General features: G+C 59.4%; 54 protein-coding genes, 2 tRNA genes and 1 pseudogene (2 of these 57 running past the window's edge). 42 read left to right on the top strand and 15 right to left on the bottom strand.

Annotation, left to right across the window (positions count from 1 at the left end):
* Nucleotides 1-935, top strand: partial view of a TRAP transporter large permease subunit gene (locus HEP89_RS01350; protein WP_168691163.1) — the 3' portion only. Its footprint begins 394 nt before the window's first position; 935 of the gene's 1,329 nt are visible here — the last part of the coding sequence; its start codon lies beyond the left edge, outside the window; it ends in the stop codon at nucleotides 933-935.
* Between the two features lie 151 nt (nucleotides 936-1,086).
* Here HEP89_RS01350 and HEP89_RS01345 read toward each other — a convergent pair whose 3' ends face one another.
* Nucleotides 1,087-1,986, bottom strand: a complete 900-nt coding sequence (locus HEP89_RS01345) for a LysR family transcriptional regulator (RefSeq protein WP_075281367.1) — start codon at nucleotides 1,984-1,986, stop codon at nucleotides 1,087-1,089.
* A 179-nt stretch (nucleotides 1,987-2,165) separates the two neighbouring features.
* Between HEP89_RS01345 and HEP89_RS01340 the strand changes: the two genes are divergently transcribed.
* From HEP89_RS01340 to HEP89_RS01320, 5 genes are read left to right on the top strand one after another with little or no spacing between them, the layout of a single operon-like run.
* The gene (locus tag HEP89_RS01340; RefSeq protein WP_168691162.1) at nucleotides 2,166-3,176 is read left to right on the top strand and encodes a hydroxyacid dehydrogenase; all 1,011 of its coding nucleotides are present in this window, start codon (nucleotides 2,166-2,168) and stop codon (nucleotides 3,174-3,176) included.
* A gap of 2 nt (nucleotides 3,177-3,178) precedes the next feature.
* Entirely contained in the window at nucleotides 3,179-3,859 is a 681-nt protein-coding gene (locus HEP89_RS01335) for an RraA family protein (protein WP_173017421.1), read from the top strand.
* A 26-nt stretch (nucleotides 3,860-3,885) separates the two neighbouring features.
* Nucleotides 3,886-4,839 carry a tripartite tricarboxylate transporter substrate binding protein gene (locus tag HEP89_RS01330; protein WP_168691161.1) on the top strand — a complete coding sequence of 318 codons (954 nt, stop codon included), beginning with the start codon at nucleotides 3,886-3,888 and terminating at the stop codon, nucleotides 4,837-4,839.
* Nucleotides 4,840-4,898: 59 nt separating this feature from the next.
* Entirely contained in the window at nucleotides 4,899-5,360 is a 462-nt protein-coding gene (locus HEP89_RS01325) for a tripartite tricarboxylate transporter TctB family protein (protein ID WP_023014641.1), read from the top strand.
* 5 nt (nucleotides 5,361-5,365) lie between these two features.
* A complete protein-coding gene (locus HEP89_RS01320) occupies nucleotides 5,366-6,874 on the top strand; it encodes a tripartite tricarboxylate transporter permease (RefSeq protein ID WP_075281364.1) in 1,509 nt (502 codons plus the stop codon).
* Nucleotides 6,875-7,066: 192 nt separating this feature from the next.
* Here HEP89_RS01320 and HEP89_RS01315 read toward each other — a convergent pair whose 3' ends face one another.
* On the bottom strand, nucleotides 7,067-7,969 hold the full coding sequence (locus HEP89_RS01315; protein ID WP_168691160.1) for a LysR family transcriptional regulator: 903 nt from the start codon (nucleotides 7,967-7,969) through the stop codon (nucleotides 7,067-7,069).
* Between the two features lie 111 nt (nucleotides 7,970-8,080).
* Here HEP89_RS01315 and HEP89_RS01310 point away from each other — a divergent pair, with 111 nt between their 5' ends.
* Entirely contained in the window at nucleotides 8,081-8,833 is a 753-nt protein-coding gene (locus HEP89_RS01310) for a glucose 1-dehydrogenase (RefSeq protein WP_168691159.1), read from the top strand.
* Between the two features lie 91 nt (nucleotides 8,834-8,924).
* On the top strand, nucleotides 8,925-9,533 hold the full coding sequence (locus HEP89_RS01305; protein ID WP_062489881.1) for an NAD(P)-binding domain-containing protein: 609 nt from the start codon (nucleotides 8,925-8,927) through the stop codon (nucleotides 9,531-9,533).
* 163 nt (nucleotides 9,534-9,696) lie between these two features.
* Here HEP89_RS01305 and HEP89_RS01300 read toward each other — a convergent pair.
* Nucleotides 9,697-9,786, bottom strand: a tRNA-Ser gene (locus HEP89_RS01300).
* A 633-nt stretch (nucleotides 9,787-10,419) separates the two neighbouring features.
* Here HEP89_RS01300 and HEP89_RS01295 point away from each other — a divergent pair.
* The 18 genes from HEP89_RS01295 to fdhF all read left to right on the top strand — a co-directional run bounded on the left by HEP89_RS01295 (nucleotide 10,420) and on the right by fdhF (nucleotide 28,710).
* On the top strand, nucleotides 10,420-11,019 hold the full coding sequence (locus tag HEP89_RS01295) for a 50S ribosomal protein L21 (RefSeq protein WP_023014642.1): 600 nt from the start codon (nucleotides 10,420-10,422) through the stop codon (nucleotides 11,017-11,019).
* 50 nt (nucleotides 11,020-11,069) lie between these two features.
* On the top strand, nucleotides 11,070-11,339 hold the full coding sequence (gene rpmA, locus HEP89_RS01290; protein ID WP_006933726.1) for a 50S ribosomal protein L27: 270 nt from the start codon (nucleotides 11,070-11,072) through the stop codon (nucleotides 11,337-11,339).
* A 138-nt stretch (nucleotides 11,340-11,477) separates the two neighbouring features.
* Nucleotides 11,478-12,083 carry a GNAT family N-acetyltransferase gene (locus HEP89_RS01285; protein ID WP_031269624.1) on the top strand — a complete coding sequence of 202 codons (606 nt, stop codon included), beginning with the start codon at nucleotides 11,478-11,480 and terminating at the stop codon, nucleotides 12,081-12,083.
* The gene (locus HEP89_RS01280; RefSeq protein WP_062489879.1) at nucleotides 12,080-12,649 is read left to right on the top strand and encodes a GNAT family N-acetyltransferase; all 570 of its coding nucleotides are present in this window, start codon (nucleotides 12,080-12,082) and stop codon (nucleotides 12,647-12,649) included. Before HEP89_RS01285 ends, HEP89_RS01280 begins: the two co-directional genes overlap by 4 nt.
* Nucleotides 12,649-13,191, top strand: coding sequence for a GNAT family N-acetyltransferase (locus HEP89_RS01275; protein WP_168691158.1), 543 nt, complete (start codon nucleotides 12,649-12,651; stop codon nucleotides 13,189-13,191). Before HEP89_RS01280 ends, HEP89_RS01275 begins: the two co-directional genes overlap by 1 nt.
* 46 nt (nucleotides 13,192-13,237) lie before the next feature.
* Nucleotides 13,238-14,284, top strand: coding sequence for a GTPase ObgE (obgE, locus tag HEP89_RS01270; protein WP_023001684.1), 1,047 nt, complete (start codon nucleotides 13,238-13,240; stop codon nucleotides 14,282-14,284).
* Complete coding sequence (proB, locus tag HEP89_RS01265; protein ID WP_077290569.1) at nucleotides 14,284-15,408, top strand: glutamate 5-kinase; 1,125 nt, start codon at nucleotides 14,284-14,286, stop codon at nucleotides 15,406-15,408. The genes obgE and proB overlap by 1 nt, the downstream gene beginning before the upstream one ends.
* A 95-nt stretch (nucleotides 15,409-15,503) precedes the next feature.
* Nucleotides 15,504-16,784 carry a glutamate-5-semialdehyde dehydrogenase gene (locus HEP89_RS01260; RefSeq protein ID WP_168691157.1) on the top strand — a complete coding sequence of 427 codons (1,281 nt, stop codon included), beginning with the start codon at nucleotides 15,504-15,506 and terminating at the stop codon, nucleotides 16,782-16,784.
* Between the two features lie 62 nt (nucleotides 16,785-16,846).
* Nucleotides 16,847-17,482, top strand: coding sequence for a nicotinate-nucleotide adenylyltransferase (locus HEP89_RS01255; protein ID WP_228148058.1), 636 nt, complete (start codon nucleotides 16,847-16,849; stop codon nucleotides 17,480-17,482).
* A 230-nt stretch (nucleotides 17,483-17,712) separates the two neighbouring features.
* Nucleotides 17,713-18,096 carry a ribosome silencing factor gene (gene rsfS, locus HEP89_RS01250; RefSeq protein ID WP_023001680.1) on the top strand — a complete coding sequence of 128 codons (384 nt, stop codon included), beginning with the start codon at nucleotides 17,713-17,715 and terminating at the stop codon, nucleotides 18,094-18,096.
* An 80-nt stretch (nucleotides 18,097-18,176) separates the two neighbouring features.
* Entirely contained in the window at nucleotides 18,177-18,659 is a 483-nt protein-coding gene (gene rlmH, locus HEP89_RS01245; protein WP_168691156.1) for a 23S rRNA (pseudouridine(1915)-N(3))-methyltransferase RlmH, read from the top strand.
* Nucleotides 18,660-18,689: 30 nt separating this feature from the next.
* On the top strand, nucleotides 18,690-19,187 hold the full coding sequence (locus tag HEP89_RS01240; RefSeq protein WP_168691155.1) for a GNAT family N-acetyltransferase: 498 nt from the start codon (nucleotides 18,690-18,692) through the stop codon (nucleotides 19,185-19,187).
* 275 nt (nucleotides 19,188-19,462) lie between these two features.
* Nucleotides 19,463-20,842 carry a peptidoglycan DD-metalloendopeptidase family protein gene (locus tag HEP89_RS01235; protein ID WP_055658261.1) on the top strand — a complete coding sequence of 460 codons (1,380 nt, stop codon included), beginning with the start codon at nucleotides 19,463-19,465 and terminating at the stop codon, nucleotides 20,840-20,842.
* On the top strand, nucleotides 20,839-22,170 hold the full coding sequence (locus HEP89_RS01230) for a S41 family peptidase (RefSeq protein ID WP_023001676.1): 1,332 nt from the start codon (nucleotides 20,839-20,841) through the stop codon (nucleotides 22,168-22,170). Before HEP89_RS01235 ends, HEP89_RS01230 begins: the two co-directional genes overlap by 4 nt.
* A 118-nt stretch (nucleotides 22,171-22,288) precedes the next feature.
* Nucleotides 22,289-23,434, top strand: a complete 1,146-nt coding sequence (locus HEP89_RS01225) for a divergent polysaccharide deacetylase family protein (protein ID WP_208984457.1) — start codon at nucleotides 22,289-22,291, stop codon at nucleotides 23,432-23,434.
* Between the two features lie 30 nt (nucleotides 23,435-23,464).
* Nucleotides 23,465-23,995, top strand: a complete 531-nt coding sequence (locus HEP89_RS01220; RefSeq protein ID WP_055658263.1) for an RNA pyrophosphohydrolase — start codon at nucleotides 23,465-23,467, stop codon at nucleotides 23,993-23,995.
* A gap of 273 nt (nucleotides 23,996-24,268) precedes the next feature.
* Entirely contained in the window at nucleotides 24,269-25,945 is a 1,677-nt protein-coding gene (locus tag HEP89_RS01215) for an NAD(P)H-dependent oxidoreductase subunit E (protein WP_168691154.1), read from the top strand.
* Nucleotides 25,942-28,710: a formate dehydrogenase subunit alpha gene (gene fdhF, locus HEP89_RS01210; protein ID WP_168691153.1), complete on the top strand. Its 2,769-nt coding sequence runs from the start codon at nucleotides 25,942-25,944 to the stop codon at nucleotides 28,708-28,710. The genes HEP89_RS01215 and fdhF overlap by 4 nt, the downstream gene beginning before the upstream one ends.
* Before the next feature lie 104 nt (nucleotides 28,711-28,814).
* Here fdhF and HEP89_RS01205 read toward each other — a convergent pair whose 3' ends face one another.
* The 3 genes from HEP89_RS01205 to HEP89_RS01195 form a co-directional block, all read right to left on the bottom strand.
* Nucleotides 28,815-30,983, bottom strand: coding sequence for a hypothetical protein (locus HEP89_RS01205; protein ID WP_168691152.1), 2,169 nt, complete (start codon nucleotides 30,981-30,983; stop codon nucleotides 28,815-28,817).
* A 148-nt stretch (nucleotides 30,984-31,131) separates the two neighbouring features.
* Entirely contained in the window at nucleotides 31,132-32,274 is a 1,143-nt protein-coding gene (gene queG, locus HEP89_RS01200) for a tRNA epoxyqueuosine(34) reductase QueG (RefSeq protein WP_168691151.1), read from the bottom strand.
* Nucleotides 32,275-32,341: 67 nt separating this feature from the next.
* Nucleotides 32,342-33,034, bottom strand: coding sequence for a glutathione S-transferase family protein (locus tag HEP89_RS01195; RefSeq protein ID WP_023001669.1), 693 nt, complete (start codon nucleotides 33,032-33,034; stop codon nucleotides 32,342-32,344).
* Between the two features lie 218 nt (nucleotides 33,035-33,252).
* Between HEP89_RS01195 and HEP89_RS01190 the strand changes: the two genes are divergently transcribed.
* A complete protein-coding gene (locus tag HEP89_RS01190; RefSeq protein WP_023001668.1) occupies nucleotides 33,253-34,059 on the top strand; it encodes an undecaprenyl-diphosphate phosphatase in 807 nt (268 codons plus the stop codon).
* Nucleotides 34,060-34,150: 91 nt separating this feature from the next.
* Here HEP89_RS01190 and HEP89_RS01185 read toward each other — a convergent pair whose 3' ends face one another.
* A complete protein-coding gene (locus HEP89_RS01185; RefSeq protein ID WP_168691150.1) occupies nucleotides 34,151-35,179 on the bottom strand; it encodes a WYL domain-containing protein in 1,029 nt (342 codons plus the stop codon).
* Between the two features lie 150 nt (nucleotides 35,180-35,329).
* On the opposite strand from HEP89_RS01185, the gene HEP89_RS01180 reads away from it, so the two are divergent.
* Nucleotides 35,330-35,566 (top strand): DUF1127 domain-containing protein, encoded by a 237-nt coding sequence (locus tag HEP89_RS01180; protein WP_168691149.1) that lies wholly within the window; start codon nucleotides 35,330-35,332, stop codon nucleotides 35,564-35,566.
* 29 nt (nucleotides 35,567-35,595) lie between these two features.
* On the opposite strand, the gene HEP89_RS01175 is transcribed toward HEP89_RS01180, so the two are convergent.
* A complete protein-coding gene (locus HEP89_RS01175; protein ID WP_168691148.1) occupies nucleotides 35,596-36,858 on the bottom strand; it encodes an MFS transporter in 1,263 nt (420 codons plus the stop codon).
* 202 nt (nucleotides 36,859-37,060) lie between these two features.
* The gene (locus tag HEP89_RS01170; RefSeq protein ID WP_055659463.1) at nucleotides 37,061-38,035 is read right to left on the bottom strand and encodes a complex I NDUFA9 subunit family protein; all 975 of its coding nucleotides are present in this window, start codon (nucleotides 38,033-38,035) and stop codon (nucleotides 37,061-37,063) included.
* A 178-nt stretch (nucleotides 38,036-38,213) separates the two neighbouring features.
* Here HEP89_RS01170 and HEP89_RS01165 point away from each other — a divergent pair.
* Nucleotides 38,214-38,300, top strand: a tRNA-Leu gene (locus HEP89_RS01165).
* A gap of 100 nt (nucleotides 38,301-38,400) precedes the next feature.
* Here the strand turns inward: HEP89_RS01165 and HEP89_RS01160 are convergent.
* The 6 genes and pseudogenes from HEP89_RS01160 to HEP89_RS01135 all read right to left on the bottom strand — a co-directional run.
* Nucleotides 38,401-38,595 (bottom strand): annotated as a pseudogene (locus HEP89_RS01160) (SMR family transporter); the annotation flags it as partial.
* Nucleotides 38,596-38,853: 258 nt separating this feature from the next.
* Nucleotides 38,854-39,957, bottom strand: a complete 1,104-nt coding sequence (locus tag HEP89_RS01155; RefSeq protein WP_168691147.1) for a hypothetical protein — start codon at nucleotides 39,955-39,957, stop codon at nucleotides 38,854-38,856.
* A 285-nt stretch (nucleotides 39,958-40,242) separates the two neighbouring features.
* Nucleotides 40,243-40,590 carry an SMR family transporter gene (locus HEP89_RS01150; RefSeq protein WP_168691146.1) on the bottom strand — a complete coding sequence of 116 codons (348 nt, stop codon included), beginning with the start codon at nucleotides 40,588-40,590 and terminating at the stop codon, nucleotides 40,243-40,245.
* A 198-nt stretch (nucleotides 40,591-40,788) separates the two neighbouring features.
* On the bottom strand, nucleotides 40,789-41,604 hold the full coding sequence (locus HEP89_RS01145; protein ID WP_023001662.1) for a hypothetical protein: 816 nt from the start codon (nucleotides 41,602-41,604) through the stop codon (nucleotides 40,789-40,791).
* 270 nt (nucleotides 41,605-41,874) lie between these two features.
* Nucleotides 41,875-43,323: an aldehyde dehydrogenase gene (locus HEP89_RS01140; protein WP_168691145.1), complete on the bottom strand. Its 1,449-nt coding sequence runs from the start codon at nucleotides 43,321-43,323 to the stop codon at nucleotides 41,875-41,877.
* A gap of 35 nt (nucleotides 43,324-43,358) precedes the next feature.
* Entirely contained in the window at nucleotides 43,359-44,060 is a 702-nt protein-coding gene (locus HEP89_RS01135; protein WP_055658321.1) for a GntR family transcriptional regulator, read from the bottom strand.
* Between the two features lie 212 nt (nucleotides 44,061-44,272).
* On the opposite strand from HEP89_RS01135, the gene HEP89_RS01130 reads away from it, so the two are divergent.
* From HEP89_RS01130 to rpoN, 13 genes are all read left to right on the top strand, one after another.
* On the top strand, nucleotides 44,273-45,466 hold the full coding sequence (locus HEP89_RS01130; RefSeq protein WP_168691144.1) for an amino acid ABC transporter substrate-binding protein: 1,194 nt from the start codon (nucleotides 44,273-44,275) through the stop codon (nucleotides 45,464-45,466).
* A 59-nt stretch (nucleotides 45,467-45,525) separates the two neighbouring features.
* Nucleotides 45,526-46,389 (top strand): branched-chain amino acid ABC transporter permease, encoded by an 864-nt coding sequence (locus HEP89_RS01125; RefSeq protein ID WP_168691143.1) that lies wholly within the window; start codon nucleotides 45,526-45,528, stop codon nucleotides 46,387-46,389.
* Nucleotides 46,386-47,309 (top strand): branched-chain amino acid ABC transporter permease, encoded by a 924-nt coding sequence (locus HEP89_RS01120; RefSeq protein WP_055658326.1) that lies wholly within the window; start codon nucleotides 46,386-46,388, stop codon nucleotides 47,307-47,309. The genes HEP89_RS01125 and HEP89_RS01120 overlap by 4 nt, the downstream gene beginning before the upstream one ends.
* Nucleotides 47,306-48,037: an ABC transporter ATP-binding protein gene (locus tag HEP89_RS01115; protein WP_168691142.1), complete on the top strand. Its 732-nt coding sequence runs from the start codon at nucleotides 47,306-47,308 to the stop codon at nucleotides 48,035-48,037. The genes HEP89_RS01120 and HEP89_RS01115 overlap by 4 nt, the downstream gene beginning before the upstream one ends.
* Nucleotides 48,037-48,747, top strand: coding sequence for an ABC transporter ATP-binding protein (locus HEP89_RS01110; protein WP_062489846.1), 711 nt, complete (start codon nucleotides 48,037-48,039; stop codon nucleotides 48,745-48,747). Before HEP89_RS01115 ends, HEP89_RS01110 begins: the two co-directional genes overlap by 1 nt.
* Nucleotides 48,748-48,844: 97 nt before the next feature.
* A complete protein-coding gene (locus tag HEP89_RS01105; protein WP_168691141.1) occupies nucleotides 48,845-51,202 on the top strand; it encodes a heavy metal translocating P-type ATPase in 2,358 nt (785 codons plus the stop codon).
* Nucleotides 51,203-51,213: 11 nt separating this feature from the next.
* Entirely contained in the window at nucleotides 51,214-51,639 is a 426-nt protein-coding gene (gene cueR / locus HEP89_RS01100) for a Cu(I)-responsive transcriptional regulator (protein WP_055658337.1), read from the top strand.
* Complete coding sequence (locus tag HEP89_RS01095; protein WP_168691140.1) at nucleotides 51,639-52,064, top strand: cytochrome c; 426 nt, start codon at nucleotides 51,639-51,641, stop codon at nucleotides 52,062-52,064. Before cueR ends, HEP89_RS01095 begins: the two co-directional genes overlap by 1 nt.
* Before the next feature lie 476 nt (nucleotides 52,065-52,540).
* Nucleotides 52,541-53,161 (top strand): ribonuclease D, encoded by a 621-nt coding sequence (locus HEP89_RS01090; protein ID WP_168691139.1) that lies wholly within the window; start codon nucleotides 52,541-52,543, stop codon nucleotides 53,159-53,161.
* A 45-nt stretch (nucleotides 53,162-53,206) separates the two neighbouring features.
* Complete coding sequence (lptC, locus tag HEP89_RS01085) at nucleotides 53,207-53,857, top strand: LPS export ABC transporter periplasmic protein LptC (protein WP_209014370.1); 651 nt, start codon at nucleotides 53,207-53,209, stop codon at nucleotides 53,855-53,857.
* A 3-nt stretch (nucleotides 53,858-53,860) separates the two neighbouring features.
* Entirely contained in the window at nucleotides 53,861-54,439 is a 579-nt protein-coding gene (locus tag HEP89_RS01080) for an LptA/OstA family protein (protein WP_023001649.1), read from the top strand.
* Between the two features lie 124 nt (nucleotides 54,440-54,563).
* On the top strand, nucleotides 54,564-55,319 hold the full coding sequence (gene lptB, locus HEP89_RS01075) for an LPS export ABC transporter ATP-binding protein (protein ID WP_023001648.1): 756 nt from the start codon (nucleotides 54,564-54,566) through the stop codon (nucleotides 55,317-55,319).
* An 89-nt stretch (nucleotides 55,320-55,408) separates the two neighbouring features.
* On the top strand, nucleotides 55,409-55,815 hold the 5' portion of the coding sequence (gene rpoN, locus HEP89_RS01070; protein WP_168691138.1) for an RNA polymerase factor sigma-54. Its footprint extends 1,147 nt past the window's final position; 407 of the gene's 1,554 nt are visible here — the first part of the coding sequence; it begins with the start codon at nucleotides 55,409-55,411; the stop codon falls past the right edge of the window.

Here is a 55,815-nt window from a genome sequence, read left to right as displayed (position 1 = left end):
AAATGGAGCGTCACGGGTATCGCCCGGCCTTTGCTGCGGGCACGGTCGCGGGCTCATCGGTACTCGGTATGCTGATCCCGCCGAGCTTGCTCCTCATTATTTACGGGGTTCTGGCAGAAGTCTCCATCGGTGGCATGTTCATCGCCGGCATCGTGCCGGGGCTGATGCTTGCCGGTGGCTTCGTGGCAATGCTCGTTGCCGTGACCGTGCTGTTCCCGGGTTTCGTTCTCACCGATCCTGCTGCTGCGAAGGAGCGCCGTCGCGACAGCGCCATCGAACCGATGCCGCTTGGCCGGATGATCGCCAAGCTGGTGCCGATCATCCTGCTCGTGGTTCTGGTGCTCGGCGGACTTTATTCGGGATATTTCACACCAACAGAGGCTGGCGGTGTCGGCGCCTTCGGTGCGCTGCTGGTTGCGCTTTCACGCCGTTCCCTCAACCGCCATAATCTGTGGCGGGTGATGAAGCAGACCGGTGTGATCTCTGTATCGATCCTGCTGCTGCTTGTCGCTGCCAGTTACTATTCGCGCATGTTGTCGATTGCCGGCCTTCCCAACGCCATCGCAAGCCTCGTCAACGAGACCGGCCTCGGCCCGATGGGCTTCATGATTCTGTGCTCGGCGCTCATTCTCGTCATGGGCATGATCCTCGACAGCACGTCGATCCTCCTGATCATGGTACCGATCGCAGCGCCCATCGCGCAGCACATGGGTATAGACCTCAGCCAGTTCGGCATCGTCATCGTGATCGCCGTTGAAATTGGCCTCCTGACGCCGCCCTTCGGCATCTCGGTGTTCACGGTGCACAATACGCTCAACGATCCGGACGTTTCCGTCGAACAGATCTTCGCGGGCACGATGCCATTCATCGCAGTCATGCTGCTGGTTTTGCTGCTCGTTATTCTTCTGCCAGGCATTGCCACCTTGTTCTTGTGATGGAAAAAACAATGCGAGGATCTTCCGATTGTCCAGGCAAGGACTTCTTTCTCGGCCCTGAGACCGAACGACCTCGTTGGTGACAGCCTTTTTGACAAGACACATTTATGAGGTGGCGCAGCCTACCGGCTGGTGATCCTCCGGAGGATGGTCAAGACACGTCCTCTATTCTGCTTACGCCATGCGGGGCGCAAAGTTCGGCAAGTACCGTGTGGATACGCGCGATGATTTCAGCCCGCGGCGATACGATCCGCTCAACGATGCCGATTTGCCTTGTCACTTGCGGATTGCCGAAAGGGAGTTTTGTCAGCCGCTGGTGATCCGGTTCCTGCAAGGCGACATGCGGTACAACGGAAACTCCCATGCCTTGCCGGACACATGTGACGATGGACCCGATCGTGTCGATCTCGGCAATATCGTTGGTTGCGATCCCCATGCGAGAGATCTCCGTGTCGATAAGGTTGGCAAGCGGCACGGCGCTGCGAAATCGAATGAACGGACAGGTGGCAAGCAGGTCGGCGGGGTCGGTGGATTTTGTGTCTTCCGGTGCGATCAGCCAGAGCGGCTCACGAAGGAAGGGGCTCCAGCGCAAGGCGGGCGGAATGCCGACATGCTCCGCGACCACTGCAGCATCGAGCCGTCCGGAAGCCACATCGGCAATCAGGGTTGAAGACAGCGAAACTCTCAGATTGGTTTTCAGATCGGGATACTGGTTTCGCATCTGGACAATGGCTCTCGGCAGCAGATTGAGTGCACTGGAACGAACAGAGCCCAGCATGAGGGTGCCGGCGAGCTTGTCTCCCCGCAGATTTGCCTTGGTATCGTCTTCGAGACGTAACATCTCCTGAGCCATTTCAAGGACTTGAAGTCCCTGCGAGGTCAACTTTGGAGGACGGGACGACCGTTCGAACAGGATGATGTTCAGTTCGACTTCCAGCGCCTGGATCTGTTGACTGACTGCCGATGGCGTCAGGTTTACGATCTCCGCCGCCTTGGTGAAGGTGCCATGGGTTGCGATAGCGACCAGGGTCTTGAGTTGACGGGTGTCCATACCTTCATCCAGTTTTTCTTAACATAAGAACCAGATTAATTCGCTTTTGTTAAGTCATTCTATCCGTTACCCAAGATGGCGGAGGAATTCAACCGTGCAAGCTGGGAGGCGGACGCGGTCACTCATCCCCTATCAAAGTACAATCACTTTCCGCTTGCGGAGAGCAGAGAGACGTACGCATGAGCAAGAAAATCCTTGTGACCGGCCCCGACCTCGACCCAAGTGCTGTCGCGCTTGTGAAAGACCACGGATACGAAACCGTTCATACTCCGGCCTATGCAGACAGTGATGTGATCTCCACGCTTCTGGTCGAGACCGGGGCGGAAGGGATCGTCTCGCGGATGGGCCGGCTGGATGCCGACGTCCTTGAAAAGGCTCCAAAGCTGCGCGTCATTTCAAAGCATGGTGTTGGCGTCGACAACATCGATCTCCAGGCAGCCGCATCCCGCGGCATTCCGGTACTTGTTGCAACGGGCGCGAATGCAGTTTCAGTCGCCGAACATGCGATTGCACTCATGCTTGCCACCGTGAAGCGCATCCTGCCGCTTGACGCAGGGCTTCGTGCCGGCCGCTGGGAAAAGGCAGGTTTTCTCGGCCGCGAGCTGGCAGGAAGCCGACTGGGCCTGTTGGGGATGGGGTCTATTGCACAGGCAACAGGCCGAATTGCCAAGGGCATTGGCCTGAACCTGATCGGCTACGATCCCTATGCCGACAACGACGTATTCGAAAGACTGGGCGTAAAACGCTGCAGCTCGCTCGAAGAGCTGCTGGAACAATCCGATGTCCTCAGCCTTCATTGTCCGCTGACCGATCAGACACGCCAGATCCTGAACGCCGAAGCCATCGCGCGCATGCCGGAAGGCAGCTACGTGATCAACACGGCGCGTGGTGGGCTGATTGACGAAGACGCGCTGCTCGCTGCAATTCAATCAGGCCATCTTGCAGGCGCGGGACTTGACACTTTTGCCGTGGAACCACCCCAGGCGAACCATCCGTTCTTCAGTGAAAACCGCATCGTTGTCACTCCGCATATCGGCGGTGTCACGCGCGAAGCCGGCGCACGTGTCGGAGTGGAAGCCGTGCGCGGCATCTTTCAGGTTCTGGATGGCCAGCCTGTCGCCCGCGAACGCATAGCAAATCGTGCACTTCTGGCCGACGCCGGTGCCATGTACGCCAAAGCAGGAGAATGAACATGTCGGTTGGCTTTCGTATTTGCAGCCGAAAACAAGCTGCGCCGCTGGAACTCGTTGCTGAATTTGCCAAGCTTCCGGTTGCCAATGTCTCCGACTGCATGGGACGCCTCGCAGCCGCCGGTCCGCGCCTGCGGCCGATGCATGCCTCCGGCGGCCTGGCCGGTGTGGCGCTGACCGTCAAGAGCCGTCCGGGTGACAACCTGATGCTGCACAAGGCGATCGACCTGGCCAAACCCGGTGATGTGATCGTTGTCGATGCCGGTGGGGATCTTTCCAATGCCCTCATGGGTGAGCTGATGCTTGCCTACGCCGTCAAGCGAGGGGTTGCGGGCTTCGTCTTGAATGGCGCAATCCGCGATGTCGATGCCTTTCTCAAGACCAACCTGCCGACTTTCGCCGCGGGGGTCACCCATCGCGGCCCTTACAAGGACGGCCCGGGTGAAATCAATGTTCCGATCAGTCTGGACGGAATGGTGATCGAGCCAGGTGACATCGTGCTGGGCGATTCCGATGGCGTGCTCGCGGTTCCCCTGGATGGGGCCGAGAAAATTCTTCGTCAGACCCTGGCGAAACAGGATGCCGAAGAACGGCAGATGAAGGCAATCGCTGAAGGCAAGAACGATCGCAGCTGGGTGGACGCAGCCCTCAAGGAACGCGGTTGCGAATTTCCGGATTACTGAACAGTCTCAACAAAGGGAGGAGACAAATGCTTACTTACCTGAAGGCTTCTGCAATTGCAGGTGCGCTGGTTATGGTCGCTGGGGCTGCCATGGCCGACTATCCCGAAAAACCCATCGAGGTCATTGTCGGATATTCCGCGGGCGGCGGCACGGACGTTATGGCTCGCACCGCTGCACCGTTCATCGAAAAATATCTGGGCGAAGGGGCAAGCCTCGTCGTCAAGAACATGCCGGGTGCAAGTGGGCAGATCGGCATTACGGAAACGGCGAGATCTTCTCCGGATGGCTACACGCTCGGCACCTTCAACCTTCCGGGCATGATGGCGCGCACGATTGATCGTGAAGCGGAATATGATGCCGACAGCTTCACCTATCTCGCCAATGTGGTGAACGATCCCAACGTGATCGTCACCTCCAAGGCGAGCGGTCTCGACACGCTCGACAAGCTGATCGCGGAAGCCAAGGCCAATCCCGGGGCCATCACCGTCGGGATGTCCAGCCTCGGAGGCGATGATCACTTCGCGCTGATCAAGCTTGAAGGCCTGACCGAAACCGAGTTCACCATCGTACCGTTCAAGGGCTCCGCCCCGGCGCGAACCGCACTCATGGGCGGACACGTGGCGATGGGGATCCTCAACATTTCCGAGGTGGCCGAGTTTCAGGAAGAACTGAATGTACTTGGCGTTGCGACGCCGGAGCGCTCTGACTTTGCGCCAGACCTGCCAACTTTCAAGGAGCAGGGGCTGGACCTGATAAACGGATCCATGCGGGGGTTCGTTGCGCCTGCCGGCCTGCCTGAGGATGTAGAGGCTAAGCTTCTTGCCGCATTCGAACAGCTTGCCTCTGATCCGGAGTTCCTCAAAGCCATGAAGGAAACCGCAAATCCGGTCGAGGTGGTAACCGGGGACGATTTCAAGGCATTGACCGAGGATCTGCATACCCTTGCAAAGCAGGTCTGGGATACGACTCCCTGGAACTGATGCGCGTTGCGCGGGGCACGCCCCCGCGCGGCCTCTCTTACTCAGATAAAGCCAGTGCCATGTCCGACCATCGTACACACCGCCTTCTCCGGCCCGAGACACTGACCGCTCTTGGCATCGCCGCGGCCGCGTTTGCTTTTCTCTACCCGACCTCGACATTGAGGCCGATATCTGCCCTGCTGCCAGCCGTGATGCTGGTCGGGCTGATCATCCTCTCGCTACTGCTTCTGATCGCCGATCAACGCAAGGCGTCGGCTGGTGAAGAAACCGAGCCCATGAGCAAGTCACCCGGCCGGGTTGCAGGTGCCTTTCTGCTGATCCTTGGCTACGCATTGGCCACCGACCTGATCGGCTTTTACCCGAGCACAGCCATAACCATTCCGCTCGTTGCCTGGCTCTTCGGCTATCGCAACCCACTTGGACTTGCAGTGGCAACCCTGGTCGTTGTCGGAGCCATCTGGCTGATCTTCGATTACGGAATGTCGCAAGACTTTCCGGCAGGACGCCTCTGGCAGGAGTGATCTCAATGTACTCCGATCTTCTCAGCGCACTTCCCGAAGTTTTCGGGCTGGCCAACTTTGCCGCTGTCGTCATCGGCGTGATTGCGGGCATCGTTGTCGGTGCAATGCCCGGCCTGAGCGCCACAATGGCCATCTCCGTGCTTGTGCCATTCACGTTCGGTCTCGAACCTCTGGTCGCGCTCGGTCTGATGGCCGGCATCTACAACGGTGCAATGTATGGCGGTGCCATCCCCGCAGTTCTTCTGCGCATTCCCGGCACCCCGGCAGCCGTTGCCACAACGTTCGACGGTTATCCGATGGCGCAAAAGGGCGAGGGCGGATTTGCGCTGCAAGTGGCCGTCGTCTCATCTTCGATCGGCGGCATCGCAAGTGCCTTTGCCCTGATGCTGCTCGCGCCTCCGCTCTCCAAGGTCACGCTCCTGTTTGGCCCTTCGGAAGTGTTCTGGGTTGCCGTGTTCGGCCTTGCCAGCATCATCTTCCTGCTGGGAGGCAACCCGGTAAAAGGGCTGATCAGCGCCTGTTTTGGTGTCTTCGTCTCAGTGGTGGGTTCGGACCCGATCTATGGAAATGATCGCTACACTTTCGGACAGCTGGAGCTTCTGGACGGCGTCAATATCGTCATTCTGCTCGTCGGCCTCTACGCGCTGCCTCCGGTCATCGATCTGCTCGAAACGCCTTTGAAAACGGACGGCGTCAACAGTTCCAAACTGGGAACGGAGCCGATCTGGCGTGCTCTGCCTCGCATGTACCGCTTCTGGAAGACATGGATCCGTTCATCAATCATCGGGATCTGGATCGGAATTCTTCCGGGAGCCGGCGGTTCGATGGCTGCTTTCATGTCCTATAACGAAGCTCGCCGGGCCTCGAAAACACCGGATACCTGGGGCAATGGTGAACCCGAAGGCGTTGCGGCCGCGGAAACAGCAAACAATGCCGACACCGCTTCCGCGCTCATCCCGGCCCTGACACTTGGCATCCCGGGAACTGCTGTCGCTGCGGTCATGCTGGGTGGGTTGCTGGTGCATGGTCTGCAGCCGGGGCCCATGCTGTTCCGGGACAATCCGGACGTGGTATTCGGCTTCATGTGGCAGTTCCTGTTCGGCGCGATCCTTCTGGTGCTGCTTGGCGGGGCTCTGGCAACGAACAGTTTTGCGCGCCTTTTGAATCTCCCGCGTCCTCTTCTGGGGTCGGTCATTATCGTCTTGATGCTGATCGGGGTCTATTCGATCCACGGACGGATGTTCGATGTCTATCTGATGCTCGGCTTCGGTGCGATCGGCTGGGTAATGGACAAGCTCAAGTTCCCGCTGCCACCGGTTGTCCTGGGTCTAATCCTGGGTGGGTTTGCCGAGGAAAACCTTCGTCTTGCCTTGCGGATCGGACGTGGCGACTGGCTGGTCCTGTTCTCGAACACGACCAGCCTGGTTCTGGTCGCCCTGACGGTCGCGGTTGTCGTCGGGCCGATGATCAAGCGTCGGTTTCAAGCCGCCAAAAGGGAAGAGGCTACCAGCTGACAAGACCTTGAGTGTTTGACGGGAAACATGCCTGAAAAATCAGGACCCCGGTGCAGAGCGATGAGTTCGCATCGGGGTTTTCCGCCGGTTCCATTCCTTTCCGTGAAATCTGTTTGCTTTGGTTTCTCGTGGATCCCCCACATGTGTCTTTCGAAGGACTGAAGCAGTCGCAACATGGGTAGGTTTCGACTGCTATTCGTAGCTCAGTGCATCCTTTGGAAAACAGCGGGCAAGATGGTCGATGAATGATCGGACAGCTGGCGGCAGCCCGCGCCGCGTCGTGAAGACCAGATGCACGATCCCTTTCTGACTTCGCCATTGCGGGAGGACACGCACAAGATCCCCGGTAGCCAGTTCCGCGCTGCAGACGTGGTCGGGCAAAAGCGCTACACCGAGACCCTTCTTCACGGCCGTTCGTGTTGCCGAAAAATCCGCGCAGCCCATCCTGGCCTGCTTTCGAAACGCGCGGGTTTCGCCCATGTCGGTTTCGATGTGCCATTCGATTTCATCCGCGCTATCGCTCGTCGATAGCAAGGGAACTTTGTCCAGGTCATCGACCTCATCAACGGACTGCGCAAGGCTTGGGTTTGCAACCAGAATTCTGATTGAGGTACCGATCGTACGCATTGTCAGCGATGCATCGCTGGTCAACGCCGTGCGCACACGCAAGGCGAGGTCAATGCGTTCCGAGATCAGGTCCAGCGCCCGATCGGCAGCTACCAGTTGTAGCCGTACCTTGGGGTGACGAGACAGGAACTCGCTTATCAGCGGGGCAACAACTTCAACGAGGCCGGTTGGGCATCCGAAGCGGATCAGCCCGTGCGGTTCTGCCCGGGATTCCGCAACCAGGGCATGGGCGTGTTCAGCTTCCGACTGCATGCTGCGGCACCGCTCATAGAATTGCTCCCCGATGTCGGTGACCCGAAACCGCCGGCTTGATCTTTCGATCAGCCTTACGCCCAGGCGCTCTTCCAGCGCCGCTATTCGCCGGCTGAGCTTTGACTTGGGAACGCCGATCGCCCGGCCCGCCGGCGCAAATCCGCGATGCGCCACCACCTCGGCGAAATAAGCCAGGTCATTCAGGTCTTGCTGCATTTATCGTTCTTTCTGTGGAACGCTAAGTGTTGAAATTGCCCACTACAGAAACGATCGTTCCATTTGCATCTTCATGTCAACGGCAATCGTGCCGTCAGACAGGAGAATGAAATGACACAGAACTTCGAGAACAAGGTTGTGGTTGTCACCGGCGGGACCAGTGGCATCGGTCTCGCGACGGCAAAAGCATTCGCAACTGCGGGGGCATCCGTCTTCATCACCGGTCGCCGCCAGGCAACTCTTGACGAAGCCGTCAAGTCCATTGGCGGGCGAACGACCGGCGTGCAGGGAGACATGTCCGTGCTTGCAGATATCGACCGGCTGTACGACGCGGTCCAGCAGCAGCACAGCCAGATTGATGTACTCTTCGCCAATGCCGGTGGAGGTGAATTTGCCCCGCTCGGCGAGATCAGCGAAGAGCACTATCAAAAGACATTCGATACCAATGTGAAAGGTGTTCTTTTCACCGTGCAAAAGGCGCTGCCGCTGCTGCGGGACGGAGCCTCGATCATCCTGACGTCTTCGACCACGGGTACGGCAGGGACACCGAACTTCAGTGTCTATTCGGCAACCAAGGCGGCAGTGCGCAATTTCGCCCGAAGCTGGATCCTCGATCTGAAGGACCGCAATATCCGGGTGAACGTTATCAGCCCCGGGCTGACCGAGACCGCCGGGCTCAACGATCTCTTCGGTGGCGGTGAGCAGGCCGAAGGTGTCAAGAACCACATCCTCGGCAATATTCCCTCGGGCCGGATCGGCCGGCCGGAAGACATCAGCAACGCAGTGCTCTTTCTCGCTTCAGAGGCATCGAGTTTCGTCAACGGCATCGAGCTGTTCGTCGATGGCGGCATGAACCAGATTTAAGTCCGCGGTTGACCAGACGGTCCGGGCCGACAACCGGTTTGGCCGTCTGGCCCACGCGCTCACTTCAATACGCTCTCAAGGAGTCTCTTCGATGGAAATCGGAATTCTGGGCGCAGCGTCGCTCGGGCAGACCCTCGCCAGCCGGCTGGCTGCTGCCGGTCACAACATAGTCCTGGCCAACAGCCGCGGGCCGGAAAGTCTGCGTGATGTCATCACGCGACTTGGAAAAGGGATTACCGCCGGCCATGCGGCGGAGGCCATGAACAAACCGGTCGTTGTCCTGGCCATGCCATGGACGAAACTCAGCGACGTGCTTGCGCCTGATATCAATTGGGACAACCGCGTCCTGATCGACGCGACAAATATCTTCACCAGCTATGCACCGTCGTTCGAGATCGATGATCTGGGGGAAGAGACCGGCAGCGAGATTGTCGCCCGTCTGGCCCCCGGCGCTCGTATCATGAAGGCGTTCAACACTCTTCCTGTCGCCACAATGATCGCGCCTTTACAGGAAGAACGTTTGCGCCGTGTCCTGTTCGTGGCCGGTGACGACGAAGATGCTGTCGCCATCGCACAGCATCTGGTTTCAGACATCCATCTGCACCCGGTGTACATCGGCTCGCTGGCGACAGGGGGGAGGCTAATGGAACTCGGCGGCGCGCTGAGCGGCCTGGAACTCTTCATTGATGGCGGCAGGTGATAAAGCTGACCCGACGACCCACACGTGTGGCACCGATGACGACCCGGTCCTCGAGTAGCCGAAGGCGGTAGCGCAGGAATAGATATGGCGGAGGAGCGAGGACAAGGTCCGAACCCGTAGCCATGCGCTCAAGTAGCCGAAGGCGGTAGCGCAAGGATAGATATGGCGGAGAGAGAGGGATTCGAACCCTCGGTACGGTTACCCGCACAACGGTTTTCGAGACCGTCCCGTTCAACCACTCCGGCACCTCTCCGCGGTACTTGCGATGTACGGGTCTCAAGTGGCGCGGAACATAGACACACTCTGCGCGCCCTGCAAGCCCGGAAATGAGTTCTTTTTTCAGTTTGTGGATTGGTGATGTTTTTGCCCGGTTTGTCGGCTTCCAGGGCGCGAATTGACCGCCTGCAGACGTATTCGCACGACGCGAAAAGCGGTCTGCAGGGAGCTCGGGGAAGGGGAGGAAGGAACGCCATGGAGATTCGGATTGACCCTATGTCGGCTTGCCTCGATAACGGCCGTCAACGCTGATTGGCGTTTCCCTGTTTGCGGGAATCGTGGTGACCACGAGAGAAACCGCCGCGAATGCGAGGGCGCCAGGGAAACGAAAACAAGCGGTTTTGCGGCAGAAAGGCCAGATTTCCGTTTGACAACGAGAACCGGCCGACTATATTGCGCGGGCTCGAAAAGGTTCGCTTTTTCGAGTTATGTTTGTCGTTCAAGGCCTGCCGGGCTTTAAAAGCTTCACGCTCAACCCGACACAAAGACTTGTCAGCCAGGGTCAAGACCTGGAGAGACAGGCGCCTCGGTTCGACCTGAAAAGCAGCCGGTTCGATGGTTTAACAGCCCGTTCCGGTGTGTCAAAAACGAAAAGAAGGACGTGCGAGACATGTTCGCAGTGATCAAGACGGGTGGCAAGCAGTACACTGTTGCCGCCGATGACCTCCTGAAGGTCGAAAAGCTCGATGCCGAAGCCGGCAGCACCGTCACCTTTGAAGAGGTTCTGATGGTCGGCAATGGCACCGACACCACCGTTGGCGCTCCGCTTGTCGAAGGCGCAACCGTGGTTGCCGAAGTGGTCGAACAGGGCCGTAACCGCAAGGTTATCATTTTCAAGAAGCGCCGGCGTCAGAATTCCCGCCGCCGCAACGGCCATCGTCAGGCTTTCACCCTCGTGAAGGTGACCGATATCCTGACCGGTGGTGCAAAGCCGGCCAAGAAGGCAGCGCCGAAGAAGGCAGCGCCGAAGGCTGAAGAAACCGCTGAAGCCGCACCGGCTGCAGCAGAAGGCGCCGACGACCTGAAGAAACTCGATGGCGCCGGTCCGGCAGCTGTGAAGAAGCTGAACGAAGCAGGGATCACCACCTTCGCTCAGATCGCAGCAATGTCCGCTGACGACGTCGCACGCGTTGAAGAAGAAACTGGCCTGAAAGGCAAGTTCGAACGCGGTAATTGGGTTGAGCAGGCCAAGGAACTGGCTGGCAACTAAGCCGCCGCTCCCGAACCTAAAAAGTATTCGAAGAACGAGGAGTTCTAACGATGGCACATAAAAAGGCAGGCGGCTCGTCCCGCAACGGCCGCGACTCAGCTGGCCGCCGTCTCGGCATCAAGAAATTCGGCGGGGAAGCTGTGATTCCCGGCAACATCATCGCGCGTCAGCGCGGCACTACCTGGCACCCGGGCACCGGCGTTGGTATGGGCAAGGACCATACCATCTTCGCAACCGTGGAAGGCAAGGTAGAGTTCCAGGCGAAGGCCAACAAGCGAACCTACATTAACGTGCTCCCGGTAGCGGAAGCAGCGGAGTAAAGCCGACGTGAAGTTTCGAAACGCCGGCGTCCCGTAAGACCCCGGCAATTCGAGACAGGTCAGCAATCCGACCAGTCAAGATCCAAGGGGGAGATGGGGCGCCATCTCTCCCTTGATTTGTTTTGGCTGGAGGAAAAGATGGTTGTTGAAAGTGACGGTTTATTAGACGAAAGCAGTCTGGCTGCGGCCCCATTGCCGCAGGAAGCGGTTCGTGTGCGGCTCGACAAGCCGCGTATGGACGATTTGGCCGATATGGTGTTTCTGGCCAACAACAAGAAAGTGGCGGCAAACCTTTCCACCATGCCGCATCCCTTCGCATTGGACGATGCCCGGGCGCTGGTCGCCAAGGCCGCGATCAACCAGCCCCGTTCTGCAAGCTTTGCCATCCGCCTGAAGTTAACCGGCCGGCTGATCGGCATCGCGCGGTATGCCAATGTCGAGCCCGGCGGTCCGGTGCATGTCGGCTATTGGCTGGGTGAACCTTTCTGGGGCCAGGGTCTGGCGACAGAGGCGGTGCATGCACTGGTCGACCATGCCTTCACCTATCACGACATTGGCGAGCTGCAGGGATCCTGCAGGGTCACCAACCCGGCATCGCGCCGGGTGCTCGTCAAATCTGGATTTCAGTATCGCGACCAGGCCATGATCCGCTCTCTCGGGGCGGGTGGCTCGGTGCCCATCGAGCGCTATACGCTGGAGCGGGCTGTCTGGAAGTCGTTGAAAAGATGGGGGCAGGGACGATGAGCATGTTGCCTGAGCTGAAAACAAGACGCCTGATCCTGCGGCCGATCGAGATGTCGGACGCCGAAGCCATGGTTGCGCTGGCGGGCAAGGATTTCGAGGTCGCCCGCTGGATGACGTCGTTCACCTGGCCTTATGAGGACGGAGCTGCGGAAGCCTTCCTGAAGACGGTGGTCGGCAAGGATCCGTTCGAAACCGAAGCGCTGTTTGCCATTACGCTCGGTGGGGTGTTCATCGGGGTGGTTGCCATCGAACCGCCGGGTGACCTGGATGATCTGCCGGACCTGCCGACACTCGGCTATTGGCTCGGCCGGGCGTTTCAGGGGCATGGCTATGCCAGCGAGGCTGTAGAGGCTGCTCTCGCCTGGGCGTTCGAGGCCTTTGAGACGGACGCCATAGCCGCGCGCGCCTTTGAGGACAACTTCCGCTCCCGCGGTCTGCTGCGGAAAATGGGTTTCAAGCCCTACTCCATGACGGAACGTTTTTCGAAGGCACTGGACCGCAGGGTTTCCAACGTGATCGTCCGCCTGGCGCGCACCGATTTCGATGCCCGCAAGGAAGCGGCCTGATGTCGCCCGTTATGAAGACCGAGCGTCTGGTCCTTCGAGCCCCGCGCCCGGAGGATCTGGATCGCTGCGCCGAGCTTCTGGGGGACTACGAAGTCGCCAAGATGCTGTCGCGGGTTACCTACCCTTACGATCTGGAGCAGGGCCGGGCCTATCTGGCGCTGTCTGTCGAGCGCTGGTCGACATGGCAGGAGGCGGAGGAACTCGGTTTCCAGATCGACTGCGACGGCCTGATGATCGGTGGCATCGGCTTCAAAAAGTTGCGGGAGACCCCGGAGATCGGCTATTGGCTGGGGCGCGCCTATTGGGGCAAGGGATATATGAGCGAAGCAGTGCAGGCGGCGGTCGCCTGGCTGTTCGGCAATACGGATCACAAGTTGGTCGCCTGCGAAGCCATGACGGATAACCCGGCTTCGCTCGGTGTTGCCCGGAAATTGGGTTTCCGGGAAGTTGGTGAAGTGGGCTGTGCCAGCGTGTCGCGAGGCTGTACGATGCCCGCCATTCGCACCGAGATGACACGAACAGACTTTCTGAACGGCCATTGATCCGATCGGGATCCGGCCTGAAACAGGACGAAAAGAGAAAAAGAAAATGAAATTCCTAGATCAGGCCAAGATCTATGTGCGCTCTGGCAATGGCGGAGCGGGCTGCGTATCGTTCCGGCGCGAGAAATACATCGAATATGGCGGACCGGACGGTGGTGACGGCGGCAAGGGTGGTGATGTCATCATAGAATGTGTCGACGGCCTGAACACGCTTATCGACTATCGCTACAAACAGCACTTCAAGGCGGAAACCGGCATTCACGGCATGGGCCGCAACCGCACCGGCGCGCACGGCGGCGACGTTGTGCTGAAGGTTCCTGTCGGTACCCAGATCTTCGAGGAAGACAACGAGACGCTGATTGCCGACCTGACCGAGCTTGGCCAGAAGGTGATGCTTCTGAAAGGGGGCAATGGCGGCTTCGGCAACGCCCATTTCAAGTCGTCGGTCAATCAGGCGCCGCGCAGGGCCAACCCTGGTCTTGAAGGCGAGGAAAAATGGATCTGGCTGCGGCTGAAGCTGATCGCCGATGCTGGCCTGGTCGGCCTGCCCAATGCGGGCAAGTCCACCTTTCTTGCAACGGTATCGGCTGCAAAGCCGAAAATTGCCGACTATCCGTTCACGACCATTCACCCCAATCTTGGCATCGTGCAGATCGACGGTCGCAGCTTTGCCATGGCCGATATTCCCGGCTTGATCGAGGGGGCGCACGAAGGCACGGGCCTTGGCGACCGCTTCCTTGGGCATGTCGAACGCACCCGCGTTCTGCTTCATCTGGTTGACGGCTCTGGCCAGGAAGACCCGGGCGAAGCCTATCGGATCGTGCGCGGCGAGTTGGATGCCTATGGCGCCGGGCTTACGGAGAAACCCGAGATCGTGGCGCTCAGCAAGTGCGACGCTCTCAATGAAGACCTGATTGCCGAAAAGGCGGCGAGCCTCGAGGAAGCCTGTGGTCAGAAACCGCTGATCCTGTCCTCGGCCAGCGGCCTCAATGTCGACCGGGCGCTGCGCATGATCGTGCGCGCCATTGACAGGGACAAGGAAGAAGAAGCCAACCAGGTGCCTGCACCCGAACAAGAGGGCTGGCATCCCTGATGTCCCGCAGTCTGAGAGACTTCAGCCGCATCGTCGTCAAGATCGGCTCCGCCCTGCTTGTCGAGCAGGGCGAACTCAAGCGTAGCTGGCTCAACGCGCTGGTCGCCGATGTGGTCAAGCTGTCCGATGCCGGTGCGGAGGTGCTGCTAGTCTCCTCCGGATCGATTGCACTCGGCCGCGGTATTCTAGGGCTGCCGGGTGGGCCGCTGAAGCTGGAGGAAAGCCAGGCGGCGGCCGCAGCCGGTCAGATCGCGCTGGCCCAGGCCTATGCGGATGCCCTCGGCGCGCATGGCAAGAAGGCTGGTCAGATCCTGCTCACCCTTGGCGACACGGAAGAAAGGCGGCGCTATCTCAATGCGCGCGCCACTATCGGCACCTTGTTGAAACTCGGGGCCGTGCCGATCATCAACGAAAACGATTCCGTGGCGACCTCCGAGATCCGCTACGGCGACAACGACCGTTTGGCGGCGCGTGTTGCCACCATGGCCAGTGCCGACTGCCTTGTGCTTTTGTCGGATATTGACGGGCTTTATACCGCACCGCCCCAGCAGAACCCCGATGCAGTGTTCCTGCCGGAAGTGCCGCGCATTACCCATGAAATCGAATCCATGGCCGGCAGCGCCGGGTCGGAGCTTTCGCGCGGCGGCATGAAGACGAAAATCGATGCCGGCAAGATCGCGACCGCGGCCGGAACGTCGATGGTGATCACGTCCGGCAAGGAACTCAACCCGCTTCAGCGGCTGGATCAGGGCGCCCGCGGCACCTGGTTCCCGGCGCTCAGTTCACCTGCCAGTGCCCGCAAGGCCTGGATTGGCGGCCATCTGGAGCCGCGCGGTGAAATCCGGCTGGATGCAGGCGCGGTCAAGGCGATGACGTCTGGCAAGAGCCTCCTGCCTGCCGGAGTGACATCTGTATCGGGAAGTTTTTCGCGCGGCGACGCCGTGACATTGCTCAACCCGGAAGGCCGGATCATCGGCCGGGGGCTGATTGCATATGACGCGGACGAAGCGCAGTTGATTGCAGGCCGCAACAGCCGCGAGATTGAAGCCATCGTCGGCTATCCGGGCCGGGCGGAAATGATCCACCGGGACGATCTGGTTCTGGAACTGCCCGCGCTCGAGTGAGTGTGAGCGAACCGATGGATGCCTTTTGAGGCAGAACGCGCTAAAACGCGGAAAGACTGGCGGCGGTGAACGCCGCAAAACGGGAGCAAGTGAGTATGCTGGAAGTAGTCGAGGCAAAGACGACCGAGGACTTGATGGCAGAGATCGGGCAGCGCGCCCGTGCTGCCGGCCGGATCCTTGCCATCGCTCCAGCAGACCAGAAGAACAAGGCCCTGGCCGAAATGGCAGCCGCCGTTCGGGTTGCAACACCGGATATTCTTGCAGGCAACCGTCTCGATCTCGAAGCGATGAAGGCAGGCGGCCAGACGGCAGCGTTCCTGGATCGTGGCACGCTTACGGAAGAGCGGATCGAGGCGATTGCCAAAGCCCTTGAGGACATTGTCGCGCTGGACGATCCCGTCGGCAGCGTGATCGCCGCCTGGGATCGGCCGAACGGCCTGAAGATCGAACGTGTGCGCACGCCCCTGGGTGTTATCGGTGTCATTTACGAAAGCCGCCCGAACGTGACCGCGGATGCAGGCGCGCTGTGCTTGAAAGCCGGCAACGCCGTTGTTCTGCGTGGCGGCTCCGACACCATCAATTCCAACCGGGCGATCCACGCAGCCCTGCAGAAAGGCCTCGTCGCCGCCGGTCTGCCGGAAGATGCGATCCAGATCGTTCCGGTGACTGACAGGGCCGCTGTTGGCGAAATGCTGCGCGGTCTTCAAGGCAACCTCGATGTCATCGTCCCGCGTGGTGGCCGCAGTCTTGTAGAGCGTGTGCAGACCGAAGCTCGCGTGCCGGTCTTTGCCCATCTGGAAGGCCTGGTGCATATCTTCGTCGACAAGGCGGCCGATCTTGAGAAATCCGTCGAGGTGATCGTCAATTCCAAGCTGCGCCGGACCGGCATCTGCGGGGCGCTGGAAACATTGCTGGTGCATGAAGACGTGGCCCACAGCCATTTGCCGGTGATCGTGAAGGCACTTCAGGAAAAGGGCTGCGAGATCCGGGGCGGTGCGATTGTGCGCGACATTTGCGAAAACATCGTGCCGGCAAGCGAAGACGACTGGTCGACGGAGTATCTGGACAAGATCCTTTCGGTGAAGGTGGTCGCGGATCTCGACGCTGCCATGGAGCATATCGCGCGCTACGGTTCCAACCATACCGATTGCATCCTGACCGAAGATCAGGCGACTGCCGACCGGTTCCAGCGGGAAGTGGATTCAGCCATCGTGCTGCACAATGCGTCGACCCAGTTTGCCGATGGTGGTGAATTCGGCATGGGCGCGGAGATCGGCATTGCCACTGGGCGCATGCATGCACGCGGACCAGTGGGCGTGGAGCAGCTGACCAGCTTCAAGTACAAGGTGCATGGCACCGGCCAGACCCGCCCGTGACGACCGCCCTTGAGGACCGCCAGGAATGCCCGCCCGTAATGACCAATCGTGAGTTCGTCTGAATGAGCCCCTTGAGTCTTGGCGCGGGACTGGACCGTGACTGGATGAAACTGCCCCATGCCGAGCCGGGCAACCGCATCGGCATTTTCGGCGGATCCTTCAATCCTCCTCATTCAGGTCACCGGCTGGTGGCTTCGACCGTGTTGAAGCGGCTGGGGCTGGATCAGGTCTGGTGGCTGGTGACGCCTGGCAACCCGCTCAAGAGCCACGCGGACCTGGCGCCGCTGGAGCGGCGGCTGCGCCTGACGGCGGACCTCGCCGACCATCCACGCATGAAGGTTACCGCCTTCGAGCAGGTTCTGGGAACACCCTATACGGCCAGAACGCTGGTCGCCCTGCGCCAGATGCGTCCATCTGTCCGATTCGTTTGGGTTATGGGGGCTGACAATTTAGCCGGCTTCCATCGCTGGCAGGACTGGCGCGACATCGTCGGCTCGGTGCCGATCGCCATTGTCGACCGGCCGGGAGCCTCCTTGTCAGTGATGTCGTCTCCCATGGCAAAAGCCTATGAAAAATATAGGCTTCCTGAAGAAGACGCGGCACTTCTGCCGGAAATGGAGGCGCCGATCTGGACTTTTCTGCACACGCCATTGGACCGGACATCGTCCACCGATCTGCGCCTCGGGCAAAAGCGGTAAACAGCGGATTTGCCAAGAATTCCCGCGTGTCTTGAAAATGCCAAACGGGAAGCGGTATTATAGGGACGGTCGCGATGAGCGCGGCCGAGGTACGGTCAACCGGTCCTGCATCCAAAACGGGTGACGTACGAAGTCGGACGTTTCAGTTCGTGACGACGTTGGGCGCGGGACGGCATAAACGGCGAAAGGCACAACACCTGACCATGACCTTTGAAAGTGGGCGGACAGACATGTCCTCTCCTCTGCAGGCTTCCGTAGGTAAAGAACTTGCGGCAGACCTCCTCGATACGGTCCTCACCAGTCTTGACGACTCCAAAGCTGAGGACGCTGTTACCCTCGACATCGCAGGCAAGAGTTCACTGGCCGATTACATGGTAATCGTGTCCGGTCGTTCCCATCGTCACGTGGGCGCGATTGCCGAGCACTTGCTGAAAGACCTCAAATCGGCCGGCGCCGGATCGGCAACGGTTGAGGGTCTGAACATTTGCGATTGGGTGCTGATCGATGCGGGTGATGTGATCGTACACATCTTCCGTCCGGAGGTTCGCGGCTTCTACAATCTTGAGAAGATGTGGGCACCGGAAGAGGATGCGGCACCGCATTACATCGGCTGAGCCGGCATTGAGGCCCTGAGGCAGGGCCTCCGTCTGCTGCCGGGCAGATTTATCACCGGATCGATCTCCGGCAGGGACTTATGCGCTTTACGCTCTTCTGCATTGGCAAAATGAAAGCCGGTGCGGACAAAGAACTTTTCGACCGATATATCGACCGCGCCCGCAAGACAGGCCGCGGTCTCGGCGTTACCGAAGTCATCCTCAACGAAATGCCGGAAAGCCGTGCGCAGCGCGCCGATGACCGCAAGGCAGAAGAAGCGCGGGGAATTCTTGCCGCGCTCAATGCCGGTGCGCGGCTGGTGGTGCTGGACGAGAACGGCAAGAACCTGACCAGCCCGGCCTTCAGTCAGAAACTGGAAGCCTGGAAGGATGAAGGTGTTCCCGACGTGGTCTTTGCCATTGGCGGAGCGGATGGTCACGGCCAGGAAGTTCTGAGCCGCGCCGACCTTAAACTCGCTCTTGGCGCCATGACATGGCCGCATCAGATCGCCCGCATTCTTTTGGCGGAGCAGATCTACCGTGCCATGACGATCCAGTCCGGTCACCCTTATCACCGTGTGTGAGACTTCTGAAAGAGCCCTGGGAGAGAACCGGTGATACCGGCACTTGAGACCGAAAGACTGATCCTGCGGCCGATGACCATGTCGGACTGGCCGGCGTACGAGGCTTTGATGGCCTCGGATCGGTCCCAATATATGGGAGGCCCGCTATCGCGATTTGCAGCCTGGGGCCTGTTCTGTCACGACATTGCGCAATGGCAGTTGATGGGGCATGGGGCCCTGATGATGGAAGCACGTGGCTCCGGCGAGGTCTTCGGTCAGGTCGGTATCAATCATGGTCCGCTTTTTCCGGAACATGAACTCGGCTGGTTCGTCTATGAGCATGCGGAGGGAAGGGGCTACGCTTTCGAGGCGGCCGGGGCCTTTCGTGACTGGGCACGGCAGGAACGCCGTCTACCGTCGCTCGTCAGTTATATGGATCAGGAAAACACCCGCTCGGCGCGCCTTGCCGAACGGCTTGGAGCGCATCTCGATGTCGATGCTGCGCGCCCGGATCCCAAGGATATTGTTTACAGACATTACTGCTCGTGAAGGACAGGAGATGGGGTTTCCGCCGGAAAACCTGTTGTCGTAACGGCACTATGACCAAAAATTAACGATTGAAACGGCGGAAAAAGGCGAGAATGCCTGTATCTCGCCGCATTCGCCACGTAACGGTCATCGATCAGACAGAAGAGGGAATGCGATCCTCGGTGGGAGCAGAAGTTAATTGGCCGGTCACTAGGGTAAACGGTTCGTTAACGCAGACTGTGTATCGCATTGGAAGATAACCCTTTGGGAGCTTAGGCAGGTTGATAGCGGATCGCATGACAGCGGCGCGTTCGGAACTCGAGAGACGGAAGAAATTCCGCCCGCTCTTGAGTGGCCTGACTGCGGCCTTGCTCGTTCTGCCCCTGCCAGCCGGATCGACGGAAAGTGTCGACGAGACCACCACCCAGGAACAGGCGGCTCCGCCTGCTGAGGTGACTGCTGCACTGGAACGCAAGAAACAACGCGAAGAGGAACTTGCCGCGCTGTCGCGCGATATCGAGGTGTCGACGGACCGGCAGGCGACCATCGCACGCGAAATCCGCGCACTTGATCGCGACCGGGACACGTTGAATGCCAAGATCATCAGCACGTCCGACACGATCAAGGGCCTGGAAGGCGAACTGACCGATACCGAGCGGCGGCTGCGCGCGCTGGGGGAGAATGAGGACGCGGTGCGCTTGTCGCTGATTGCTCGCCGCGACGTGCTGGCAGAAGTTCTGGCTGCCCTGCAGCGAATCGGGCGCCGTCCGCCACCGGCGCTTGCCGTGCGCCCGAGCGACGCGCTGTCGGCTGTGCGCAGTGCGATTCTCCTGAACGCGGTCATGCCGGAGCTGAAGGTGGAAACCGAGGCACTGGCAGCAGATCTTGAGGAATTGCACCGTCTGAAGACGGTGATTGCTGAGGAAAAAAACCGCCTGCGCGGCGACGCGATGCGATTGGCTGAGGAAAAGTCCCGGCTGGAGCTTCTTCTGAGCGCGAAAAGGCAGGAACATCAAAGATCGGTACAGGACCTTCAGGAAGAGAAGGAGCGTGCAGCGGAACTTGCGGACAAGGCGGGATCTCTCCAAGAATTGATCGCGACCCTGGAAGTGGAAATCGAGAGCGCCCGGGAGGCGGCGGAAAAGTCGCGTCAGGCAGCACTCGAGGCCAGGAAAAATCCGTCGCGCTCGTATGATCCCTTTGCGGATCCTGGGCGCCTGGCACCGGCCATTTCGTTCCAGGAAGCCAAGGGCAAGCTGCCTCAGCCTGTTGCCGGTACGCTTTTGAAGGACTATGGCCAGGAAGACGATTTCGGCGGTGTGACGGAGGGTCAATCTATCGCCACACGGCCTGGGTCCAATATTACGTCACCTGCCGACGGATGGGTGGTCTATTCCGGACCGTTCCGTTCGTTCGGACAGCTCTTGATCCTGAATACCGGCGACGGCTACCATGTGTTGCTGGCCGGAATGGACCGGATCGATGCGGAGTTGGGGCAATTTGTTTTGACCGGGGAACCGGTCGGAGTGATGGGCGCAACCCAGTGGGCAAGCGCTTCGACGTTCGGTTTGGGCTCGACCCAGCCGATCCTTTATGTTGAATTCCGGAAAGACGGTCGTGCGATCGATCCCACACCCTGGTGGGCACGCACTGAAGAAGAAAAGGCTCGCGGATGATACGGAAAGCTTCCTTGCTGCTTGTGGGTGCTCTCATGGGAGCAGCAGCAATCACGACACTGTCCCAGATGCCGATCAATGTCTCGGTAGCGGCCAATGCGGCGGCAACGGATACGTACCGGCAGCTTAACCTGTTTGGCGACGTGTTCGAACGCGTGCGGTCAGACTACGTGGAAGTCCCTGATGACGCCCAGCTCATCGAGAGCGCCATCAACGGCATGTTGACCTCCCTCGACCCGCACTCCAGCTACATGTCTCCGAAGAGCTTCCGGGACATGCAAGTGCAGACCCGCGGCGAATTCGGTGGTCTCGGCATTGAAGTCACCATGGAAGAAGGCCTCGTGAAGGTCGTGTCGCCGATCGACGATACGCCTGCCGCCAAGGCCGGTGTCCTGGCAGGTGACTACATCACCTACATCGACGGCGAACAGGTCCAGGGACTGACGCTCAACGAAGCGGTCGAAAAGATGCGCGGTCCGGTCAAGACGGACATCGTGGTGACGGTGCGCCGCAAGGGCCGCGCCGAGCCGTTTGACATCACCATCACCCGCGACATCATCCGCATCCGTTCGGTTCGCTGGCGGGAAGAGGATGACGTCGGATATGTTCGCGTCACCCAGTTCAACGAACAGACCTTCGACGGCCTGAAGGAAGGCATCGAGGAAATGACCGCCAACATCGGTGAAGACAAGCTCAAGGGCTTCGTCATCGACCTGCGCAACAACCCGGGTGGTCTGCTGGATCAGGCAATTGCCGTTTCCGACGCCTTCCTGGACCGTGGCGAAATCGTATCGACACGTGGCCGTGAAGCCGACGAAACCCAGCGCTACAACGCACGGGCTGGCGACCTGACAACCGGCAAGCCGGTAATCGTTCTGGTCAACGGCGGTTCCGCCTCCGCTTCGGAAATCGTTGCAGGTGCGCTGCAGGATCATCGTCGGGCAACCATCCTCGGCACACGGTCCTTCGGCAAGGGCTCGGTTCAGACGATCATCCCGCTTGGTGCCAACGGCGCCATCCGCCTGACCACGGCTCGGTACTACACCCCGTCTGGCACATCGATCCAGGCCAAGGGCATCGTGCCGGACATTGAGTCCCTGCAGGATCTGCCGGACGATCTGGTCGGCCGTGTCGATACCAAGGGCGAAGCCGGTCTTCGTGGCCACCTGGAAGCTTCTGAAGGTGAGGAAGAATCCGGTAGCCAGGCCTATGTGCCGTCCGATCCGAAGGACGACACCCAGCTGAACCTGGCACTCGACCTTCTGCGCGGTAATCAGGTGAACAGCGCCTTCCCGCCGGTCTCCGACAGCGCGGCTGTCAAAAACTAAATCAACAAACGCGCGCCGGTCCGCCGGCGCGCGACTTGCCGTTCTCGTTCTGCGTATATCAAAAACAAACTTTCCGGTTCGGGGACATCCTGAAACCGGGCAATAGGCTCAGGACGATATGTCGAGCGAAGATCTCACAGCTCCTTTAGGCATGGGCAAGCGGCGGCTGGTCAGGCTGCCGTTCGGTCTTATCGGGGTCGGAATTCTGAGCGTGATCCTCACTTCTACGCTCGTCTGGATCACTGTTGTCGACGACCCGCTAGGCGGAGAACCCGTTGCCGTTCTGCCGCTCGACGCCATTGTCGAAGGTGTGACCTCCCAGGACATCGAAGTGGTCGAGATCCGCCCGGGCATCAACGGTGACCTGGGCCCGAACCTGCGTCCGGAAAGCAGCAAGGATCTGCTTGGCCCGCGCTACGACATGGTCATGCGACCGGACGGACTGGGCCCGGAAGCTCCGGTGACCGGCCTGTCGATCAATCCGGACAGCCGTGTCAGCGAACGGTCCGATTTCGGGTTCCTGCCGAAGGTCAGCGATGCCGGTATCCGTCCGCTGGATGCCTATTCTCGGCCTATCGTTCGCGAGTTCACCTCGATCCCGAAAATTGCCGTCATCGTGACCGGGCTCGGCCTGAGTGAAACCGGTACCCAGAACGCCATTACCCGGTTGCCGGCCGATACGACCTTTGCGCTTGCCCCTTATGGCGAAGACCTGGACCTGTGGATGCAGCAGGCCCGGACCAAGGGCCATGAACTGCTGCTGCAATTGCCGCTGGAGCCGTTCGATTTTCCCGATAATGACCCAGGCCCGCACACGCTGCTGGTCAGCCTGCGTCCCAATGAAATGATGGATCGGCTTGGGTTCCTGCTCACGCGGGCGACCAACTATGTGGGCGTCATTCCTGAAATGGGCGCGCGTTTCACTGCGACGAAACCCTCCATGGAGTTTCTTCTGGAAAAACTGAAGGCGCGTGGCCTGATGTTCGCCGACAACGGCACATCTTCCCGGTCCATCGCCGATGATGTCTCCAAGGAAATGCGCGTTCCCTTCAGTGGGGTGGACGTGGTGCTGGACGAAGTACCGCGTGAAGACGACATTAACGCCAAGCTGCTGCAGCTTGAAAGCGTTGCCCGTGCCCGCGGTGTCGCGGTGGCGACCGCATCCGCATTGCCCGTGACCGTGCGCCAGCTGGAAAAGTGGGTGCAGGATCTTGAAGAGCGCGGTCTCCAGCTGGTCCCCGTCAGCGCGACCATCGATCGATAATTCTGAGAAATTGAGCACCAAGAGGTATTCGTGACGAAGCTGGCACTCGGACCGGGATTTCCGGAACCCGTCGACGGTCTTCCCTATCGGCCCTGCGTCGGTATCATGCTGATCAACAAGGCAGGCAAGGTCTGGATTGGCAGCCGCGATGATGGAGGCAGTTCCTCCAACTACGAATATTGCTGGCAGATGCCGCAAGGCGGGATCGACAAGGGCGAAGCCCCCGAGCCGGCTGCCCGGCGCGAGCTTTACGAGGAAACTTCGATCAAGTCCGTTTCCCTTCTGGAAGAAGCCCCGGAGTGGTTCGCCTACGACTATCCAGAAGACGTCGTCCGCGCATCGCGCAAGGGCAAGTATCGCGGTCAGGCTCAGCGCTGGATCGCCTACCGCTTCGACGGATCGGAAGACGAAATCGATATCCTCACGCCCCCGGACGGCCACACCGCGGAATTCAGTGAGTGGCGCTGGGAGGATGCCGACCGGCTGCCTGGTTTGATCGTGCCGTTCAAGCGCCCGGTCTATGAGCGCGTGGTTGCCGCGTTTTCACATCTGACCTCGTAAAACGAAGCTCATCCAATACGGGCTGAAAAGCCCCCTGGAACCTGCCGGGTTCGCGGTGCTTTTTGTCCGTGAGGTGCTCCAAAGCGTCAGCATTGGAGTCCCGCTTGTCGTTTTTCAAACAGACAGGCTGACTCGGCGCGGCTAACATCCGGACCAAAATGCGGGGTAGGTCCTGGGTTCGCCTGTTCGAACCATCAGCCGCCCCCGCGAAAATCGAGAGAGGAGCGCGGACGCGAAATCCAGATGCGCTCCAGCAATACGGGAGGTACGCCAATGTCTTTCGGCAAGGGGCTTTCACGCAAGCCGTCCCAGCCAAAAGGGCGTCAGTTGGAAGATGCGGCCCTGGACGAAGTCCGGAATTTGCTGGGTGATGAGCCGCGCCGGCGCGACCTGCTCATTGAACATCTGCACAAGATCCAGGACGCATTTGGCTGTCTTGAGGCTCGGCACCTGCGCGCATTGGCCGACGAGATGCGCCTGTCGCAGGCCGAGGTCTATGAGGTCGCGAGCTTTTACCACCATTTCGACATCGTACGGGAAGGGGATGCAAAGCCTGCACCTCTGACCATTCGTGTTTGCGACAGCGTTGCCTGCGCGCTCAAGGGGGCGGACGCTCTGGCTGCTGCGCTTGAAGCCGGGGTTGATCCGGCAAAAGTCCGCATCCAGAAAGTTCCGTGCATCGGTCGCTGTGCCGGTGCCCCGGCCGTGCAGGTCGGCAAGCGGGCCATCGACAACGCAAGCGAAGTGTCCGTGCGCGCTGCCTTGTTCGAAGGAACGTCCGATCCGGTGGTTCCCGATTACATCAAGCTGGATGCCTACCGCGAAGCTGGTGGTTACAAGTTGCTGGAGCGCGTGCGCGCGGGTGAACTGGATGCAGCGGCAATTGCGGACAAGGCGCTGGAAGCAGGCCTTCGCGGCCTGGGCGGTGCAGGCTTCCCGACCGGCACGAAATGGAAGATCGTCCACGACCTGCCGGCTCCGAAATACCTCACCATCAATGGCGATGAAGGCGAACCAGGCACGTTCAAGGACCGCGTTCACCTGGAACGCGACCCGCACCGGATGCTGGAGGGCGCGCTGATTGCCGCCCATGCGATTTCCGCCGCGCGCATCTATCTCTATATGCGCGATGAATACCCGGCGGTACTCCGGATCCTGAAGACTGAAATCGAGGCCCTGCGCGAAGCGGGCATCATCACGACCATCGACATTGAACTGCGCCGCGGAGCGGGAGCCTATATCTGCGGCGAGGAAAGCGCGATGATCGAATCGATCGAAGGCAAGCGCGGCCTGCCACGCCACCGCCCACCGTACATTGCCCAGGTCGGCCTGTTCGGTCGGCCGACGCTCAATCACAACATAGAAACCCTGTTCTGGATCAGGGATATCGTCGAGAAGGGTTCGGAGTGGTTCGCCAGCCACGGCCGCCGTGGTCACAAGGGCTACCGCTCCTTCTCGGTTTCCGGCCGTGTCAGGGACCCAGGCGTCAAGATGGCCCCGGCGGGGATCACCATGAACGAGCTTCTGGCAGAATACTGCGGTGGCATGGAAGAGGGGCACGTCTTCAAGGGCTACCTGCCCGGTGGTGCCTCCGGGGGCATCCTGCCCGCATCTCTTGCCGACGAGCCGCTGGATTTCGGTACGCTCGACAAATACGGCTGTTTCATCGGCAGCCATGCGATCGTCGTTTTCTCCGATCAGGATGACATGCGCGATGTGGCATTGAACCTGATGCGCTTCTTCAAACACGAGAGTTGCGGTCAGTGCACGCCCTGCCGCTCCGGAACGGAGAAGATGGAACATCTGCTGGCAGCGGGCGATTGGGACAAGACGAAGATCACGGATCTCGATGAAGTCATGCGATCGGCATCCATTTGCGGTCTTGGGCAGGCAGCCAGCAATCCGGTCACGTCGGTGCTGAAATTTTTCCCGGAGGAGTTCGAGAAATGAGCCAGGTCACTTTCTCCCTCGACGGTCGGATGGTCACCGCGGAAGACGGCGAAACCATCTGGCAAGTTGCCAAGCGCGAAGGCGTCGCCATTCCGCATCTCTGCCACAAGGACGCTCCGGGTTATCGCTCCGACGGCAATTGCCGTGCCTGTATGGTCGATATCGAGGGCGAGCGCGTGCTTGCCGCTTCCTGTATTCGCACCCCTGCCGAAGGCATGGTGGTGAAGACCGCCAGCGAGCGTGCGTCCAAGGCACGCGAGATGGTGTTCGAACTTCTGGCAGCCGACCAGCCCTCGCGCGACCATCACCCTGACCCGGAAAGTGATTTCTGGAAATGGTCCGACCATATCGGTGTCGCCACCAGCCGCTTTGCACCATGCGCCAAACCGGCCCAGGACATTTCCCATCCGGCCATCGCAGTCAATCTGGACGCCTGCATCGCGTGCAATCTGTGCGAGCGAGCCTGCCGGGAAGTGCAGGTCAACGACGTTATCGGCATGGCGGATCGCGGTTCGCACACGGTGCCGGTGTTCGATCTGGCAGACCCGATGGGTCTTTCCACCTGCGTTGCCTGCGGCGAATGCGTGTCGGCCTGTCCGACCGGGGCCCTGATGGAAAAGAGCCTTCTGGATGCCAGCGCCAGCAAGCGCGAGATCTTTGCCGAAGAAACCGTCGACAGCGTCTGTCCTTTCTGTGGTGTGGGCTGCCTGACGTCGGTCTCGGTGAAGGACGGCAAGATCGTCAGCGTCGAGGGCCGCGACGGCCCGGCCAACGAGAACCGGCTCTGCGTCAAGGGCCGCTTCGGCTTCGATTATGTTTCCAGCCCCGAGCGCCTGACCAAGCCGCTCATCCGCCGGGACGATGCACCCAAGCGTGGCGACATTGCCATGACGCTGGAAAATCATCTCGACTATTTCCGTGAGGCAACCTGGGACGAAGCGCTCGAGCGAGCAGTAGGTGGTCTGAAAGCGGTTTATGACGCCAAGGGCGGCCGTGGTATTGCGGGCTTCGGCTCGGCCAAGGGCTCCAACGAAGAGGCTTATCTCTTCCAGAAGCTGATCCGCCAGGGTTTCCAGACCAACAACGTCGACCACTGCACGCGTCTCTGCCACGCTTCTTCCGTGGCTGCGCTCATGGAGGGCATCGGTTCGGGTGCAGTGACGGCCCCGTTCAATGCGGCCGGCGATGCAGACTGCATGATCGTGATCGGCGCTCGTCCGGAGCAGAACCACCCGGTTGCCGCGACCTATATCAAGCAGGCGGCCAAGAACGGCACAAAGCTGATCGTCATGGACCCGCGCGGCCAGAGGCTGATGCGCTTTGCGGACTACGGCTTGAAGTTCAAGCCGGGAACCGATGTGGCGATGTTGAACGCGATCCTCAATGTCATCATCACCGAAGGCCTCTACGACAGCCAGTATATCGCCGCTCACGTGGACGGCTTCGAGGCACTGAAGGAAAAGATCGTCGACTTCACGCCGGAAGCGATGGAACCGGTCTGCGGCATCGACGCTCAAACCCTGCGGGAAGTCGCAAGGCTTTACGCCACCAGTGCCAAGTCGATCATCTTCTGGGGCATGGGCGTTTCGCAGCATGTCCACGGCACCGACAACGTCCGCTGCCTGATCGCCATGGCGCTGACAACCGGCCAGATAGGCCGCCCGGGCACCGGCCTGCATCCCCTGCGCGGTCAGAACAACGTGCAAGGGGCATCCGACGCCGGGCTCATTCCGATGGTGTTCCCGGACTATCGTTCAGTTGAAAACCCGGACATCCGCGCCGAATTCGAAGACGCCTGGGGCCGCACGCTCGATCCCGTGCGCGGTTTGACCGTGGTGGAGATCATGGACGATATCCTGGATGGCGGCATCGAGGCGATGTTCGTTCAGGGCGAAAACCCGGCCATGTCCGATCCGGACCAGGCCCATGCCCGCAAGGCACTGGCCAGTCTGAAACATCTTGTGGTTCAGGATATCTTCCTGACCGAAACCGCCTGGCATGCGGACGTGATCCTGCCTGCCTCCGCCCACGCGGAAAAACTCGGCACGTTCACGAACACCAACCGCCAGGTTCAGATCGGCCGTCCTTGCGTACCGATGCCCGGTGAAGCACGCGCCGACTGGCAGATCCTCATTGATATCGCCAACCGCCTGGGGCTGAACTGGACCTATGACGGCGTGCCGGCAATCTATGAGGAAATGCGGTCGCACATGAATTCGCTGAGCAACATTTCCTGGGAAAGGCTGGAGCGCGACGGCACGGTCACTTATCCGGCGGATGCCCCGGACAAGCCTGGCAACGAGATCCTGTTCGGCCAGTCCTTCCCGACGGCAGATGGCCGCGGACGCATCGTGCCGTCGGATCTGGTGCCGCCGGATGAACTTCCCGACGATGATTTCCCGTTGGTGCTGACCACGGGGCGCATGCTGGAGCATTGGCACACCGGTGCCATGACGCGGCGTGCGGAAGTGCTCAATGCCATCGAACCGGAGCCAGTCGTTTCCATGAACCCGCGCGATATCGAGCGCTCGGGTCTGGACATCGGCCAGCAGGTGAGGGTGGAAACGCGGCGCGGTGCGATCACATTGACCCTGCGCGCCGACCGGGACGTATCGACAGGCATGCTCTTCATCCCGTTCTGCTTCAGCGAAGCCCCGGCCAACTTCCTGACCAACCCGCAGCTGGATCCCTTCGGCAAGATCCCGGAGTTCAAGTTCTGTGCAGCGCGGATCGGAACGGTCGGACAGCAGCAGGCGGCAGAGTGACGCCAGGTCTCGCCAGAACTCTAAGAACGAGCTAACTGCCTGAAGGCAAAAAAGGGCGGCCACTGGCCGCCCTTTTGGTATTCGCATTCACGTGGTCAGAGCAATCAATTGGCAACAATCTTGACTGCAAGCAGATCCGGAAGGGTTTGCGGTGCTGCCATCGAACCCAGGATCTGTGCCAGCGGAACCGGGTTCGGCGGCGTCAAGGTGACCTTCAGTTCCCCCGGATTGTCGAGGAACTTGGACGCTGCTTCAGTAACCATCTGCGTGAAGGCCGCATTCTGGATCGGCGCGGTCATTTGCGTCGCCTGTGCCACCAGGGCTTCCCGGAAGACATTTTCGGGGATGTTCTGAGCCTCGGCAATGTGGGCCAGGCCCTTCTTGGTGAGGCCGGCATCCTTGAAGGTCAGGGATGCGTCGACGAACTGGGCAACAACAAGGGCCATTTGTCCCTGGTTCTCGGGATCCTCGAACAGGGACTTCGGTACGTTTGCAAGACGTGCGGACAATTCGGCGCGGCCGAGCCCTTCGACATCCACCATCATGCGCTCCAGGCGCAGTTCCAGCGTTGCCTCGTCCCAGTAGAGCCGGGTCTCGTCGGACCAGACGACCGTTTCCAGACCGAGAGCTTCCAGCAATGCTTGGGCTTCCGGGTCATCGATGGCCGCGACAGGCACTTTCAGCCCTTCGGTTCTGGCGTGAAAGCTGGTCGGGATTGGCGGCACCGTGGTGGACAGCGTCATCTCGGCTCTGCCGATTTCGGTCCGACCGAGGTCCGGCACGGCAACGTCCAGTCCTTCCAGTTCATAGCCGAAAGAGCGCGGCATGAACGCGCGGGCCACCTCCATCGGATGATCCTCGCCGAAGCTTGGGTCCGCCATCAATGTGCTGATCATGGCACGCATGGGCGTATATTCGGCGAATTCGATATCGCCGATCGCCGCCCAGTCGATCTTGACCGATGCACCTTCCGGCAGGTCCGGGGCATCGAGACCGACCATCATCATTTCGCCGATACCGTCGGAGTTGATCTCCGACATGGACATTTCCTTGATGGCGATTTCCATCGGCTTTTCTGGGCCAGGTGTCGGCACGGTCACGTTGATACCGCTGATGCGGGCATCGGTGACGCCGAACGACCGGTAGAACTGGAATACGCCGGTGATCAGTTCTTCAGGGGCTGGAACCTGCTTGGCAAACAGACTGTCGAACAGGGCAAGGATGTTGTTGTCACGTTTCAGAACGGTGACTTCTGAAATCGAGGTCTTGTCGACGGCAATTTCAATCGCAAGCCCGTCGGCGATGTCCTGTTTGGACTTGTAGTCGATCGCCGACGCCGAGCCGAGCATGACCACTTCATCGCCGGTTTCGGGAACATCGGGGTCGAACAGATCGAAGAACGCGGCCGCGTCCATGTCCGTGTAAACGGTCTTGCCCTGGCTGGTGGTCTGGTTCAGCATCTGGCCCGAGGTCGTGTCCAGGGTCTGCATCGACTGGCTCATGCTGTCGATCGTGTATTCCCCGATCCGGCCATCCACAGCGTCGGCCATGCGGTAGCCGGCAATCTGCATGGTGCCTGACAGAACAAGAGTGTCCTTGCCGTCTTCGATCTCATGCGCCTCGATGGTCATGGCGGTGTTGTCGGCCTTGACTTCGTCGTAGGAAGTCAGGAGAGCGGCCTTCACGAACGGCAGCCAGCGGCTGACCTGATGCGCCTCGTCTTCTGCCGGCACTTCCGGCATGGTGAAGCTGTAGTTCGTCGCGGAAACTCCGCTCAACCGGCCGTCGATCTTCAATCGGCCCTTGCCTTCGGCGCTGGCGGAAAGAACCATTTCTGAATCGTCGGAATAGACCCAGCTTGCGGCGTCAAAGTCGCCGTCTTCATGGCTGAGACCTGTAATGGTGACCGTGCCGCTGCTGAATGAAAGCGAATAGGTCAGGTCGGTCAGCTTTTCCGGTTCGATATCCGTGGCGCCGTCATTGCCTGTGACATCCGTTTCCTCGGCCGGAATATCCTCGATGGTTCCGCTCAAGGAGATCGTGCTGTCGGTGAGGGTCAGCGTATCGGTACCTTCGTCGTAAGCGACGCTACCGTTTTCGACCTCGACACCCAGGCTCTTCAAGCCTTCTACATAAGCTTCATAGGCGGTCTCGCCGGTGTCCTGCGCAAGGGCGGAGCCGGAAACCAGCGCAAGCGCGGTGCCGAGCATGAGGAGCCGGACGCGGGCCCTGGCTGGTTTGGATGAGAAAACGGAGGCGGGCTGAAAATTCAATGTCGTGGCTCCAATAAAATGATCGGAATCGAGCGGTTTGAACGAGATCGGTCCCGATAGGGTTGGACGTCCAAGTCCTCATCAAGACCTAGGCCATTCCATGACTATGTACCAATCACATGACAAGGTCGAATCGGGAAAAGCCGGATCAGGATTGCGCGAGGAGCCATTCAGAACGCACGGTCTCGTCGGTTTCGACGCGCAACGCCGCGGTTTTGCGGGCCTGAAAATCTTCCTGTGCAGAAAGTTGGCCGAGTGCCCAGACGGCGGTGCCGCGAACAAGGGCGTCTGCATCGTCCAGCAGCGCTTCGATCTTGCCGAGCAGTTCAATTTCTCCGGAATTGCCGGCGGCAATCAAAACGTTGCGCAGAAACTTTCCCCGTCCGATCCGTTTCACCGGTGATCCGGAAAAGAGCTGGCGGAAAGCTGCGTCGTCCAGCGACAGGAGGTCTGCAAGCTTCGGGGTAATCATCTCCGCCCGGGCAATCAACTTGGCCTCCCTGGCAGCTTCGGCAAACTTGTTCCAGGGACAGGCTGCCAGGCAATCGTCACAGCCGTAAATTCGGTTGCCGATGGCTTTGCGAAACGCTTCCGGAATGGGGCCGGGGTGTTCGATGGTGAGGTAGGAAATGCAGCGCCTCGCATCGAGCTGATAAGGCGCGGGAAATGCGTTCGTCGGGCAACTGTCGAGGCAGGCGCGGCAGGAGCCGCAATGATCGCGTTCTGCTCCACTCGGCGGCAGATCCAGTGTGGTGAAGATCGAGCCGAGGAAAAACCAGGACCCGAGATCACGTGACACGAGGTTCGTGTGCTTGCCCTGCCAGCCAAGCCCGGCAGCCTCCCCGAGCGGCTTTTCCATCACCGGTGCGGTATCGACGAATACCTTCACATCGCCACCGGAGCGGGAAACCAGGAAGCTGGCCAGTTCCTTCAAGCGCCCCTTGATGACATCGTGATAGTCGCGGTGTCGCGCATAGACGGAAATGCCGCCGGTGGTCTTGTCGGCCAGATGGGCGAGGGGATGTTCGTGCGGTGCGCTGCCGGGGCCATAGTTCATCGCCAGCATGATGACAGAGCGAACCTCCGGCCATAGAGCTTGCGGTGAGGACCGGCGGTCGGCGGTTTCCGCCATCCAGGCCATGCTGCCTTCATAGCCCTTGTCCAGGAAGTGCCGTAGGCGTTCGCCCGCTTCCGGAATGCTGTCGGCAGCGGCAATCTTCACGCCGTCGAAACCGAGGGCGCGGGCCTTCTCCTCAAAGGCGGTCAGAAGCTTTTGCGTCTTTCGGTCCAAGGCCTTCGGCTGCTCGCTGGAACAACGTTCAGTTCAACCGGAAACGGTTGAACGCACGAAGAATGCGTCAGAAATCGAGATCCGCATAGGTCTGTGCGGCCGGCATGCCCAGCACCTTCTCGCCCAGGAGCGGGCGCATCGACGGCCGCGACTTGACCCGCGCATACCAGCTCTTGATGTCTTCCTGATCGCTCCAGGGCACTTCGCCCAGATAGTCGGCACACGACAGGGAGGCCGCAAGGGCGAAGTCGGCGAAGGTCAGCCGGTCGCCGGCAACCCAGCGGCGGGAGGCGACCAGATAGCCGAAGTACTTCAGGTGGTGATGGATATTTGCCCGGGCAACGCGCAGGGCAGCCGAATCCGGTTCGCCGCCGCCGGCGGACTTTGGCATGATCTGCTTGTAGATGCGTTCGCGCACAAGATGACCGATCACTTCCTGATCGAACTTGCCGAGGCTCCACTCGACCAGGCGTCTCGTTTCTGCACGGGCATCGGGATGATCCGGCATCAACCGGCGGTCGGCAACCGCATAGCCCCGGGTTTCGTCCAGATACTCCATGATTGGTCCGGCGCCGCAAATGGCAGGGCCTTCGTTTTCCACGATAACCGGCACGGTGCCTGCCGCGTTCAGCACCAGGAGCGCCTGAGGCCGCTCCCATGGGTTCACGTGATGCTCCTCGAAGGCGGCACCGTATTCGCTCAGGATGAGCCGGATGAACCTTGAAGATGGCGAGAACGGATGATGGTAGAGCGTCAGCATGAAGGGGTTAAGAGCCTGAACTGTGGCAAGACTACGTCAAAGCGAATGCCGAATGCTGCAATCGCCTTAACGGAGAGTTTGCCCCGAATATGGTTATCAAGGGTTTGACGGCGTGACTTCGCTTCGTCAAATAAGCGGCGACTTGGGAGACGCCCTGAGTCGCGAGACATACTTGGTCAGGCTGGTTTTCATCAAGCCATTTGGAGACAAGATACACAATGGACGGCCAAACGATTGTTAATGCTCTGATTTTGGGGATTGTCGAAGGTCTGACCGAGTTCATTCCCGTCTCGTCAACCGGTCATATCCTGCTGCTGGGGCATTTTCTCGGCTTCGACAGCACAGGCAAAACTTTCGAGGTTCTGATCCAGCTCGGCGCCATTCTGGCGATCCTGTCGGTTTATTTCGGCCGTTTGTGGACGCTTCTGATCACGCTGCCAAGCGATCCCTCCAGCCGGCGCTTCGTGGCCGGTATCCTGATTGCCTTCCTGCCGGCCGCCGTCATCGGCGTGCTGCTGCATGGTTTCATCAAGGAAGTGCTGTTCGAAACGCCCGCGCTTATCTGCACGACGTTGCTGCTCGGTGGCATCGTCCTTCTGTGGATCGACCGCCTGCCGCTGAAGCCGCGCTACACAAATGTGATGGATTACCCGCTGTCGCTCTGCCTGAAGATCGGCTTTTGCCAGTGCCTTGCCATGGTGCCCGGCGTTTCACGCTCCGGTGCGACTATTGCCGGTGCATTGCTGATGGGCACCGACAAGCGCTCGGCGGCCGAATTCTCGTTCTTTCTGGCCATGCCGACAATGGCCGGCGCCTTTGCCTACGATCTCTACAAGAACCGCAACGTGCTCTCGATGGACGATGCCATGCTCATTGGTATCGGCTTTGTCGCGTCTTTCATCGCCGGTGTGTTTGTGGTCAAGGGGCTGCTCGACTTCGTCTCCAAACACGGCTTCGCGCCCTTTGCCTGGTGGCGCATTTTCGTCGGCATTGCCGGTTTCGCCGGACTTTATTTTCTGGGCTGAGGCCGCTTTACCAACGTCCGGATCAGCGCGCAGCTTTTGTTGCGCTTGTCCGGACCGACGGAGCGAATGTGACGGGGTTTCGGGGCTTGGCTCAGGCCGAGCGGTTGAGCCGTCTCTTGGCCGTATAGGTCCCCGCCAGTGCCTCCAGTTCGCTTGCAAGCTCCTGACGAAGGTCCTCCGGGCCAAGCAGTTCCGCCCCCGGCCCGAGCCAGCGGACGAGCGGCAATATGCGGGCCCGCTCGGTAGAGGGGATGCTGACGAGGATCCGGCCTTCTTCAGCCGGTGTGAAGACAGCGTGACGGTAATACCAGTCGGCGCTCAGCTTCTTTGCCTGTGCGGCAGTGATCAGGATCTCGGCAATCGCTTCCTCCTGCTCCCAGCGACGCATCGCCTGCGACAGCCATGCCCCGCCGAGAAGGCTCTTGATGGAGAAGGTCTTGTCGGGCCGGAAAAAGAGCCCGCTGATTTCCAGACCCCGCACCCGGTCCGCCCGATAGACCTTGAGCGTGTCCGTATCGACGCAGCGTCCGGCCAGATACCAAAGGTCCCGGTCGAACATGACCCCATAGGGTTCGACGTCATGGGCTTTCACGGTCCGCCTTGTGGGGTTGACGTGTTCGAAGCGGACCCGTTTGCCATCCAGGATACCGGCCATAAATCCGTCGAGGGCCTTCTGCCAGTCGCCCGTCGGTTCCGCCTTTGTGCCGGAATGAAAGATGTCGGGCGGGATTGGTTCGATGCCCACGATCCTGTCGGCCTCTTTCAAGAGCCCGTGAACCGTTTTGGGCAGGGACGCCAACAGCTTCTTTTCCGCGGCTGCAAGATCGTCTGCCAGCGGCACCGTGCGGCTGGAGCGCACCAGTGCCATTGCAGCCAGCAGGGCGGCGGTCTCATTGCGGGTCAGCGCCACGGGTGGCTGAAGATAACCGCTGGCAAGCCGGTAGCCGCCTTCCGCACCACGCTCTGCATCCACCGGAACGCCAAGCGCGATCAGCCTGTCGATGTCGCGATAGATCGTGCGATGGGAAACGTGAAACCGTTCGGCAAGTACGGTTGCCGGGACAAGTTTGCCGCCGGTCAGCAGAAGCAGGATGCCGAGTGCGCGTTCAATCGGGTTCATGGAAAATCGGGCTCTGTGAGGTCGGAACAAAAAAAATCATAACCTGAGAACAGAACGGGATCAAACATGACTCACTGCTGTCAGGATTGATTTGTCATTCTCATCTCGTCCCCAGAAAGGAACGGGCGTTCAGCCCTTAGGAGAAGAGAGATGAGCCTTGAGATCGACACCATTTTCCGCAGCCGCGCAAACAGCCGCAGTGTTCTGTTTTCTGCCCTTCGTGTTTGTGTGGCAGAGTTCCGGAATTATCTTCGCCGCCGGGAAACTAACCGAGCACTTTCTCGCCTGAACGAGAGTGAGCTGAAGGATATCGGCCTGCAACGCACAGTGCTCGGCTACAGCGAGCTGCACGACGACCGCTTCAAGTTGGGGCCTCGGCGTGGATAATCTTTTCCGGCGGCTGGCAAGTTCTCCTGTCAGCCGCCGGATCCGCGCATCAATGCCTTTATCTCCGGCTTGTTCCAGGCAAAGAACATCACAACAAGAGCGGTGAGAGCCGCGATGATCACACCGTAGAACGGCAGATCCAGATCAAGCCCGATCAGTTCCCCGCCCAGCAACGAGATCACGCCCGCCACCAAAGTGAAGACGGCAATGGTTACACCCATGACCCACCCCTGTTCCTTGTCGCTGACGGCTGCCGAATAAAGCCCGAGAAACGTCGGATAGGCGATGCCGAAGGCGAAGTAGAAACAGAAGACCGGCACATAGGTCAGAATTGCGTTGGGCGAGGCTATGAAAGCTGCCGCCGACACTGCCCAGACCGTGAAGGTCATGCCCAGAATAGCTTCCTTGCTGAACCGCTTTTGCGCCGGCACCACCAGAAACGTGCTGGAAAAGGCGAGGGCAATGCCGATCGTCAGCATCACCATCGAACCGCCGAGCGTGCCGTAACCGAAGCGGCTGGTCAGGTAGTTGTCGACGAAGATGTAGAAAGACAGGTTGGCGACGTGGAAGAAGAAGAACACCACCGTCAGCCGCATCACTGTCGGATACTTGCGGATACGCCATAGAAGCTCGAGGATTTCCGAAGGCCTGAACACGAATTTCTGCCGTTCCGCCTCGGCGTCGTGTGCATCCTTGAATGAGAACACCACCAGCAGGATGGCAATCAGCACCAGTAGGAAGCAGGCATAGAACGGTAGTTTGATGCTTGCCAGGTCGCCAAGAAGGACCGGGTCCGACAGGAGACCGCCGAGCAGCGGGCCGCCGACCAGCCCGAAGCTGACGCCGGTGATGATATAGCCCATGTTCCGGTTGCGGTCCTCGTCATCCGTGCTGCCGTCGATCATCGCAGCCTGCGCGATCGGCTGGTTGCCCGCAGTCAGCCCGGTGATCGCGCGGCCCAGGATCAGGAGCAGGAAGCTGTTGAGATAGAGCGCTGCTATGGTGAGCGCATAGCCGCCGAGAGCGCCGAACAGGCAGATCAGGATCGCGTTCTTGCGGCCGATGACATCCGACAGTTTGGAGATGTAGGGCGCACCGAAGAACCAGCACAAGAAGAAGACGCCGATGATGAGGCCGTAATCGAAATGGCGCATCGCGTCGCTGGTGGACCGCGGCAACATCGACGTCGACGGTTCCATCACCAGGGAATTGATGATCGGAAACACCAGTCCCTGGCCGAGCAGGTCCACAAAGACAACAAAAAGTAACGTGACCTTGGCAAGAAATGACATCTGCGCCTCCCGTCAATTTTGACGGTAGGCGAAGGAGCGGGATGCGGCAACGAAAAGCTGTGCCGGGTAGGGGCGGCAGATGAACGGTGCTGCTTGCAGACGAACTGCTGGAGTGCGCATACCCGCCCGGCACCGGGCAAGTTTCTTTCAACAGAAAACGGGCCCCGAAGGGCCCGTCGAAGAAGTCAGGTGCAAGCAGGCCTTACGCCGGCCGGTGTGCGTCGTACTGGCCGTGCTCGCGGTAGCGTTCCAGGTAGGTCGGCAAAACGGCGGCCAGCGTTGCCGGAGGAATGCCGATGCCTTCCAGGGTGCGGCCTTCCGCCTTTGCCTTGTCAGACACCACGTTGTCGGTTTTCAGTAGCTCGACCTGATCGGCTGTGAACGGCGCGTAGGGGAAGAGCTGCAGAACCTTGCCCATGGCAGATGCGACCGGGAAGGGCAGCGGCAACAGAACGCGATTGCGGCGGGTGACTTCCAGAACGTCTTCCAGGCAAGACTTGAAGCTTTTCACTTCAGGGCCGCCGAGTTCATACGTGGTGCCACCGGCAAGCTGGCCATCGACAGCGCGGGCAACCGCTTCGGCAACGTCGCAGACATAAACCGGCTGGAACTTGGACTCGCCGCCACCAAGCAGCGGCAGCACAGGCGAGAAGCGGGCCATGTCGGCAAACTTGTTGAAGAACTTGTCTTCCGGACCGAACACGATGGATGGCCGCAGGATGACGCTGCCGGGCAGGGTTTCCAGAACACCGGCTTCGCCGACCGCCTTGGAGCGGGCGTAGGCGGAGCTGCTCTGTGCGTCCGCACCGATGGCAGAGATATGCGTGATCCGATCAAGGCCAGCGGCACGCGCGGCTTCCGCGATGGCTCGCGGACCGAAACTCTGCACCGCGTCGAAGGACTGTTTGCCGCTGGGGGCCAGGATGCCGACGGCGTTGACCACCGCATCCGCGCCGATCACGGCCCGGTCGACCGACCAGCGATAGCGCAGGTTGGCCTGTACCGGCATGATCTGGCCAACGGCGCCAAGCGGCTGAAGATGAGTCGCCAGATCGGGACGGCGGACGGCTGCGCGCACGCGGTAACCGCGCTTGGCGAGCGCCTGAACGATATGACGGCCAAGGAATCCCGATCCGCCGAAAACCGTGACGAGTTTGCCGTTAAGTGCTGTGGACATCCTGAAAATGCCTTCTGTCGCGTCCAAAAGGAGAGGCGGCCTGGAATTTGGCCGGCTCAGTCTGGGAGTTTCTTAGCCCTTTGCCGCGGGTCTGTGAAGGGCTCGCTGTGAATGAATAAAAAAAGTCACACAGAGTGATTGACAAGCCCCGGAACCACCCTTACAAGCCCCCCTCACAGCCCAGGTGGCGGAATTGGTAGACGCACTAGCTTCAGGTGCTAGCGCTCGCAAGGGCGTGGAGGTTCGAGTCCTCTCCTGGGCACCAAATTCTGGTTTTGGACACACTACCAAGGTCCAGAACAATCTAAAAAAGCTCCGGTTTTCCGGAGCTTTTTTCGTTTCTGGGGCTGCTTCGGCGTTTCGGCCTAATGGCCGACCGATTTCGAGAAAACATTGATGATCACCACCCCGCTAAGGATCAGTCCAAGGCCGATCAGGGCCGGCAGGTCGAGTTTCTGGTCGAACACTAGCCAGGCGACCATGGTGATGAGAACGATGCCCGCTCCGGACCAGATTGCGTAGACGGTTCCCGTCGGCAAAACGCGAATCGAAAAGGTGAGACAGTTGTTTTTTGTTGCTCCCGCTAGTGAGGATAGTTTCTAGCTTGTTGAGCTGTTGCTACTGATGGTGAAGCTCGACCGTCTCAGCAGAAGGGGTTCTCACGTGGCGATCTTGATGGAAGATCTGAAGCTCAGTCTCCGGTTTCCCAGATGCCTTATGCTGACAAGTTCCAGCTCCATATCTACGCCGCCCTTGCCGCGTAGGAGAGGGATTTTATCTTAATATCGCACCAAGGGAGGCTTTGAGGCCCGCGAAAATCAAGGTTGGCCAGCAAATTTCGAGAGCCAGTCGAGCAGATTTTGCAGCCCGTTGCCGCTAAGCCAAGTGTAAGCCACCGGTACAAACGCGAGTATTCCAGCGCCGAGCAAAGTGTTGAATATACGTGGTAAGTCTAACCAATTCGTTTCAGTCTGGTCTTGTTGAAGGAATATTCGCAAAGAAGTGGTATGATCGTGAAAGGATTTGAAAAGTAACATTAGCGTAATTGCGGAAGTCATTAGAACTATTCTTTGTGGGAGATCTAGGCTTGGCAGAAGTGTCAGGCTGATGAGAAAGGCGAGTCCATTGAAGTTAAGTGCATGGTTTTCGTAAAGGGTTCGCCAACGAGAGTTCTTTTCTGAGAAGAATTGCTCCAATTCGTTGAAGCAGCCAGATACCCAAATCTCGTCAGCGCCTGTAACAGACACCGAACAACCTTCATTGCCTAGGTGGACATCGATAGTTCTAGGCAATTCGCCTGGCTCGGAAAGTGATAGATAAAGAAATTCCGCATGCTTACTTAAAGATGGATCGTCCCAAAAATCTGAATCAAACTTGCGAATATCTTTCTTCGACTGTCCTGCCTTGTGGGTTCCGGCATGAATAACAACTTGGAAGGGTGTATTCAGCCACTCCTTCATCTGGCTAGATAATCTCTTTATCTCGTCACGGTATATGGTGATTTTTGGAAGTGAGATGGTTCTGCGGACAATCTTCAACGCACTCTTGTGGGACTGGCTCTTGTCAGTAGCGGCAGCAGGAGTACTTCTTTGAATATTTGTGGCTGGTCCAAGAACAAAAGAGCCTCCGTGCCCAGTTTTTAGAAACCAGCGACCGCCAAGCCGGTCATCAGATATTGAATCGAATACAAGGCGTGTATCATACTCGTCACCCAATGCGGCGTCTTCTGAGGACAGACTTGCTACGATGCTATCGTCACGCCTTTCAACTTGCCCTGTTAGAATAATCGGCTGACTATCGACGTTCGCTCTCAATATAATTTTGGTTACGTCGCCATCAGAGTAAAATTCCGCGAACAGGTTTCCAACCAATGTTCCGTTGAGGTTGCCAATCCAACTACCTTCAAGCATTTCGATTTCCACCCATGATCCTACCCGTAACACTTAGTCAGCAATCATAGATTGATAGACTTTTATCTGCTGAAAAAATGTCTAGAGGCTGCTAGCGCAGAAAAGTGTGCAGCTTGGCTGTGTAACAAGTCCCGGTCATCGATACATTGAGAATCAATGGAATTCAGGGATTTGGACGCAATCCTCTCCTGGCACCAAATTCCGGTTTTGGACAGACTGCCAAGGTCCGAAACAATCAAAAAAAGCTCCGGTTTTCCGGAGCTTTTTTCGTTTCTGGGGCTGCTTCGGCGTTTCGGCCTAATGGCCGACCGATTTCGAGAAAACATTGATGATCACCACCCCGCCAAGGATCAGTCCAAGGCCGATCAGGGCCGGCAGGTCGAGTTTCTGGTCGAACACCAGCCAGGCGACCATGGTGATGAGAACGATGCCCGCTCCGGACCAGATTGCGTAGACGATTCCCGTCGGCAAAACGCGAATCGGATAGGACAGCAGCCAGAACGAGATCGCATAACCGGCCACGGTGATGATCGAAGGCAGCAGTCGGGTGAAATTTTCGGTTTTTGCCAGAGCGGAAGTTGCGATCACCTCGGCGACGATGGCCGCGACGAGGAAAAGATAGGTGGCGGCGAGGCTGTTCGGCATCTCTGGCTCTTTAAGGCGGTGAGGGAGCTCCGGATGAAGGTACGCAGGCCTTTCAGGGAGCGAGTGGTTTCAGTTTCGTCTGTTTATACGAAAAAGGCCCGCATGCGCGGACCTTTCTGAAAGGCTGGGGCTGTATTTGCGGGCAGTTGTCTGGCGCAAATCGCGATGCACGATCCCTCTGGTTGAACGCGATACGTTCTAGAAGGTGTATTTGCTTTCCAGCAGCAGGCCGTAGCGGTGATAGTTCTGGTCGAGAACCACTTTCTCGCCGGTGACGACATATCTGCGGTCGAAATTCGAGTGGAGCCACCAGTAACGGCCACCGACGCCCAGTTGCCAGTTCTTGGTCAGGTCGACATTCAGCATCGCATCTGCTTCCAGACCATAGGTCCAGTCGCTTTCCCAGGTTTCTATCTTGTTGTAGCTCCAGGGCACACCTGCGACGTCAACGGACCAGCCGGCGCGTTGGCCGATGTCGCCTTCAGCAGTCATGCCCAGGCGGATCGCATGCCAGTCGCGGGACTGTTCGACAGTCAGGTTTCCGTATTTCGCCGAAACGTCGTCGGACAGATACTGGTAGCCGACGAACCCTTTCAGCCGCACCTGGTTGTTTGCAAATTGCGCAAAGCCCCAGCCGCCGTCGAGAACAACATATCCGAGCGAGGTCTCATCGGTTTCGTCCATCTCGTAGCCAGAGAAATGCACATCGCCGCCGTCGCTCCTGCCGAGGCCGACATAGCCCCTGAAGAAGGTGTTGGACGTCGTGTCCTCGAGCGTTCCGACCAGTTCAGCGGTGTGCGAGGTCACGTTATCCGTGCTGGAAATGTCGAAGCCGCTGTTGTCCAGATCGGAGCGCGACTGGCTGTACCAGTATCGCAGGCCGATGCTGCCGCGCAGCGTCGATGGCTGATAGAGCTCGCCGGGCCCTGAGTAGACATCCGCAGCGGAGGCAAGGGGCGCCGAAGAAAGCGCAAGGAAGGCCGCAATCGGAAGGGACTGCAAAAGTCTTTTCATGGCTGAAACACCGCTTGTCTGAATACGCGGGAATGCGCGCTATTGGTGTGTCAGGTATTGCAATTTATGGTTAACAGTGCGTGAAGGCACACTTGTTTAAGCCAGGTGACGCAGCGTCCCGCCCGGCGGGCCTTGAAAAGGAAGCAGGCCCCGGCACAGCCCCAGCACGGCCCCGGCAAGCCTTGGTGTGGGGCCTATAGTGAAAAAATGACTTGGCTCAACCGCCTCCCGCGCACTTTCGGGGGGAGGCGGAGAGTTACCAGTGATGGATCAGATCGGATAGCCCTGACCGGGGTCTTCGATGGTGATCCAGCGCAGTTCCGTGAACTCGTTGATGCCTGCCGTACCGCCGAAGCGGCCATAGCCGGAGGATTTCACACCGCCGAAAGGCATCTGCGCTTCGTCAAAGACAGTCGGGCCATTGATGTGGCAGATGCCGGACTGGATGTCCTTGGCAACTTCCAGAGCCCTGCGGGTATCCTGCCCGAAGACGGCAGCCGAAAGGCCGTAGTCCGTGTCATTGGCGATCTCGATGGCATGGGCGGTGTCGCGGGCGCGGATCATCGTGGTGACAGGACCGAAGCTTTCTTCGCCGTAGATGCGCATCTCAGGAGTAACCAGATCGACGATGGTCGGGGCCATCACGGTGCCTTCCTCCGGCACGTCGCCGCACAGAACCTTTGCGCCTTTCGCAACGGCGTCGTCAATCAGGGCTTTGACATGGTCGACCGTGTCGCGATCGACAACCGAGCCGATATGAACCTGTTCGGTTGGCGCGCCTACCTTGAGTGCGCTGGCGCTGGCCGCGAATTTCTCCGCAAAGACGTCTGCAACGGACTGATCGACAACAACTTTTTCCGTGGACATGCAGATCTGTCCCTGGTTCATGAAAGCGCCGAACCGGGCGGCATTGACCGCACCGTCGAGATCGGCATCGTCGAGCACCACCAGTGAAGCCTTGCCGCCAAGTTCCAGAAGGCAGGGTTTCAGGTGCTTGGCAGCACGCTCTGCGATGATCCGGCCAACGCGGGTCGATCCGGTAAAGTTGATCCGGCGCGTCAGCGGGTGGTCGACCAGCGCGTTGACCACTTCGGGAGCGTCAGCTGCATCGTGGGTCAGGATGTTCAGGACGCCCTTGGGCAAGCCCGCATCAGCCATGACGTCACCCAGAAGCCTGTGCAGGCCCGGGCATTTCTCGGAGGCCTTCATCACCACCGTGTTGCCGCAGGCAATCGGCAGCGCGAAACAGCGGACACCCAGAATGGTCGGAGCGTTCCACGGCGCCATGCCGACCAGAACGCCAACGGACTGGCGGTAACCCATGGAAAAGGAACCGGGCTTGTCGGAGGGGATGATCTCACCCTTGATCTGAGTTGTGGAGGCGGCCGCTTCACGCAGGATCTTGGCGGCGAACATGTTGTTGAAACCGAGCCATGGCGCGGTCGCCCCTGTCTCGCGAATGCCGACCTCGACGAACTGCGGCGTGCGTTCTTCCATGAGATCGGCAGCCTTGTTGAGGATCTTGCGCCGTTCGCTCGGGCCAGTTTTCGACCACGCGGCAAAGGCAGCCTGCGCGGACTGCACAGCCTTGTCGACGTCGGCCGCCACTGCGGCTGCCGCCACGCTGGCGCGTTCGCCGCTGACCGGGTTCTTGCGTTCGAAGACAGCCGCGTTGCTGGCTGCCTGGTCCTCGTTGTCGATGAAAAGGCCGTAGTCCATGGGATCCTCCGTTGTGTTGGTCTTGTTTGGTCCCGTCAGTCGTCCGGGCCTGCGAACAGGGCGGAGTAGACGAGTGTCTGGTTGGCGTGTTCGCGCATGATCGATTCAGCGCGCTGTGGGTCGCGTTTCGAGATCGCGTCGAAGATGAGGCGGTGCTGCATGTTGCCCAGGCGCAGGCGCATCATGTCTTCTTCGGCCTTGTCGGCGCTGAACACCACCGTGCCCAGCTTGAGCATCGGGAGGCTTTCCATGCGATCGAACGCGTAGCCGATGTAGTCGTTGCCGCACTGGCGCATGATCGTCTCGTGAAAGGCGACATTGCCGTCCTGATAGCGCGAGATCTTGTCGCCATCCGCCGATGTGTCGGTTAGCGCGATGTCCATGTCCTTGATGACGGATTTCAGCGTCGCCTCGACGTCCTTGCTCATGCCGCTCTTGGCAAGCGTGCCGGCAGCCAGGCCTTCCAGTACACCGCGCACCTCGTAGGCGTGCTTGATGTCGCCCAGATTGAATTCCTGCACCGTGAAGCCGCGACCGTCACGCTTCTTGATGAGACCTTCCACCTCCAGCGCGCGCAATGCCAGCCGTGCAGGTGTTCGCGACACGTCGAACATGTCGGCAACGCTCACTTCGCTGATCTTCGAGCCCGGTGCCAGCGAGCCGTCCATGATCATGCGATGAAGAACTGCCAGCACGCGCTTGTCGGACGGGGCTGTTTCATTTGCCTTGGTCGTCATCTGTCCTTGCCATTTTCGGATCCATACCAGTTCGAAGGCATGGACCTTATCATGAGCATTTTCATATTTATGTATCCAAAAGCAACCGATTGTCATTATAAAATTTCTGAAATCACTGTTATTGGATGCAATATGTTGCAAAGTTGAAAATTTATGGATACAAAGTTGATGCGCGATCAAACGCATGATCTGCGCGACTGGGAGGAGTTCTGATGCGTAGAATAGTTTTTGGAGCGACCGCGCTTGCCGCGGCGCTGCTGGCCTCCACGGCCTTTGCCGCGGACCCGATCAAGATCGGCCGCGTGGTGCATATGACCGGTCCGGCGGCAGGAGGTGATGCTGCCAGCCACAGCCCGAATGTGGAGCTCTGGGTTAGCCAGGTGAACGGACGCGGCGGCCTGATGGTCGGCGGCGAGCGCCGTGCTGTGGAACTGGTCGAATATGACGACAAATCCAATCCGGCCGAGATGATCAAGGCGGTGCAGCGTCTCGCCACACAGGATGAAGTCGATTTTCTGCTGACGCCCTGGGGCACCGGTTTCAACGCGGCAGCCGCTCCGATCTTCGCAAAATACGGTTATCCGCAAATCTCGGTGACCAACATCACCGACGAGATCGAGGAACTTTCCGAACGGTTTCCGAACATGTTCTTCACCCTCGGCAACACGACCGGTTTTGTCGAGGGCCTGCGCGACACCTTGAACAAGCTTCGTGACAACGGTGCCATCGGCAACAAGGTGGCCATGGTCAACGTCGCAGATGCCTTCGGCATAGAGCTTGCAGCCGTCGCCCGTGAAGTTCTGCCGGCAGCTGGCTACGAGATTGTCTTCGACAAGTCCTATCCCCTCGGTACGGCGGATCTGTCCCCGGTGGTCAAGGGAGCCAAGGCGACCGAACCGGATGCGTTCATCGCCTTTTCCTACCCGCCGGATACCTTTGCCCTGACGGAGCAGGCGATCATTGAAAATCTCGATGTCGGCGCCTTCTACACGGCGGTCGCGACAGCGTTTCCCGCCTACGCCGGCAAATTCGGCAGCAAGATCGAAGGTAATCTCGGGGCAGGGGGCGTCAATCTCGATCTGGAGCCGATGACGGAATACCGCACGGCCTTCAACGAGCTTCATGGCAACCAGCCTGAATATTGGGCCGCAGCCACCTACTATGCCAGCCTGCAGGTTCTGGAACAGGCGATCGAAGGAGCTGACAGTACGGACCGCGAGGCCGTGACCGAATACATCAAGGCCAACAGCTTCGACACCGCCCTCGGCACGATCAGCTTCGACAAGCACAATGAATCGAAGCACTACTGGACGGTGGGCCAGTGGCATGACGGCCAGTTCAATGCCGTCGCCGGCGTCGGTGTCCCGGTTGCGGTCGAGCCGGTCGCCAAGGAAGGCTGGAACTGAAGACCTTCGGACCGGCCGGCTCAGGCCGGTCCGGATCGTCTCGCGAGATGGTAGTTTAGATGGACATCCTGATTTCCGGCCTGCTTCTGGGCGGAACCTATGCGCTCATCGCCATGGGGCTCAATCTGCAATACGGCGTCGCCCGGATCATGAACCTTGCCAATGGCGAGGTTCTGGTCATGGGAGCACTGGCGTCGTTTCTTGCCTTTACCGCGGCTAGCTTAAGTCCGCTGATCACGGTGTTCCTCGTGGCGCCATTGGCGTTCGCAACCAGCTGGCTGGTTTACCGCGTCCTGCTTCTGCCGCTTGTCCGGCGGGCAAAAACGCAAGGCCAGCTGGAGGTGGACTCCATTCTGGCAACCTTCGGAATGGCTTTCATTCTGGTGGGCGCCATGGTGTTGATCTATCCGGAACTGTTTGCCTATTCCTTCCTTGCCGTTCCGGTGGACGTTGCCGGAACGACGGTTGCCGCCAACCGGCTGGTTGCCTTCGGCGGGGCCGTGGCCATCAGTCTGGCGCTTTATCTCTGGCTGAACCGGTCCAACGCCGGATTGGCTGTCCGGGCTGTTGCCGTCAGTCCGATGGCCGCCGGTCTTGTCGGCATCAACGTCGAACGCATCAGCGCGCTGGCCTTTGCCATCGGCGGCACGATCACGGCGATGGGGGGCGTGCTGATTTCAACCTTCGTCACGCTGGATCCGTCGTTCGGTGTCATCTTCACCATGAAGGCGTTGATCATCGTGATCATGGGCGGGGTCGGCGACATTCGCGGAGCGATTGTGGCTGCGCTCATCCTGGGCGTGGTGGAAACCGCCGTGGCGACGCTGATCGATCCGGGGCTGACCCTGGCTGCTGCCTACACGATCTTTCTGCTTGTACTCCTGTTTCGGCCCCAGGGCCTGTTTGGCAGGAGACCCGCATGAACATTTCAGCCCTTGCGATGCCCGGTGCCGCAGCGCTTCTGGCCGCAGCCGCATGCGTTCCCTTTGTTGCAGACGGCTACTGGCTGTCGATCGCCGTAACCGTTCTGATGTATGCCGCCCTTGCCACTTCATGGTCGCTGTTTTCCGGGCCGACCCATTACATTGCCCTGTCGACGGGCGCCTTTTTCGGAATCGGTGGCTATCTGGTCGGCCTCGGCATGAGTGACTACGACCAGAGCTTCTGGGCCATGGCGGCGCTCGCCCCCGTTGTCGCGACAGCGCTTGCCGCGCTGATCGGCTGGGCAACCCTGCGCTTGTCCGGTGTCTATTTCGTCATCTTCACGCTCGGTCTTGCGGAAATGGTCCGCAACCTCGTCAGCTGGGTGCAGAACAATTTCCTCGGCAGCCGCGGGCTCTATGTGCTCACCGACCTGGATGAAACGCATATCTACTGGATGCTGCTTGCCGTTCTTGCCGCCGTGTTCGCGTTCGGCTGGTGGCTGGGGCGGTCGCGGCTCGGGTTCGCGCTGCGCATTCTCGGCAATGACGAGGCCGTGGCGCGTCATGTCGGCATCAACACCGCGCGCACCAAGGTCCTGATGTTCATGACCACCGGCTTCGTCGCCGCTCTCGTCGGCGCCATCGTCGCACCGCGCTACTACTACATCGAACCCAATGTCGTGTTCTCGCCGGAACTCAGTTTTGTCGTTGTCATCATGGCTCTTCTGGGCGGCACGCGGAAACTTTACGGCCCGCTTCTGGGCGTTCTTCCCTTCACGCTCCTGTGGGAGGTGATTTCTGTCTCTTTCCCCAATGCCACCACGCTGGTTCTGGGGCTCGCCTTTCTTTTGATCGTCTATTTCCTGCCGAATGGTGTCACCGGTCTTTTCGGCAAGCTTCTGGCAGGGAGGTCGTCATGACACCAGGACAACCGATCCTTCACGTGGAAAGCCTCAGCAAGCGCTTCGGCGGTCTTGTTGCAGTCAACAATGTCAGTTTCCAGGTACTCGAGCATGAGGTGATGGGGCTGATCGGGCCGAACGGATCCGGCAAGTCCACGACCATGAACATGATTTCCGGCGCCCTGAAGCCGAGCTCCGGGGCGATCATTCTCAAGGGGCAGGATCTGACCAGGAAAAAGCCCCACGAAATTGCCCGCTCTGGCGTTTCCAGAACCTTTCAGCTTGTCCGCATTCTGCCGGAGCTGACCGTGCTGGAAAACGTCATCGCCGGCGGCGTCTTCGGCCACGCCAGGCGCTGGGGCAATGAGGTGGAAACCTACGCGGCGGAGCTTCTGGCAAGGGTCGGTCTGGAAGGGCAAAGTGGCAAGCCGGTCTCCGCGCTGACCTACATCGACCAGAAGCGGCTGGAACTTGCCCGCGCGCTCGCCAGTGAACCGGAAGTCCTTCTTCTGGACGAGTGGCTCGCCGGTCTCAATCCTTCCGAACTGACGGTCGGCATCGATCTGATTGCCAGCCTGCGCCAGGAGGGGCGGACGATCATTCTTGTCGAACATGTCATGGACGCCATCCGCTCGCTATGCGACCGGTGCCTTGTGATCAACTCCGGCGCCCGGATTGCCGAAGGCACACCGGAAGACGTGCTTTCCGACCCGGAAGTCATCCGGGCCTACCTGGGGGACGGCTGATGCTGGATATCAACGGGCTCACCGTCACCTATGGTCTTCATGCAGCCCTTCAGGGTGTCAGCCTGACCGCATCGAAAGGCGAGATCGTCGTCATTCTGGGTGCAAACGGGGCCGGCAAGAGTTCGCTGTTGCGGGCCATCGCCGGGATCAGTGAAGGAACGGTCAGTGGTGAGGCAGCACTCGCTGGCCAATCCCTTCGCCAGATGAAAGCGGACAGGATCGTCGAGGCTGGAATAGCCTTCGTGCCGGAAGGCCGAGGCATATTCGGCGATCTCAGCGTCTGGGAAAACCTGATGCTGGGCGCCTATCCGGAGCGGGCGCGAGCAAGCCGGCAGGAAAATCTGGAAAAGGTGGTTGCTCTCTTTCCGAAGCTGGCACAGCGGCGCAACCAGACCGCCCGAACCATGTCGGGTGGAGAACAGCAGATGGTGGCCATCGGCCGCGCCATGATGTCGAACCCGGACATCCTGATGCTGGACGAGCCGTCCCTTGGCCTGTCGCCACTCCTGTCGGGCGAACTCTTCGAGAACCTGTCGCGCATCCGGGAAACCGGCATCGGCGTCCTTCTGGTCGAACAGAACGCCAAGCGAAGCCTGGCGATCGCGGACAGGGGTTATCTGATTGAAAACGGCCTGATCACAGGCGCTGATACGGCATCTGCCCTGCTCAATGATCCGGCCGTACAGAAAGCCTATCTCGGATCGGGATAAACACCGGGCCGGAGAATAAGCAATTGTCCGCCTTGACCTTCCAGCAACTGGAGGGCCTATCTGATGAGGAGATCGAAGATCCATCAGGGCGAACATCATGCAGGATACAGCGATCCAGCCGAACCAGACTGGCGAGGCAGGCAAGGTTAGGGACCCGGTCTGCGGCATGTCGGTTACTCTTGGAAAAGGCAAGCCGAGCCTGAAATACAAGGGCGAGGAGTTCCACTTCTGCAGTCCGAAGTGTCACGACAAGTTCGAGGCTGATCCCTATTTCTATGTGTCCGGCAATAGCAGGACGAAAAAGGCGATGGAGGCGGAACAGTCCGCCAAGGGCGCGCTTTATACCTGCCCCATGCACCCGCAAATCGTCCAGGAAGGTCCGGGAACCTGCCCGATTTGCGGGATGGCACTGGAACCGCAGAGCGGCGTTTCCGACGAACCCAATCATGAGCTGATCGATTTTACCCGCAGGCTCTGGGTTAGTGCCCTGGCGGCTGTCCCGCTTCTGATCCTGACCATGGGGCCGATGGTCGGCGTGCCGATCCGCGACTGGATCGGCGAAGGCGTTGCGATCTACCTGGAAGTCCTGCTGGCTACGCCGGTAGTCCTTTGGGCAGCCTTGCCTTTTTTCCAGCGGGGCTGGGCGTCTCTGGTCACTCGCAATTTCAACATGTGGACACTGATCATGATCGGTGTCGGTGCAGCCTATCTCTATTCCATGATAGCCGCTTTCCTGCCTTTCCTGTTTCCGGATGCGCTGAAGGGACCGGAAGGCCATATGCCGGTTTATTTCGAGGCGGCGGTGGTGATTATCGCGCTGGTCTTCGTCGGCCAGGTGCTGGAACTGAGCGCCCGCGAACGCACGGGCGACGCGATCCGCGCCCTGCTGGACCTTGCCCCCAAGACAGCCCGGCGGATCACGCCGGAGGGTGACGAATACGACGCACCGCTTGAGAATATCCTCGCAGGGGATCTGTTGCGCGTTCGCCCAGGCGAGGCTGTTCCGGTCGACGGCGTGGTCAAGGAGGGTGGTTCATCCGTCGATGAAAGCCTTGTCACCGGGGAACCGGTTCCGGTTGAAAAGAACCCGGGAGACAAGGTTACCGGCGGAACGCTCAACAAGACCGGGTCCTTCACCATGGAGGCGAAGCTGGTCGGTGCGGACACCATGCTGTCCAAGATCGTCGACATGGTCGCCTCCGCGCAACGTTCACGCGCCCCGATCCAGGGGCTGGCCGATCGCGTTGCAGGATATTTCGTGCCTGCGGTACTCGGTGTGGCGGTGCTTGCTTTCGTGATGTGGCTGTTCGTAGGTCCAAGCCCTGCATTCGTTCACGCGGTTGTCGCGGCCGTCTCGGTGCTCATTATCGCTTGTCCGTGTGCACTCGGCCTTGCCACCCCGATGTCGATCATGACGGCGACAGGCAGAGGCGCGCAGGCCGGCGTTCTGGTAAAGACCGCCGAAGGTCTGGAACGGCTAGCAGCGGTGGATACGATCGTCGTTGACAAGACGGGAACCCTTACCGAAGGCAAACCGGTTGTCGATGAGATTGTTCCGGCCGCCGGCAAAAGCGAAATGGAGCTTCTGCGGCTGGCCGGCGCGCTTGAAAAAGGCTCGGAACACCCGCTTGCCGAAGCGATCCTCGGGGCGGTTAAAAGCCAGGATCTGGATCTGCCCAGGGCAGAAAACTTCGAAGCCGTCACGGGGAAAGGCGTGCGTGCACGGGTCGATGATGCAGTCGTTCTTTTTGGCAACGCCGCTTTTGCCAGCGAAAGTGGCGCCGATTTGTCCGATCTTGGCGATCGTGCCGAAGAACTGGCTGAGCTGGGCAAGACGGTGATGTATCTGGTGCAGGAGGCTGGTGAGACAGCGCAGCTTCTTGGGCTCATCGCCGTTGCGGATCCGGTCAAGGCAAATGCCAGGGCAGCCATCAGCGCCCTGCATGACGACGGTATCAGGATCGTCATGGCGACGGGCGATGCGCCCCGCACGGCAGACGCCGTAGCCAAGCTGCTGGGGATTGACGAGGTTCACGCCGGTGTGTTGCCGGAAGGCAAGAAAAAGCTCATTGAAGACCTGAAGTCCAGGGGAGCAACGGTTGCCATGGCTGGTGACGGTGTCAACGATGCGCCCGCATTGGCTGCTGCCGATGTTGGTCTTGCCATGGGCACGGGGGCCGATGTCGCGGTGGAAAGCGCCGGACTGACGCTGCTCAAGGGCGACCTGGAAGGCATCCTGCGCGCCCGGAAGCTCGCCCGCGAGACGGTCCGCAACATCCGGCAGAACCTCTTCTTCGCCTTCGTCTATAATGCGGTCGGTGTGCCTGTGGCGGCCGGTGTGCTCTATCCGGTCTTCGGCATACTGCTGTCGCCGATGCTGGCCGCCGCCGCCATGAGCCTGTCTTCGGTTTCGGTTATCAGCAACGCGCTGCGTCTGCGCACGCTGAAGCTTTAAGGAAAAGAAAAATGAATATCGGTGAAGCCTCCGAACAGAGCGGACTGCCGGTCAAGACGATCCGCTACTACGAGGATATCGGCCTCGTCCGCCCTCTGCGCAGCGAGAACGGATATCGCGATTTTATCGACGCGGATCTCCAGCGGCTGAAGTTCCTTCAAAGGTCGCGCAGCCTTGGATTTTCCATCGACGAGTGCCGTGAACTTCTGTCTCTCTACGAGGACCGCAACCGGGCAAGTGCCGACGTCAAGGCGATCACCCGGGCGAAAATCAAGGAAGTGGATCGCAAGATCGAGGAACTGCGCTCACTCAAGAAGGTTCTGTCAGAGCTGGTGACCGCCTGCCATGGTGACGATCGGCCCAACTGTCCGATCATCGACGATTTGTCCGGCCAGCATGACCACGATCAGCTGGATGAAGATAGCAGGCAGGCTTGATGAGCAGGATCTTTCTGACAGTTTCAGCGATCTTGTCCGTAATTGTGCTGGGCATTCTGTTCTGGGGGCTCGTGTCCGGAAAGGAACAACCGCCTGCCGCCAGTGGAGCCGCACTGGTGTCGGTGCAAGTCCCGGCCCTGGAAGGAGACGCCCTGGCTGGCGAAACTCTTTTTCGCGAAAACTGCGCGAGTTGTCATGGCGACAACGCTGCCGGGCGCGATGGCATCGCGCCTCCGCTGGTACACAAGATTTACGAGCCTGGCCATCACGCCGACGGGGCCTTTCTACTCGCAGTCTCCCGTGGCGTGCGTGCGCACCACTGGCCATTTGGCGATATGCCGCCCGTGGATGGCGTCAGCCAGGAGGATGTACAAAAGATCGTTGCCTATGTGCGTGCGCTTCAGCGGGCAAACGGGATCAACTGAACTCGAGGGGCGGGCGCGAGCTTTGAACCTGAGGGGTGTTTGTTGGCCTCGGCTGTCGCGCCATCTTTCCGAACCGGTCATGAAAGAGGGATGGCCGGCGGCCGAGTGTCTGGTGCATTGATTGCGACTTGGGACTGGAATTGCAATGAGCTGCCACCAGGAAATTCGTATCAAGAAATAGCATTCTCTTCACGTATCGGCATGGTTCTGCGGTCAACCGGCTTGCCTCATCCCGCCGCATGTTTTACCTGACGGAAAACTTATTCGAAAAAGCGGCCTGTCGTTTGCCTGTTACGGGCAGTCGGCAGGCAATAACATTTGCGGTCGTTCAACCTGTGTTCATGTGTCTTGGCATATGTCTTGGCATAAATGCAGGTGCGGTCATTGAAGATAAGAAACAGGTGTCCTGCTGGATCAGTATGGCAGGAGCATCGACAGAAATTGTGCTCGGGACAGGCCAGAGGAGACGAAACGTCATGACCATCCGCTATCACAAGGGCGATTTGCCCGATCTGAAAGCCTATGAAACGGCAAGTGCGGTAGCGGTCGATTCCGAGACCCTGGGCCTCAACCCGCATCGTGACCGGCTCTGTGTTGTGCAGCTTTCACCGGGCGATGGCAGCGCCGATGTGGTCCAGATCGCACGCGGCCAGAGCGAAGCGCCAAACCTCGCTGCGCTGATGACCGATACGGCCAAACCGAAAATATTCCACTTCGCCCGGTTTGATGTTGCGGTGCTTCAGCACTATCTGAACATCCAGGTCTCGCCGATCTGGTGTACGAAAATCGCCTCCAAACTGGTTCGGACCTATACGGATCGCCACGGACTGAAGGATATCACGCGCGAACTTCTCGGGGTTGAATTGTCCAAGCAGCAGCAGAGCTCGGATTGGGCTGCAGAAACCTTGAGCGACGCCCAGCTGGCCTACGCGGCTTCGGACGTGCTTCATCTGCACGCCTTGAAGGAACGGCTGGAAATGATGCTGGAGCGTGAAGAACGTATTCATATTGCCCGGGCCTGTTTCGATTTCCTGCCGACGCGGGCGGAACTCGATCTGAAGGGCTGGGAAGAAAACGATATTTTCGCCCACTCGTAATGGCTTAGGTGCCAGGAGATCGGGCACACGATTTCGGAGAATGGATTGAGCGCTGTTGGCGATCATATGCACGGAAATGCGGCCAGGCGACCATTGACCCGCGCCCAACGAGCCGCGCGCCGGCACAGCCTGATGGTGCGCATAATGCGCTGGCTGTTTCCTGGCGTCGGGCTGTTGATTCTGGCAGTCATGGTCGGGCTTGTGGTCTTGTTCAACGTGCTCAGCGGGCTTGGTGCCACCAACATGATGCTGACCAGCGAGGGGCTGGTGATGGATCATCCCGAACTGTCGGGTCATGATGGTGACCGCTCCTACCGGGTAACCGCCTACAGGGCGATCCAGCGCCTCAGTGACCCGCGCGTCATCGATCTTGAGACCATTCGGGCCGACATCACGCTCAGCAAGGACCAGAGCGCGCAGATTGTGGCGCTGAAAGGTACCTACAACAACGCGACGGAGAGCTTGCGGCTCTATGAAGGCATTCAGCTTGAATGGAGTGAAGGCTACACGGTCGACCTGTCCGAAGTGGAAATCGACCTTAGCAACGGGGCTCTGAAGACTTCGCAGGTCGTGTCCATTCGTTCCGATCAGGGCCGTGTCGTGGCGGGCAAACTCGACTATGATAAAGCCAAGGGAATCGTCAGGTTTTCCGACGGTATCAAGATGACCCTCAATCCTGCTTCGCAAGGACAGTAAGAGATGACTTTTCTGAAACGCATGACGATTGCCGCCGCCGCAGCCCTTCTTGCCGGTTCGGCCCATGCCCAGACCTTCTCCGATGCCTTCGCCGGCTTCGGGTCGAACGATGGGGAGCCAATCGAGATCGAGGCGAGTGAACTGAGGGTAGAAGACAACAACAACACCGCAACCTTCGTTGGCGATGTGCTGGTCACGCAGGGTGAAACCAGCCTCAAGACGCAGCGGCTCAAGGTGTTCTACGTCGGCTCAGGTGCTGAGAAGACGGAAGAAAGCGCCGTCCAGCAGAAGATTTCGAAGCTGGAAGCGGCGGGAGGCGTGTTCATCACCTCCAAGGACCAGACCGCGAAGGGCGACGAAGCCAGCTTCGACATGAACAAGGAAGTCATGGTGATGACCGGCAAGGAAGTCGTGCTCAGCCAGGGACCGAATGTTGTCGTCGGGAACAGGCTGACCGTCAATCTGAAGACCGGCCAGGCCAATCTGAGCGCCGGAAATGGCAAGGTGTCCGGCCAGGGCAGCGGCCGCGTCAAGGTGCGCATTCAGCCTAACAGTGTGAACAACGACCAAAACGGCAACTGATATTGACGGCTGGTTCGACTCGACAGTGTCGGCCACAGACCTTATGTGAAGCCGCGGCAATGATCGGATGGACGGCGCGCCAGTGAAGAGAACGTCTTCGGAGTATAACGGATTGCAGGGAAGCATGCCGGAAACGGGCCACGATGGCGAAGAACTGTCGCAGGCGCTGGTCGTCGATGGCATCGGCAAGACCTATGGCCGCCGCCAGGTGGTGAAATATGTGAGCCTGTCCGTGAAGCCTGGCGAAGCCGTCGGCCTTTTGGGGCCAAACGGTGCCGGCAAGACCACGACCTTCTACATGATCACCGGGCTGATCCGGCCGGATCAGGGCAAGATCTCGCTGGAAGGCTTCGACATCACCCGTATGCCCATGTACCGGCGTGCCCGGCTTGGCATCGGCTATCTGCCCCAGGAAGCGTCCATCTTCCGTGGCCTGACGGTGGAAGAGAATATCCGCGCCGTTCTGGAAGTGATCGAGCCGAACCGGCAGAAACGCCGGGAGGAGCTCGACGAGCTGCTGGCTGAATTCGGCCTCACCCACTTGCGTAAATCGCCGAGTATCGCCCTTTCCGGTGGTGAACGCCGCCGCGTGGAAATTGCCCGCGCACTTGCAAGCCGCCCGTCCTTCATGCTGCTCGATGAACCTTTCGCAGGTATCGACCCCATCGCGGTAGGGGATATTCAGCAGCTCGTGCGTCACCTGACCCAGCGTGGCATTGGTGTTCTGATAACAGACCACAATGTTCGCGAGACGCTTGGCCTCATCGACCGCGCCTACATCATCGCTTCGGGCGAAGTTCTGACGGAAGGGCTCCCCCAGGAAATTGTCACCAATCCGGATGTGCGCCGGCTTTATCTGGGTGAACAGTTTACGCTTTGATGACACGCCGCCAGCTACGTTATACACTCGGTCTGCAATCAAGAAGCAAAAAGCAGACCAACTTGAAATAACGCTTGCCTGGGAACTCAATGGCCATTTCAACCAAGCTGGAGATGCGACAAAGTCAGTCGCTGATCATGACGCCGCAACTGATGCAGGCGATCAAGCTGTTGCAAATGTCCAATCTCGATCTCGTTGCCTATGTCGAAGCCGAATTGGAACGAAATCCGCTTCTGGAAAAGAACGACATCGCCGAAGGCGGAGGCGAGGGGGATGGCGGCAGGGATGCCGCTGCAGACGCGTTCGGCGATGGCGCGGACAATCAGACCCGTCAGGGCGACGAGCCCAATACCGGCGACTGGATGCAGAACGATCTGGAAACCGGGTCGGAGGCCATTGCCTCACGCATGGATACCGATCTGGGCAACGTCTTTCCCGATGAGCCCGGCGTGCCTGCATCGCCGGACCCGGCTCTTCTGAAGGCCGGTGACAGTTA

Origin of the sequence: Labrenzia sp. 5N (genome assembly GCF_012395805.1) — a bacterium.
In the GTDB taxonomy this organism is placed as follows: domain Bacteria; phylum Pseudomonadota; class Alphaproteobacteria; order Rhizobiales; family Stappiaceae; genus Roseibium; species Roseibium algicola.
This window is presented reverse-complemented; position numbering and strand designations above follow the sequence as displayed.

What these genes read in the sequence shown, in the direction of transcription:
- HEP89_RS01340 (WP_168691162.1), top strand. Translation starts at nt 2,166, where the DNA reads ATGAGCAAGAAAATCCTTGTGACCGGCCCCGACCTCGACCCAAGTGCT.
- HEP89_RS01325 (WP_023014641.1), top strand. Translation starts at nt 4,899, where the DNA reads ATGTCCGACCATCGTACACACCGCCTTCTCCGGCCCGAGACACTGACC.
- HEP89_RS01180 (WP_168691149.1), top strand. Translation starts at nt 35,330, where the DNA reads ATGAGCCTTGAGATCGACACCATTTTCCGCAGCCGCGCAAACAGCCGC.
- HEP89_RS01275 (WP_168691158.1), top strand. Translation starts at nt 12,649, where the DNA reads ATGTCGCCCGTTATGAAGACCGAGCGTCTGGTCCTTCGAGCCCCGCGC.
- HEP89_RS01225 (WP_208984457.1), top strand. Translation starts at nt 22,289, where the DNA reads ATGTCGAGCGAAGATCTCACAGCTCCTTTAGGCATGGGCAAGCGGCGG.
- HEP89_RS01130 (WP_168691144.1), top strand. Translation starts at nt 44,273, where the DNA reads ATGCGTAGAATAGTTTTTGGAGCGACCGCGCTTGCCGCGGCGCTGCTG.
- HEP89_RS01115 (WP_168691142.1), top strand. Translation starts at nt 47,306, where the DNA reads ATGACACCAGGACAACCGATCCTTCACGTGGAAAGCCTCAGCAAGCGC.
- HEP89_RS01080 (WP_023001649.1), top strand. Translation starts at nt 53,861, where the DNA reads ATGACTTTTCTGAAACGCATGACGATTGCCGCCGCCGCAGCCCTTCTT.
- HEP89_RS01285 (WP_031269624.1), top strand. Translation starts at nt 11,478, where the DNA reads ATGGTTGTTGAAAGTGACGGTTTATTAGACGAAAGCAGTCTGGCTGCG.
- HEP89_RS01140 (WP_168691145.1), bottom strand. Translation starts at nt 43,323, where the DNA reads ATGGACTACGGCCTTTTCATCGACAACGAGGACCAGGCAGCCAGCAAC.
- HEP89_RS01335 (WP_173017421.1), top strand. Translation starts at nt 3,179, where the DNA reads ATGTCGGTTGGCTTTCGTATTTGCAGCCGAAAACAAGCTGCGCCGCTG.
- HEP89_RS01330 (WP_168691161.1), top strand. Translation starts at nt 3,886, where the DNA reads ATGCTTACTTACCTGAAGGCTTCTGCAATTGCAGGTGCGCTGGTTATG.
- HEP89_RS01150 (WP_168691146.1), bottom strand. Translation starts at nt 40,590, where the DNA reads ATGCCGAACAGCCTCGCCGCCACCTATCTTTTCCTCGTCGCGGCCATC.
- HEP89_RS01195 (WP_023001669.1), bottom strand. Translation starts at nt 33,034, where the DNA reads ATGCTGACGCTCTACCATCATCCGTTCTCGCCATCTTCAAGGTTCATC.
- HEP89_RS01135 (WP_055658321.1), bottom strand. Translation starts at nt 44,060, where the DNA reads ATGACGACCAAGGCAAATGAAACAGCCCCGTCCGACAAGCGCGTGCTG.
- HEP89_RS01190 (WP_023001668.1), top strand. Translation starts at nt 33,253, where the DNA reads ATGGACGGCCAAACGATTGTTAATGCTCTGATTTTGGGGATTGTCGAA.
- rpmA (WP_006933726.1), top strand. Translation starts at nt 11,070, where the DNA reads ATGGCACATAAAAAGGCAGGCGGCTCGTCCCGCAACGGCCGCGACTCA.
- HEP89_RS01170 (WP_055659463.1), bottom strand. Translation starts at nt 38,035, where the DNA reads ATGTCCACAGCACTTAACGGCAAACTCGTCACGGTTTTCGGCGGATCG.
- HEP89_RS01310 (WP_168691159.1), top strand. Translation starts at nt 8,081, where the DNA reads ATGACACAGAACTTCGAGAACAAGGTTGTGGTTGTCACCGGCGGGACC.
- HEP89_RS01185 (WP_168691150.1), bottom strand. Translation starts at nt 35,179, where the DNA reads ATGAACCCGATTGAACGCGCACTCGGCATCCTGCTTCTGCTGACCGGC.
- HEP89_RS01175 (WP_168691148.1), bottom strand. Translation starts at nt 36,858, where the DNA reads ATGTCATTTCTTGCCAAGGTCACGTTACTTTTTGTTGTCTTTGTGGAC.
- proB (WP_077290569.1), top strand. Translation starts at nt 14,284, where the DNA reads ATGTCCCGCAGTCTGAGAGACTTCAGCCGCATCGTCGTCAAGATCGGC.
- obgE (WP_023001684.1), top strand. Translation starts at nt 13,238, where the DNA reads ATGAAATTCCTAGATCAGGCCAAGATCTATGTGCGCTCTGGCAATGGC.
- HEP89_RS01215 (WP_168691154.1), top strand. Translation starts at nt 24,269, where the DNA reads ATGTCTTTCGGCAAGGGGCTTTCACGCAAGCCGTCCCAGCCAAAAGGG.
- rlmH (WP_168691156.1), top strand. Translation starts at nt 18,177, where the DNA reads ATGCGCTTTACGCTCTTCTGCATTGGCAAAATGAAAGCCGGTGCGGAC.
- HEP89_RS01255 (WP_228148058.1), top strand. Translation starts at nt 16,847, where the DNA reads ATGAGCCCCTTGAGTCTTGGCGCGGGACTGGACCGTGACTGGATGAAA.
- HEP89_RS01315 (WP_168691160.1), bottom strand. Translation starts at nt 7,969, where the DNA reads ATGCAGCAAGACCTGAATGACCTGGCTTATTTCGCCGAGGTGGTGGCG.
- cueR (WP_055658337.1), top strand. Translation starts at nt 51,214, where the DNA reads ATGAATATCGGTGAAGCCTCCGAACAGAGCGGACTGCCGGTCAAGACG.
- HEP89_RS01125 (WP_168691143.1), top strand. Translation starts at nt 45,526, where the DNA reads ATGGACATCCTGATTTCCGGCCTGCTTCTGGGCGGAACCTATGCGCTC.
- HEP89_RS01280 (WP_062489879.1), top strand. Translation starts at nt 12,080, where the DNA reads ATGAGCATGTTGCCTGAGCTGAAAACAAGACGCCTGATCCTGCGGCCG.
- HEP89_RS01345 (WP_075281367.1), bottom strand. Translation starts at nt 1,986, where the DNA reads ATGGACACCCGTCAACTCAAGACCCTGGTCGCTATCGCAACCCATGGC.
- lptB (WP_023001648.1), top strand. Translation starts at nt 54,564, where the DNA reads ATGCCGGAAACGGGCCACGATGGCGAAGAACTGTCGCAGGCGCTGGTC.
- HEP89_RS01320 (WP_075281364.1), top strand. Translation starts at nt 5,366, where the DNA reads ATGTACTCCGATCTTCTCAGCGCACTTCCCGAAGTTTTCGGGCTGGCC.
- HEP89_RS01145 (WP_023001662.1), bottom strand. Translation starts at nt 41,604, where the DNA reads ATGAAAAGACTTTTGCAGTCCCTTCCGATTGCGGCCTTCCTTGCGCTT.
- HEP89_RS01305 (WP_062489881.1), top strand. Translation starts at nt 8,925, where the DNA reads ATGGAAATCGGAATTCTGGGCGCAGCGTCGCTCGGGCAGACCCTCGCC.
- rsfS (WP_023001680.1), top strand. Translation starts at nt 17,713, where the DNA reads ATGTCCTCTCCTCTGCAGGCTTCCGTAGGTAAAGAACTTGCGGCAGAC.
- HEP89_RS01230 (WP_023001676.1), top strand. Translation starts at nt 20,839, where the DNA reads ATGATACGGAAAGCTTCCTTGCTGCTTGTGGGTGCTCTCATGGGAGCA.
- HEP89_RS01120 (WP_055658326.1), top strand. Translation starts at nt 46,386, where the DNA reads ATGAACATTTCAGCCCTTGCGATGCCCGGTGCCGCAGCGCTTCTGGCC.
- HEP89_RS01090 (WP_168691139.1), top strand. Translation starts at nt 52,541, where the DNA reads ATGACCATCCGCTATCACAAGGGCGATTTGCCCGATCTGAAAGCCTAT.
- HEP89_RS01110 (WP_062489846.1), top strand. Translation starts at nt 48,037, where the DNA reads ATGCTGGATATCAACGGGCTCACCGTCACCTATGGTCTTCATGCAGCC.
- HEP89_RS01095 (WP_168691140.1), top strand. Translation starts at nt 51,639, where the DNA reads ATGAGCAGGATCTTTCTGACAGTTTCAGCGATCTTGTCCGTAATTGTG.
- HEP89_RS01105 (WP_168691141.1), top strand. Translation starts at nt 48,845, where the DNA reads ATGCAGGATACAGCGATCCAGCCGAACCAGACTGGCGAGGCAGGCAAG.
- HEP89_RS01235 (WP_055658261.1), top strand. Translation starts at nt 19,463, where the DNA reads ATGACAGCGGCGCGTTCGGAACTCGAGAGACGGAAGAAATTCCGCCCG.
- fdhF (WP_168691153.1), top strand. Translation starts at nt 25,942, where the DNA reads ATGAGCCAGGTCACTTTCTCCCTCGACGGTCGGATGGTCACCGCGGAA.
- HEP89_RS01260 (WP_168691157.1), top strand. Translation starts at nt 15,504, where the DNA reads ATGCTGGAAGTAGTCGAGGCAAAGACGACCGAGGACTTGATGGCAGAG.
- HEP89_RS01295 (WP_023014642.1), top strand. Translation starts at nt 10,420, where the DNA reads ATGTTCGCAGTGATCAAGACGGGTGGCAAGCAGTACACTGTTGCCGCC.